The sequence below is a fragment of the Pseudomonas sp. W4I3 genome, assembly GCF_030816195.1.
Taxonomy (GTDB): Bacteria; Pseudomonadota; Gammaproteobacteria; order Pseudomonadales; family Pseudomonadaceae; genus Aquipseudomonas.
Genome location: NZ_JAUSXS010000001.1, coordinates 2,646,736 through 2,704,406 on the forward strand (window position 1 = coordinate 2,646,736; position 57,671 = coordinate 2,704,406).

Annotated in this window: 49 protein-coding genes and 2 pseudogenes (1 of these 51 running past the window's edge); 29 read left to right on the forward strand and 22 right to left on the reverse strand. The window is 60.4% G+C overall.

The window, feature by feature from the left end; translation table 11 throughout:
• Positions 1–161, reverse strand: the beginning of a protein-coding gene (locus tag QF045_RS12240) for an undecaprenyl-phosphate glucose phosphotransferase (RefSeq protein WP_306492404.1). 1,279 nt of this gene lie to the left of the window's left edge; 161 of the gene's 1,440 nt are visible here — the first part of the coding sequence; it begins with the start codon at positions 159–161; its stop codon lies off the left edge, out of view.
• Positions 162–605: 444 nt separating this feature from the next.
• The gene (gene inhA, locus QF045_RS12245; RefSeq protein ID WP_306492405.1) at positions 606–1,286 is read right to left on the reverse strand and encodes an isonitrile hydratase; all 681 of its coding nucleotides are present in this window, start codon (positions 1,284–1,286) and stop codon (positions 606–608) included.
• A gap of 91 nt (positions 1,287–1,377) precedes the next feature.
• Here inhA and QF045_RS12250 point away from each other — a divergent pair, with 91 nt between their 5' ends.
• Complete coding sequence (locus QF045_RS12250; RefSeq protein WP_306492406.1) at positions 1,378–2,343, forward strand: GlxA family transcriptional regulator; 966 nt, start codon at positions 1,378–1,380, stop codon at positions 2,341–2,343.
• Here QF045_RS12250 and QF045_RS12255 read toward each other — a convergent pair.
• From QF045_RS12255 to QF045_RS12265, 3 genes are read right to left on the reverse strand one after another with little or no spacing between them, the layout of a single operon-like run.
• Positions 2,332–3,234: an alpha/beta fold hydrolase gene (locus tag QF045_RS12255; protein WP_306492407.1), complete on the reverse strand. Its 903-nt coding sequence runs from the start codon at positions 3,232–3,234 to the stop codon at positions 2,332–2,334. The two genes, QF045_RS12250 and QF045_RS12255, sit on opposite strands and share 12 nt — an antisense overlap.
• Before the next feature lie 37 nt (positions 3,235–3,271).
• Positions 3,272–5,098, reverse strand: a complete 1,827-nt coding sequence (locus QF045_RS12260) for a glycoside hydrolase family 15 protein (protein ID WP_306492408.1) — start codon at positions 5,096–5,098, stop codon at positions 3,272–3,274.
• Positions 5,091–5,891 carry a glucose 1-dehydrogenase gene (locus QF045_RS12265; RefSeq protein WP_306492409.1) on the reverse strand — a complete coding sequence of 267 codons (801 nt, stop codon included), beginning with the start codon at positions 5,889–5,891 and terminating at the stop codon, positions 5,091–5,093. Before QF045_RS12265 ends, QF045_RS12260 begins: the two co-directional genes overlap by 8 nt.
• A 147-nt stretch (positions 5,892–6,038) precedes the next feature.
• On the opposite strand from QF045_RS12265, the gene QF045_RS12270 reads away from it, so the two are divergent.
• From QF045_RS12270 to QF045_RS12290, 5 genes are all read left to right on the forward strand, one after another.
• Entirely contained in the window at positions 6,039–6,539 is a 501-nt protein-coding gene (locus QF045_RS12270) for a sigma-70 family RNA polymerase sigma factor (RefSeq protein WP_306492410.1), read from the forward strand.
• Between the two features lie 26 nt (positions 6,540–6,565).
• Positions 6,566–7,516, forward strand: a complete 951-nt coding sequence (locus QF045_RS12275) for a FecR family protein (protein ID WP_306492411.1) — start codon at positions 6,566–6,568, stop codon at positions 7,514–7,516.
• Positions 7,517–7,613: 97 nt separating this feature from the next.
• Entirely contained in the window at positions 7,614–10,019 is a 2,406-nt protein-coding gene (locus QF045_RS12280; RefSeq protein ID WP_306492412.1) for a TonB-dependent receptor, read from the forward strand.
• Positions 10,020–10,295: 276 nt separating this feature from the next.
• On the forward strand, positions 10,296–11,093 hold the full coding sequence (locus QF045_RS12285; RefSeq protein ID WP_306492413.1) for a hypothetical protein: 798 nt from the start codon (positions 10,296–10,298) through the stop codon (positions 11,091–11,093).
• 798 nt (positions 11,094–11,891) lie between these two features.
• Positions 11,892–12,653: a hypothetical protein gene (locus QF045_RS12290; RefSeq protein WP_306492414.1), complete on the forward strand. Its 762-nt coding sequence runs from the start codon at positions 11,892–11,894 to the stop codon at positions 12,651–12,653.
• Between the two features lie 39 nt (positions 12,654–12,692).
• On the opposite strand, the gene QF045_RS12295 is transcribed toward QF045_RS12290, so the two are convergent.
• Positions 12,693–13,844, reverse strand: a complete 1,152-nt coding sequence (locus QF045_RS12295) for an MFS transporter (protein WP_306492415.1) — start codon at positions 13,842–13,844, stop codon at positions 12,693–12,695.
• 543 nt (positions 13,845–14,387) lie between these two features.
• Here QF045_RS12295 and QF045_RS12300 point away from each other — a divergent pair.
• From QF045_RS12300 to QF045_RS12315, 4 genes are read left to right on the forward strand one after another with little or no spacing between them, the layout of a single operon-like run.
• Complete coding sequence (locus QF045_RS12300; protein ID WP_306492416.1) at positions 14,388–16,406, forward strand: type VI secretion system tip protein VgrG; 2,019 nt, start codon at positions 14,388–14,390, stop codon at positions 16,404–16,406.
• The gene (locus QF045_RS12305) at positions 16,406–17,239 is read left to right on the forward strand and encodes a DUF4123 domain-containing protein (protein ID WP_306492417.1); all 834 of its coding nucleotides are present in this window, start codon (positions 16,406–16,408) and stop codon (positions 17,237–17,239) included. The genes QF045_RS12300 and QF045_RS12305 overlap by 1 nt, the downstream gene beginning before the upstream one ends.
• A gap of 8 nt (positions 17,240–17,247) precedes the next feature.
• Positions 17,248–18,015, forward strand: coding sequence for a hypothetical protein (locus QF045_RS12310; RefSeq protein WP_306492418.1), 768 nt, complete (start codon positions 17,248–17,250; stop codon positions 18,013–18,015).
• Between the two features lie 14 nt (positions 18,016–18,029).
• Complete coding sequence (locus QF045_RS12315) at positions 18,030–20,168, forward strand: lipase family protein (RefSeq protein ID WP_306492419.1); 2,139 nt, start codon at positions 18,030–18,032, stop codon at positions 20,166–20,168.
• Between the two features lie 9 nt (positions 20,169–20,177).
• On the opposite strand, the gene codA is transcribed toward QF045_RS12315, so the two are convergent.
• From codA to QF045_RS12335, 4 genes are all read right to left on the reverse strand, one after another.
• The gene (gene codA, locus QF045_RS12320; RefSeq protein WP_306492420.1) at positions 20,178–21,413 is read right to left on the reverse strand and encodes a cytosine deaminase; all 1,236 of its coding nucleotides are present in this window, start codon (positions 21,411–21,413) and stop codon (positions 20,178–20,180) included.
• A gap of 65 nt (positions 21,414–21,478) precedes the next feature.
• The gene (gene codB / locus QF045_RS12325) at positions 21,479–22,747 is read right to left on the reverse strand and encodes a cytosine permease (RefSeq protein WP_306492421.1); all 1,269 of its coding nucleotides are present in this window, start codon (positions 22,745–22,747) and stop codon (positions 21,479–21,481) included.
• A gap of 218 nt (positions 22,748–22,965) precedes the next feature.
• Positions 22,966–23,322: a 6-carboxytetrahydropterin synthase QueD gene (gene queD, locus QF045_RS12330; RefSeq protein ID WP_017736453.1), complete on the reverse strand. Its 357-nt coding sequence runs from the start codon at positions 23,320–23,322 to the stop codon at positions 22,966–22,968.
• A gap of 76 nt (positions 23,323–23,398) precedes the next feature.
• Positions 23,399–24,478 (reverse strand): patatin-like phospholipase family protein, encoded by a 1,080-nt coding sequence (locus QF045_RS12335; protein ID WP_306492422.1) that lies wholly within the window; start codon positions 24,476–24,478, stop codon positions 23,399–23,401.
• A gap of 177 nt (positions 24,479–24,655) precedes the next feature.
• Here QF045_RS12335 and QF045_RS12340 point away from each other — a divergent pair, with 177 nt between their 5' ends.
• From QF045_RS12340 to QF045_RS12355, 4 genes are read left to right on the forward strand one after another with little or no spacing between them, the layout of a single operon-like run.
• Entirely contained in the window at positions 24,656–24,958 is a 303-nt protein-coding gene (locus tag QF045_RS12340) for a PepSY domain-containing protein (protein ID WP_306492423.1), read from the forward strand.
• Complete coding sequence (locus QF045_RS12345; RefSeq protein ID WP_306492424.1) at positions 24,958–25,269, forward strand: PepSY domain-containing protein; 312 nt, start codon at positions 24,958–24,960, stop codon at positions 25,267–25,269. The genes QF045_RS12340 and QF045_RS12345 overlap by 1 nt, the downstream gene beginning before the upstream one ends.
• Entirely contained in the window at positions 25,269–25,937 is a 669-nt protein-coding gene (locus QF045_RS12350; protein WP_306492425.1) for a response regulator transcription factor, read from the forward strand. Before QF045_RS12345 ends, QF045_RS12350 begins: the two co-directional genes overlap by 1 nt.
• Positions 25,934–27,253: a sensor histidine kinase gene (locus QF045_RS12355; RefSeq protein ID WP_306492426.1), complete on the forward strand. Its 1,320-nt coding sequence runs from the start codon at positions 25,934–25,936 to the stop codon at positions 27,251–27,253. The genes QF045_RS12350 and QF045_RS12355 overlap by 4 nt, the downstream gene beginning before the upstream one ends.
• Positions 27,254–27,401: 148 nt before the next feature.
• Here the strand turns inward: QF045_RS12355 and QF045_RS12360 are convergent, their stop codons facing one another.
• Positions 27,402–29,549 carry a methyl-accepting chemotaxis protein gene (locus QF045_RS12360; RefSeq protein WP_306492427.1) on the reverse strand — a complete coding sequence of 716 codons (2,148 nt, stop codon included), beginning with the start codon at positions 29,547–29,549 and terminating at the stop codon, positions 27,402–27,404.
• A gap of 238 nt (positions 29,550–29,787) precedes the next feature.
• Between QF045_RS12360 and QF045_RS12365 the strand changes: the two genes are divergently transcribed.
• The 3 genes and pseudogenes from QF045_RS12365 to QF045_RS27745 all read left to right on the forward strand — a co-directional run bounded on the left by QF045_RS12365 (position 29,788) and on the right by QF045_RS27745 (position 32,861).
• Positions 29,788–31,110 carry a Na+/H+ antiporter family protein gene (locus QF045_RS12365; protein ID WP_306494886.1) on the forward strand — a complete coding sequence of 441 codons (1,323 nt, stop codon included), beginning with the start codon at positions 29,788–29,790 and terminating at the stop codon, positions 31,108–31,110.
• Between the two features lie 71 nt (positions 31,111–31,181).
• Positions 31,182–32,003 (forward strand): annotated as a pseudogene (locus tag QF045_RS27740) (cache domain-containing protein); the annotation flags it as partial.
• A gap of 102 nt (positions 32,004–32,105) precedes the next feature.
• Positions 32,106–32,861, forward strand: coding sequence for a methyl-accepting chemotaxis protein (locus QF045_RS27745; protein WP_370004746.1), 756 nt, complete (start codon positions 32,106–32,108; stop codon positions 32,859–32,861).
• Between the two features lie 213 nt (positions 32,862–33,074).
• Here the strand turns inward: QF045_RS27745 and yegQ are convergent, their stop codons facing one another.
• Entirely contained in the window at positions 33,075–34,388 is a 1,314-nt protein-coding gene (gene yegQ / locus QF045_RS12375; RefSeq protein WP_306492429.1) for a tRNA 5-hydroxyuridine modification protein YegQ, read from the reverse strand.
• Between the two features lie 177 nt (positions 34,389–34,565).
• Here yegQ and QF045_RS12380 point away from each other — a divergent pair, with 177 nt between their 5' ends.
• Positions 34,566–35,633 carry an AI-2E family transporter gene (locus QF045_RS12380; protein WP_124385966.1) on the forward strand — a complete coding sequence of 356 codons (1,068 nt, stop codon included), beginning with the start codon at positions 34,566–34,568 and terminating at the stop codon, positions 35,631–35,633.
• Here QF045_RS12380 and QF045_RS12385 read toward each other — a convergent pair.
• From QF045_RS12385 to QF045_RS12395, 3 genes are all read right to left on the reverse strand, one after another.
• On the reverse strand, positions 35,630–35,812 hold the full coding sequence (locus QF045_RS12385) for a hypothetical protein (protein WP_306492430.1): 183 nt from the start codon (positions 35,810–35,812) through the stop codon (positions 35,630–35,632). The genes QF045_RS12380 and QF045_RS12385 overlap by 4 nt on opposite strands.
• A gap of 91 nt (positions 35,813–35,903) precedes the next feature.
• Positions 35,904–36,098 (reverse strand): hypothetical protein, encoded by a 195-nt coding sequence (locus QF045_RS12390; RefSeq protein ID WP_306492431.1) that lies wholly within the window; start codon positions 36,096–36,098, stop codon positions 35,904–35,906.
• 233 nt (positions 36,099–36,331) lie between these two features.
• The gene (locus QF045_RS12395; RefSeq protein WP_124385968.1) at positions 36,332–36,691 is read right to left on the reverse strand and encodes a hypothetical protein; all 360 of its coding nucleotides are present in this window, start codon (positions 36,689–36,691) and stop codon (positions 36,332–36,334) included.
• A gap of 155 nt (positions 36,692–36,846) precedes the next feature.
• Here QF045_RS12395 and QF045_RS12400 point away from each other — a divergent pair, with 155 nt between their 5' ends.
• Complete coding sequence (locus QF045_RS12400; protein WP_306492432.1) at positions 36,847–37,668, forward strand: shikimate 5-dehydrogenase; 822 nt, start codon at positions 36,847–36,849, stop codon at positions 37,666–37,668.
• Between the two features lie 140 nt (positions 37,669–37,808).
• Here QF045_RS12400 and QF045_RS12405 read toward each other — a convergent pair whose 3' ends face one another.
• Positions 37,809–38,459 carry a YceH family protein gene (locus tag QF045_RS12405; RefSeq protein WP_306492433.1) on the reverse strand — a complete coding sequence of 217 codons (651 nt, stop codon included), beginning with the start codon at positions 38,457–38,459 and terminating at the stop codon, positions 37,809–37,811.
• 115 nt (positions 38,460–38,574) lie between these two features.
• Between QF045_RS12405 and QF045_RS12410 the strand changes: the two genes are divergently transcribed.
• A complete protein-coding gene (locus tag QF045_RS12410; protein ID WP_124362113.1) occupies positions 38,575–39,084 on the forward strand; it encodes a DUF1993 family protein in 510 nt (169 codons plus the stop codon).
• A gap of 65 nt (positions 39,085–39,149) precedes the next feature.
• On the opposite strand, the gene sstT is transcribed toward QF045_RS12410, so the two are convergent.
• A complete protein-coding gene (gene sstT, locus QF045_RS12415; RefSeq protein ID WP_124385972.1) occupies positions 39,150–40,370 on the reverse strand; it encodes a serine/threonine transporter SstT in 1,221 nt (406 codons plus the stop codon).
• Positions 40,371–40,609: 239 nt separating this feature from the next.
• Between sstT and QF045_RS12420 the strand changes: the two genes are divergently transcribed.
• On the forward strand, positions 40,610–41,764 hold the full coding sequence (locus tag QF045_RS12420) for an MFS transporter (RefSeq protein ID WP_306492434.1): 1,155 nt from the start codon (positions 40,610–40,612) through the stop codon (positions 41,762–41,764).
• Position 41,765: 1 nt separating this feature from the next.
• On the opposite strand, the gene nhaR is transcribed toward QF045_RS12420, so the two are convergent.
• Complete coding sequence (gene nhaR, locus QF045_RS12425) at positions 41,766–42,677, reverse strand: transcriptional activator NhaR (RefSeq protein ID WP_306492435.1); 912 nt, start codon at positions 42,675–42,677, stop codon at positions 41,766–41,768.
• Positions 42,678–42,811: 134 nt separating this feature from the next.
• Here nhaR and QF045_RS12430 point away from each other — a divergent pair, with 134 nt between their 5' ends.
• The 4 genes and pseudogenes from QF045_RS12430 (at position 42,812) to mnmH (ending at position 46,073) form a co-directional block, all read left to right on the forward strand.
• Complete coding sequence (locus QF045_RS12430; protein ID WP_306492436.1) at positions 42,812–43,063, forward strand: hypothetical protein; 252 nt, start codon at positions 42,812–42,814, stop codon at positions 43,061–43,063.
• A gap of 28 nt (positions 43,064–43,091) precedes the next feature.
• A pseudogene (locus QF045_RS12435) lies at positions 43,092–43,842 on the forward strand (TerC family protein).
• A 93-nt stretch (positions 43,843–43,935) separates the two neighbouring features.
• Positions 43,936–44,970, forward strand: a complete 1,035-nt coding sequence (gene selD, locus QF045_RS12440) for a selenide, water dikinase SelD (protein WP_306492437.1) — start codon at positions 43,936–43,938, stop codon at positions 44,968–44,970.
• Positions 44,970–46,073: a tRNA 2-selenouridine(34) synthase MnmH gene (mnmH, locus tag QF045_RS12445; RefSeq protein ID WP_306492438.1), complete on the forward strand. Its 1,104-nt coding sequence runs from the start codon at positions 44,970–44,972 to the stop codon at positions 46,071–46,073. The genes selD and mnmH overlap by 1 nt, the downstream gene beginning before the upstream one ends.
• Before the next feature lie 297 nt (positions 46,074–46,370).
• On the opposite strand, the gene QF045_RS12450 is transcribed toward mnmH, so the two are convergent.
• Positions 46,371–47,426 (reverse strand): permease, encoded by a 1,056-nt coding sequence (locus QF045_RS12450; protein ID WP_306492439.1) that lies wholly within the window; start codon positions 47,424–47,426, stop codon positions 46,371–46,373.
• Positions 47,427–47,484: 58 nt separating this feature from the next.
• The gene (locus tag QF045_RS12455; protein WP_124385980.1) at positions 47,485–48,186 is read right to left on the reverse strand and encodes a histidine phosphatase family protein; all 702 of its coding nucleotides are present in this window, start codon (positions 48,184–48,186) and stop codon (positions 47,485–47,487) included.
• 256 nt (positions 48,187–48,442) lie between these two features.
• Between QF045_RS12455 and QF045_RS12460 the strand changes: the two genes are divergently transcribed.
• From QF045_RS12460 to hemB, 3 genes are all read left to right on the forward strand, one after another.
• A complete protein-coding gene (locus tag QF045_RS12460) occupies positions 48,443–49,141 on the forward strand; it encodes a glutathione S-transferase N-terminal domain-containing protein (RefSeq protein ID WP_306492440.1) in 699 nt (232 codons plus the stop codon).
• Between the two features lie 2 nt (positions 49,142–49,143).
• Entirely contained in the window at positions 49,144–49,974 is an 831-nt protein-coding gene (locus tag QF045_RS12465; RefSeq protein WP_306492441.1) for a PhzF family phenazine biosynthesis protein, read from the forward strand.
• Between the two features lie 117 nt (positions 49,975–50,091).
• Positions 50,092–51,066: a porphobilinogen synthase gene (hemB, locus tag QF045_RS12470; protein WP_306492442.1), complete on the forward strand. Its 975-nt coding sequence runs from the start codon at positions 50,092–50,094 to the stop codon at positions 51,064–51,066.
• A 46-nt stretch (positions 51,067–51,112) separates the two neighbouring features.
• Here the strand turns inward: hemB and QF045_RS12475 are convergent, their stop codons facing one another.
• On the reverse strand, positions 51,113–51,499 hold the full coding sequence (locus tag QF045_RS12475) for a hypothetical protein (protein WP_306492443.1): 387 nt from the start codon (positions 51,497–51,499) through the stop codon (positions 51,113–51,115).
• A complete protein-coding gene (locus QF045_RS12480; protein ID WP_306492444.1) occupies positions 51,496–56,289 on the reverse strand; it encodes an RHS repeat-associated core domain-containing protein in 4,794 nt (1,597 codons plus the stop codon). The genes QF045_RS12475 and QF045_RS12480 overlap by 4 nt, the downstream gene beginning before the upstream one ends.
• 235 nt (positions 56,290–56,524) lie before the next feature.
• On the opposite strand from QF045_RS12480, the gene QF045_RS12485 reads away from it, so the two are divergent.
• Positions 56,525–57,610 carry a DUF1615 domain-containing protein gene (locus QF045_RS12485; RefSeq protein ID WP_306492445.1) on the forward strand — a complete coding sequence of 362 codons (1,086 nt, stop codon included), beginning with the start codon at positions 56,525–56,527 and terminating at the stop codon, positions 57,608–57,610.
• The last annotated feature ends 61 nt before the right edge of the window (positions 57,611–57,671 follow it).

The window sequence follows — 57,671 nt, forward strand, 5'->3', positions numbered from 1 at the left end:
TGCGAGCGCATCTCTGAGTCCATCGGGTCGAGGAAAATCGCCAGGACCAGCGGTGGCAAGATGGCGGTCAGTCCATGGACCAACTTGACAAAAACAACAAAAAATTCAACAAAGCCGGCCCGGGTCAGAAACAGACTGACAACTGATGACTTCTCGCGCATACAAACATCCCTCATTGCACACCAAGGTCGCTCTGCGGCCGCTCAATTGAGCAGGCAGCGCGCTACATCTGGTTAAAACGCAACCAACCATCCAAGTGAAACCATCCAAATGAAGGAAGTTTTGCGGGGCTAGTGGCTAAAGGAGGTTCCCTTTTGCGGCTTAGTCAATAAGTTGACCATTAAGCGAGGACAGCATTATAGACACGTTAATTTGAGTTTTGTGTGCCATTTTGTTGACGTTCCTTGTTCTGTCACCCGGTGTTGGGATGTGATTTGGAGTGTAGGAACAAATGTCAGAATTTTCCTGTTTGAAGGGAAAAGGTTTTTTGGCGGGGGGCGGTAAGAGGGGACGCAGAGGGGCTAAATGCTTGAAGCGGGGACGCCTTCACAGCTCGTAAGATCATACCCACGCAGAGCGTGGGTATGATCATCGACGCGATTGCATCAACCTAATCGGGCCGCTGCCCGTGCGGTGATCTCGCCACGCGCCTTGCGTGACTGCGCCGTGCGTTTGTTGGCTTCGGCCAGCACATGCGCCGGTGCTGTTTGTGGCCGGCCCGCATCAAAGGGCGGCGCCGGTGCGTATTCGATTTGCAACTGCACCAGTTGCGCCGCTGCTTCGCTATACAGCTCTGCTGCCAGGGTCAGCGCAAAGTCGATCCCCGCCGTGATTCCGCCGCCGGTAAACAGGTTGCCGTCGCGCACCACACGCGCTTGCACCGGGATCGCGCCCAATGGGGCGAGCAGGTCGTGGTAGGCCCAGTGCGTAGTGGCCTTGCGACCGCGCAACAAACCCGCCGCGCCCAACACCAGCGAACCGGTGCACACCGAGGTCATGTAGCGCACGGTTTGCGCCTGGTCCCGGAGAAAGTCCAGGGTGGCCGGGTCCTCCATCAGTGCGCCGACACCGGCACCACCGGGCACACACAGCACATCCAGGTTCGGGCAGTCGGCGTAGGTGATGGTCGGGGTGAATACCAGGCCGGTGCTGGAGGTGACCGGTGCCAGGTCCTGCCACACCAGGTGCAATTGCACGTCCGGCAGCGAACCGAGCACGTCATAGGGGCCGGTAAGGTCCAGTTGCTGGATGCCGGGGAATAGCACAAAGCCGATATGCAAGGTCATGAATGGAGCTCCGATAAAAGGGGTGGACGGCTTCACTGTAGGGGCCTAGGCTTTGGCGAATACGCCATTGAACCCACAAATCTCGCCAATCATGCCCAGAATCATTCATGTCCTCGCTTTCGATTATGCTCAGGTGCTCGACGTCACCGGGCCTCTGCAGGTCTTCGCGTCGGCCAATGACCTGGCCCGCCAGCGCGGCTTACCCTTGCCCTATGCGGTAAATGTGATCGCCGACCAGGCCAGACCGGTGATGACGTCTGCAGGGCTGGCGCTGGTGGCCGACCCGCTGCCTGACGTCGAGCAGCCCTGCGACACACTGGTGATCGCGGGCGGCTGGGGTGTCTACGATGCCGCCCAAGCCCCGGCGCTGGTGCATTGGGTGCGGGAGAAGTCGCGGCACAGCCGGCGCATGGCCTCGGTGTGTACCGGCGCTTTTCTGCTGGCCGCCAGCGGCCTGCTCGACGGTTGCCGCGTGGTCACTCACTGGACGCGCTGTGAAGAGCTGGCGCGCAGGTTTCCCGCCTTGACAGTGGAGTCCAACCCGATCTTTATCCAGCAAGGCACGCTGTGGACCTCGGCCGGTGTGACCGCCGGTATCGACCTGTGCCTGGCCTTGGTGGAGGAGGACCTGGGACGCGCCGTCGCTTTGGAAGTGGCACGGCATCTGGTGGTGTTTCTCAAGCGTCCCGGCGGACAGTCGCAATTCAGCGTGACCTTGTCCCTGCAAAAGAGCGACAGCCGCTTTGCTGAATTACACGCCTGGATCGCCGAGAACCTGTCGCTGGACCTCAGTATTTCCACCCTGGCCGCCCAGGCGGGCATGAGCGAGCGCAGCTTTGTGCGCCACTACCGTGCCGAAACCGGCCAGACCCCGGCGCGGGCCGTGGAGCTGATACGGGTTGAAAGTGCACGCCGGCAACTGGCAGACAGCACGACCCCGATCAAGCGCATCGCCGTGCATTGCGGGTTTGGCTGCGAAGAAACCCTGCGCCGCAGTTTCCTGCGGGCCCTGTCGGTAACGCCTCAGGCCTATCGCGAGCGGTTTTCACCGGCCTAGCAGTTCCAGCAGCGCGGCGAGGGTGGCTTGCGGCGCTTCCTGAGGAATATTGTGGCCGACGCCGGGCAGCACCTGGCGTCGATAAAAAGCGCTGAAGTGTTCGACATCGTCATCCTCTTGCGGTGGCGGCCCCACGCCGTCATCGGCCCCGCACAGCGAAATGCTCGGCACGCCAATCGGTGGTTGCAGCGCCAATGCCTGCTCGATGAATTCCAGCGCGGGATCTCCCGGCGCATACATGAAGCGATGGCGGTAGGAGTGAATCACCACCTCGACAAAATCCGGGTTATCGAACGATGGCGCGGTTTGCTCATACAGGTGCGGCCCGCGCGCCCACGTCGGTGACCACAGCGACCACAACAGCTCGCACAGCTCCCGCCGATTGGCGCTCAGGCCATCCACGCCGCGCTGGGTGTGAAAATAATACTGGTACCACAAGCGGTGCTCTGTCACAGGCGCCCGCGGCTTGAGCGACTGGGCGATGTCCTGGATGTTGTAACCGTCTGCGGTCACCAGCCCGCGCACCCGTTCCGGCCACAGCGCCGCAACGATACACGCGGCGCGCCCACCCCAGTCATAACCGGCCAGCGTGGCGCAGGGGATGGACAGCGCATCCATGAAGTCCAGCAAGTCCTTGCCCAGCGCGGCCTGCTGACCGGAACGCATGACCTGCTCGTTGATAAACCGCGTCGGGCCATAACCGCGCAGGTAAGGCACCAGTATGCGGTAGCCGTGCTCGGCCAGGACCGGAGCGATTTCGTCGTAGGCGCGAGGGTCATAGGGAAAACCGTGCAGCAGGATCACCGGCGCACCCTCGACCGGGCCGTGGGTCTCATAGGCGATATCGAGCATGGAGGTGCGCACGTAGAGCAGCGGGGCGAGGGCGGTCATCATTGACTCCTGAACGTTGCTGACAAATTCGCTAACATCAAGGCTGCCATACCGTTTTCGTACCGCTGAGCTTACGGTCCAGAAACGTCGCCGCGCTGATCAACGCCAAGTGGCTCAACGCCTGAGGCGTGTTGCCCAGGTGCCGAGCCTGGCTGTCGAACTCTTCGGCGTACAGCCCCAGCGGATTGGCGTAGCGCAGCAGTTGTTCGAACTCCAGGTGTGCCTCCTCCACCTGGCCGGCGCGGGCCAGGCATTCGACGTACCAGAACGAGCACGCGGTAAACGCGCCTTCGGTGCCTTGCAACCCGTCGATCTGGCTGTCGTCGTTGCGGTAACGGTAGACCATGCCGTCACGTACCAGGCTTTTCTGGATGGCCTTCAGTGTCGACAGCCAGCGCGCATCCGTTGCGGCAACGAAGCGCACCAGCGGCATCAGCAGCATAGAGCCGTCAAGCGCGGTGCTGCCGATGTGCTGCACAAAATGCCCGCGTTCCTCGTTCCAGAAATTGCTCCAGATGTCCGCATAGATGGCCTGACGAGTCTGGTCCCAACGCGCGAATGGCGCCGGTAACGAGCGCTTGGAGGCCAGGCGGATGGCGCGGTCCAAGGCCACCCAGCACATCAGGCGCGAGTGCAGGAAGTGATGCTGCTCGCCGCGCATTTCCCAGATGCCGACGTCTTTCTGATCCCAGATTTCGCAGACCTGGTCGACCACCTCCACGGTGTGTTTCCAGCCTTCGTGGGAAATGGCTTCGCCGTATTTATTGACGAGGTAGACCGCGTCCATCAGTTCGCCGTAGATATCCAGCTGAATCTGGCTGAATGCTTCGTTGCCCACACGTACCGGCTGGGCACCACCATGGCCGCTCAAATGGTCCAGTGTGGTCTCGGGCAGTTCCTGGCGGCCGTCGATGCCGTACAGGATGTTGATCTTGGTGGGTTGGCCGCAGCAGTCGCTGACCCGACCTTTGAGCCAGCGCATGTAGGCATTGGCTTCCTCGACGAAACCCAAACGCATGAATGCGTAGACGGTAAACGAGGCGTCGCGGATCCAGGTGTAGCGGTAATCCCAGTTGCGTTCGCCGCCAGGGCTTTCCGGCAGGCCGAAGGTGGCGGCGGCGATGATTGCGCCGTGTTTGCGGGAGGTCAGCAGCTTGAGCGCCAAGGCCGAGCGGTTGACCATTTCGCGCCAGCGCCCGCGGTAGTTCGATTGGCCGATCCAGCTGCGCCAGAACTTCAAGGTGCGTTGCAGGTAGAGGTCGGTGCAGGCATTGGTCACGCGTGGATCGTCCTGGCCGCCGAGCACGAACTCGGCGCCTTCTTCCTGTGCCAGGCTGAAGCTGGCCAGTGCCGCGTCATCGTCCAGTGTCAGCGGGTGGCTGCCGACCAGGCGCAGCCCAGGCTGACCGTCCGCGCTGAACAACACGCCCGCCTCGCAGGCACGGGCCTGCGTTTTGGCACGGGCGTAGTCATGGCGCACGGCGCAGCGCAGGTGGAAGGTCGCCTTGCCGCTGACCACCCGCACGCGGCGGATCAACAGCGGCAGGTCGTCGACCTCTTCGCTGACCGCCAGCAAATCGGTGATTTCCACCACCGCCGTATCGCTGAGCCAGCGGGTTTGCAGCACATTGGTGTCGGGCAGGTAGATCTGCTCGCGGCGCGCATTGGGCAGGTCTGGCGTGAGCTGGAAAGTGCCCGCTTCAGGCGTGTCGAGCAATGCGCAGAAAATCGACGGGCTGTCGAACTCCGGCCAGCAGAAAAAATCGATGCTGCCCTGGTCATTCACCAGCGCCGCGCTGCGCATGTCGCCGATGATGCCGTGAGCATGAATGGGGCTTTGTGGCTCGTTCTTCAGATCAACCATTGCCACGAAACTCCGGATAAAGGCTCATGCCGCCATCAATGAACAGCGTGCTGCCGACCACATAATCGGACGCGTCGCTGGCCAGCCATACCACGGCGTTCGCCACATCTTCCACATCGCCGACCCGGCCATAGGGAATCAATTTGAGCAGCTCTTTTTGCGCCGCGCCTTCGGTGGCCGCGCGGTTGATCGCGGTACGAATCGCCCCCGGCGCAATCCCGTTGATCCGTATACGCTGCTCGCTGACTTCCTGGGCGAGGGTGCGCATCAGCATCTCCACACCGCCCTTGGACGCCGCGTAATTCACATGCCCGGCCCAGGGAATCAACTGGTGCACCGAGCTCATGTGGATGATCTTGCCGGCAGCGCGGGACACGCCCTCGCGCACGCCTTGACGGTTGAAAATGCGCACGGCGGCGCGGGCGCAGAGGAACTGACCGGTGAGGTTGACGCCGATCACCGTGTTCCAGTCGTCAAGGCTCATGTCGACCAGGTTGGCGTCTTTTTGCAGGCCGGAATTGGCCACCAGAATATCCAGATGACCGAAGGCATCGAGGGTCTGGGCAAACAGGCGTTCAACGTCGGCCTCCTTCGACACATCGCCACCGATGGCAATCGCCCGTCCGCCGTTGGCGTTGATCTGCGCGGCGAGGGCTTGCGCCGGTGCCGCCTGGGAATTGTAGTTAAGCACCACGGCCGCCCCGGCTTCGGCCAGCGCCTTGGCGGCACCCGCGCCGATGCCGGAGCTGGCACCGGTGACCAGGGCCACTTGTTGTTCCAACGAGAGCTGCATGGACTGCCCACCTTTGATTTGTGAGTTCAGTCAGCTGACTGGTAGGGCAGCGTACAAGTTCATCGCTCATTTGAACGACCGCCAGCAATTGCCCCCACTTAATAGGAAGCATTACTATTCACGCCCCGCCTCCCCAGTGCACCCGCGATGATCCCGCAGCCGCCCCGCAGAACAGGCTTTTTCCAACACTACGAAGAGTTGATCGGAACCTGGACGCGCCGCCTGAGAAACCGTCAGCAGGCCGAAGACCTGGCCCACGACACCTTTGTGCGGGTGCTTGAGTCCAAACCCTGCGAGGTTGAACAACCCCGTGCCTATCTGCACCAGACAGCGCGCAATATCGCGGTCGATGCCTATCGCCGCGAAGACCGTCGCGAGGCGATGACGCTGCACGCCGTTGACCAGCGTTCGCCCCACACCGGCGACCCTGAGCACTATATGCACGCGATCCAGTTGGCGGACTCCATCGAGCGTGCCCTGGCCGAGTTGCCACTCAACTGCCGCAGGGTGTTTATCTGGCAGAAGATCGAAGGTCTTACCCAGCAGGAAATCGCCGAACGCCTGGGGCTGTCTAAAAACATGGTGGAAAAGTATATGATCCGCACCCTGCGGCACTTGCGCGACCGCCTGGATGCGCTGGCACCATGAGTCGTTTTGAAACAGGACCTTCCACCATGGATACCCATGCCCGCGATGAGGCCGCGCAATGGTTCGTGCGCCTTCAGGATGGCGAGTTGAATGCGCAGGAGCGCCAGCGTTTCGAAGCCTGGCGCGCGCAGCGGCCCGAACACCAATATGAATTCGATGTGCTGCAAGGTCTGTGGAACGCGGCGGACCTGCTGCCCAAGGCGCGGCTGCAGGCTCTCGGCGATGCGCCGCTGAAGCGCCCCCTGCGCGGCGCCGTGCTGCGCTATGCCGTGGCTGCCAGTGTCGTCGCCGTTGCACTCAGCCTGGGATTGTTCCTCACGCACAGCCAGACAAAATCGTACGATGCTGAGTTCACTACGCGCCTGGGCGAGCATCGCCAGGTGACCTTGCCCGATGGCTCCTCGATTGACCTCAATAGCCGCAGCGTGGTGACGGTGCACTACGAACAGGGCCAGCGCGGCGTTGAGCTCAAGCAGGGTGAGGCGATGTTCAATGTCGAGCACGACCTCGATCGACCCTTTGTGGTTAAAGCCGGAGCGGGGTGGGTGACGGTTACCGGCACGCGCTTCGATGTGCGCCGGGATGACGAGCTGACCCGCGTCGCGGTCGAGGCCGGTACGGTGAAGGTGCAAGGGCGCCTGTCTGATCAAGGCGTGACACTGACGGCCGGGCGTGGCACCCACGTCGATACCCAGGGCCGGGTAGCGGCGGTTTATGCGGTGAATCCTGCAGAACTGACGGCCTGGCGCAGCGGCAAACTGGTGTTCAACAACGCCGCTTTGAGTGACGTGGCGCGGGAAGTGTCGCGCTACCGCGAACAGCCGTTAAGGGTCAGCACGGCATCGGTGGGTAACCTGCGCCTGACCAGCGTGTTCAACACCAGCGATACGGAAGCCTTGCTCAAGGCCCTGCCGCACATCCTGCCGGTGGCCTTGCGCACGCTGCCGGATGGCAGCCAGGAAATTATTTCACGCTGAAATTCAGGTTTTTTTCGAGTTCTTCGTCTTCTTCTGCAACTGCGACTGGTTTGTATTAACCACCGCGCACCCTTGCGATCACAGGACCCGGCTCGACGTGAAAAAACTCGCCATCGACAACAATAAAATCTCCCGCTGGGCTCCTCTGGCCCTGGCCATTGCGGTCAGCACGGCGCTGCCTGCCGCATTCGCTGGCGAGGGCATCCATATTCGCGCCCAATCCCTGGGCGCGGCGCTGAGCCAACTGGGACAGCAAACGTCACTGCAAGTATTCTTCAGCCCCGACCTGGTCGCGGGCAAGCAAGCCCCCTCGGTGGACGGCGATCTCTCGCCCGAGCAAGCACTGCGCCAATTGCTGCAGGGCAGCGGGCTGTATTACCAGATCGACGCCGGCTCCGTGACCCTGCGCCCCTTGAGCAATGGCACCGGTGAAGCCGGCTCCCCCCTCGAGTTGGGCGTGACCGATATCAAGGTCGTGGGCGACTGGCTTGGCGATGCCAATGCCGAAGTGGTGCAGAACCACCCTGGCGCACGCACGGTGATCCGCCGCGAAGCCATGGTCGAGCAGGGCGCGATGAACGTCGGTGACGTATTGCGCCGTGTACCGGGCGTGCAGGTGCAGGAAGCCAACGGCACTGGTGGCAGCGATATTTCCCTCAACGTCGGTGTTCGCGGCCTGACGTCGCGCCTGTCACCGCGCTCCACCGTGCTGATTGACGGCGTGCCGGCCGCGTTCGCCCCGTACGGCCAGCCGCAGCTGTCGATGGCACCGATTTCCGCCGGCAACCTGGAGGGCATCGACGTCGTACGCGGTGCGGGTTCGGTGCGTTATGGCCCGCAAAACGTCGGCGGCGTGATCAACTTCGTGACCCGCGCAATCCCGCAAACCTTCTCCGGTGAAGTCGGCACCACGCTGCAGACCTCCGCCCACGGCGGCTGGAAGCACGTCGAGAACGCCTTTATCGGCGGCACCGCCGACAACGGCATCGGCGCCGCGCTGCTGTACTCCGGGGTCAATGGCAACGGCTATCGCAACAGCAACAATTCCAATGACATCGACGACGTCATCTTCAAGACTCACTGGGCACCGACCGACCAAGACGACTTCTCGCTCAACTTCCACTACTACGACGCCAGCGCCGACATGCCCGGTGGCCTGACCCAGCAACAGTTCGACGCCAACCCCTACCAGTCGGTGCGCGACTGGGACAATTTCAGCGGCCGTCGCAAGGATGTCTCCTTCAAGTACATTCGGCAGATCGACGACCGTACCCAGGCCGAAGTGTTGACGTACTACTCCGACAGTTTCCGTGGCAGCAACATCGCCAATCGGGACTTGAAAACCCTCAGTTCCTACCCGCGCACCTATTACACCTTCGGCATCGAGCCACGGGTCTCCCATGTATTCGACATCGGCCCGAGCACCCAGGAAGTCAGTGTGGGTTATCGCTATCTCAAGGAAGGCATGCATGAGCAGGCCAGCAGCCTGAACCTGGTCAATAACGTGCCGACGCCGGGCGGGCAGAGCGATGGGCATGCTTACCAGGACCGCACGGGGGGCACCGAGGCCAACGCGTTCTACGTCGATAACAAAATCGATATCGGCCAGTGGACCATCACCCCGGGCATCCGCTTCGAAGACATTCGCACCGAGTGGCATGATCGCCCGGTGGTGGGCCTCAATGGCAAGCGCACCGAAGAGAAACGCCGCGAGGTCCATAACAACGAACCACTGCCCGCCCTGAGCGTGATGTACCACGTGTCCGATGCGTGGAAGCTGTTCGCCAACTACGAAACTTCGTTCGGCAGCCTGCAATATTTCCAGCTGGGCCAGGGCGGCACCGGCAACCAGACCGCCAACGGGCTCAATCCGGAAAAAGCCAAGACCTACGAGATCGGCACACGCTACAACGACAGCGTCTGGGGTGGCGAAGTGACGTTGTTCTACATCGACTTCTCGGATGAATTGCAATACGTCAGCAACGACGTGGGCTGGACCAACCTGGGCGCCACCAAGCACGCCGGTCTCGAGGCGTCGGCCCACTACGACCTGTCCAACCTTGACCCACGCCTGGATGGCCTCACTGCCAACGCCGGTTTCACCTACACCAAGGCCACCTCTGAAGGTGACGTGCCCTTCAAGGGCCGCGACCTGCCCCTGTATTCGCGTGAAGTGGCGACCCTGGGCCTGCGCTACGAGGTCAATCGCTGGACCCACAACCTGGACGTCTACGCCCAGTCCGGCCAGCGTGCGCCAGGCACTGGCACTGCCTACATCACTCAAGGCACCGCTGATGGTCAGTTCGGTGATATCCCCGGTTATGTGTCGGTCAATGTGCGCAGTGGGTATGACTTCGGTGCGCAATTGTCGAATCTCAAACTGGGTGCCGGTGTGAAAAACCTGTTCGATCAACAGCACTACACCCGCTCCAGTGATAACAATGCCGGGTTGTACCTGGGTGAGCCGCGTACCTTCTTCGTACAGGCCAGCGTCGGGTTCTGACTGCGCCTTGATCCAAACAATCGCCGCTCATCCTGCTCAGGGTGAGCGGCGATTTACGTTGTGCCGTGGGCAGGGAAAATTTCGCGATTCGCTCTTCATTCCCCCAAGACTTCGTTCCTACCCGTATTCGGCTGTTTTCAACACGTCGAGGAACCTATTGCCACCGCCCTGCCACACAGCAAAGGCCTGCTGGTGCAGAGCTGCGCCACGATTCTCGTGTCCGTCGGCACGTCTGCGGCAGGAAGGCACCGCCCTAAATCAGAACTGGAGCATCCCATGTCGGTATCCGCATCCAATCAAGCGCTCGCCTCATCAACTGACAACCGTCCGCAGACACGCGCAGACGCGCATCCCAAAGCGGTGGCCAAGGCTGCGGTGACGAGCGGCCCGAGTTTCGCGCAATCGACGAGTCAGTCCGGCCCGATTTTCGATAGCGTGGCGCACTCTTGCAAACCGTGTTGCAAGCCAGGCCCGCCCGCACGTCCCAACCCAACGCTGCCGGATCCTTTATATGGCAAGCAAAGCAACGAGGTGTTGGCTCAGAGCCTGTTGGATAAATACAACGCGTTCAAACCCTGGCACGCAGCGACCGTCACGCCAGAGCATATCAGCAGGATGGCACGTCAACCCTTGACCGGGAATTCGGAGAAGGACGCCAATATCAGGCTGGCCAGGGAACTGCTCAAGCGCCCGGAGCTGATGCAAGCCCTTGATCGAAATGGCGAGACGGGTGCACTGGATAAGTCCCTGTCTAAAGAGGACATCAGCAAATTCATTTTTTCGTCGAACCCACTGAAGCTTCAAGACGACAAGCAACTTGCCCAGAATGTCCTGAATAACTTCAATGCGTTGAAAGGGCCGTGGTGGAGCGCCAACCGAAACGCCATCGACATCAACACATTTGCAAAGCTCGCGTCGCGCCCACTTGTGGGTCATGAGGCAACCGACAACATTACCCAGTTGGCGAAAGAAATCATGGCGCGCTCGGAGCTGAAGGGCTCGATGGACAATACCTTCGGCTTTCTGCGTGATGGCAAAATCACCCGGAACGACCTGTACCGGCTCCTGCGCTAAGGTCTGACCGAATGCGTTGCATCGGTCGGTAAGCGCCGGCCGGGAATCGCCTCCTCAGTGAGGCAGGAACCATTCGCAAGTATTGACCACGAAGAAGCATCTATCGGTCTTGCCCATGGATGCCTTCGTCTACGTGAACAGGCAATGGCCTATGAATTCGACATCATTTGAACCTCGCCAAACTCACTCCCAGTACGCTGTTGCAAACCTGCCTGTTCCGGCAACGACGCTACAAGGCCCAGGCAGATCTCAAGCAAAGGCGCTCAACCTTACGTCGTCGCCGAAGTTCAGTTTCAAGGCGCCTACGACCGAAGACTTCGACAGGGGCTCGCGAGCCGTTGAGGACAGGCCGGCGCCTCGGTCTGCGCTGTCATTGTTCGAATTGCTCTTGAGCAAATTGTCGCGCCGTCATTGACAGTTCTCCGACCTTTTTGACGGCGTCGCCTGGCTGGTTACATAAGCTCAAGGTTTAACGGAGCAGGCTGACGGTTTGTCGGAACCATAATTTTTTGGATTGCCACATATTCGATGCTTGTCTCGCGCTCACAGTCAAAGCGCTTCGAAGATGGGTCACTCAAGGTTCGAGTAGGGCAATCTAAATAAGGCAGAAATGAACATGAATAACGGCATAAATACTTCGGGCTCTCGATTACCCAACCTGGGGAATTGGTCTGCCGGTGCAAATCAGGCACCTGCTCCAGCCAGTGGTGGTACACGCGGCTCAGCGTAGTTGACAAGGCGATTGGTGTTCAGCAGCCGGTCGCCACGACCTCGAGTTTTTCCCACAACAGTTCAATGATGAACGGCGCCAGCCGACATTTTGACGGCCAAGGTTTGTATGGCGGAATGTCGAATGTGGGAAATCCCTATATCAGTTCCGATGATCATCTGCTGGCGACCGACCTTGGCAACAACTTTTCCATGCTGGATAAGTTCAAGAAAAATGGCCATTTGACGCAGAGCAGCCTGCAACAAATCGCCGCTGAGGATGTGCATACAAGCAGCGTCGCCGAACGCACCATCCTGTTGGCCAGGGAGATACTCAATCGTCCCCGGCTCAACGAAGCCATTCTTGTAGATGGCGGTAAAATCACCCCTGAAAGCCTGGCCAAGGCATCCGACCTGGTTGTGGGTAACACCAACCCCAATACGCAAAGCGCGGATCCGTTCCATTCGAAAACCAATTCACAAGTTGTCGAAGCGTTCCGGGGCATATTTGATCAGTTGCGCGATGAATCCGAAGATTACAGCTTCTTCTTCGAGAAGCACCGCTACGTCAAGACAGACACGCTTATCGAAATAAGCAAAGACCCTGACGAAACCGATAAGAGCGGTAATGTTGTAAGGGACCCGGCTACTGGGTTCCCCAAGAAAAAATACAGCGAGCAGCAGGTATACGTTGCCAAGAACATTGTTGAGCGACCAGGGTTGCTCGCCTCGCTGGACAGCAGCAAGGCTAACGGCACCAACATTTTCGGGAGCCACAACAGTGATGGCTGGCTGAAGAACTACAGCATCGATCGATGGCTGGAAAACGATAAGAAAGAAAAGGGTAACTAAAGGCGCTGGAGGCGTGAGCGGGCTGAATGATCAGGCCGCTCATACACGCAATATTTTCCCGCTGACCGCCACTGCCGCCAGCAGCCCACCGATCAGCAGGAACGCGGTTGCCACGCTGCTGCCATGGGCAATGAACCCGATCACGGCCGGCCCGGCCAATATGCCTGCATAGCCCAGCGTGGTGATGGCGGGCACTGCGATGTGTTCCGGCATTACGTTCTGCTTGCCCACGGCGGTATAGAGTACCGGGACGATATTGGAACAGCCGGCGCCCACCAGCGCATACCCGAGCAGCGCCATTTCCCAGGCCGGGGACAGCGTGGCCAGGAACACACCGGCTGCCGCCAACGAGCCACCGGCCACGATCACCCGGGTAGCGCCCAAGCGCCGCACAATCACGTCACCGGTCAAGCGCCCAGCGGTCATGGTCAGGGCGAATGCCGCATAGCCGAGGCCTGCATAGGCTTCGTCCAGCCCGCGCTCGGCACTGAGGAACACGGCGCTCCAGTCCAGTACTGCGCCTTCGGCCAGGAAAACGATGAAACACAAGCAGCCGATAAACAGCACCACGCCGTGGGGAATGGCGAACGCCGGCCCTGAGCTTTCACTGCCATAGGGGAGCAAATGGGGACCGGCCTTGAGCAGCGCCACTATCATGATGACGATCACCACCAGCGTCGCCTGCAACGGCGACAAACCCAGCGCCAGCAAGCCGGAGACGCCCGCCGCACCGACGATGCCACCCAGGCTGAACAGACCGTGGAAGCCCGACATCATGGTTTTGCCGCTGGCGCGTTCCACGATCACCGCTTGCAGATTGACCGTCGAGTCCACGGTACCCAGCCCTGCGCCAAACAGAAACAACCCCGCGATCAGCAGCGGGATCGAACTAACGGTCGCCAGCATCGGCAACGCCAGGCAGATCATGATGGTGCCTGCGCTCAACACGCGTCGGCAGCCAAAGCGCGACGCCAACACCCCGGCAACGGGCATGGCGAGGATCGATCCTACCCCCAGGCACAACAGCAACAGGCCAAGTGTGCCCTCGTTGAGTTGTGCACGCGCCTTGGCGTACGGCACCAGCGGTGCCCAGGCCGCGATGCCGAAGCCGGCGATGAAAAAAGCGATACGGGTCGACATTTGCTCCAGCCGCCCTGGAACCACGGGGGCAGAAGTGGGAATGGCAGTCATGAATAATCCTTGGTGTTGCGTTCAACGAACGATGTCCTGCGCGACATCCTTGCACATCAGGCCTCGTCGAGCGAGCCAGGTTCCCCCGGGATTTTCGGGTGGTGCGTGACGGAGTTTGCGAATAAACGCTGTCGATCGCGTTTGCTCCGCCTGTGGGTAGCGGGCGTCTCAGTGCCAGTGCGTCTGCAGGTTGAAGCTGAAACTTTGTTGAGCGTCAGTCTTTTCGGGACTGCGCATCCTCTCGCATAAGCAGTCAACATTGCAGTGAGTGTCAGCTGATTCCTTATTGAATAGTTGTGTTTGGAAGTGCTGAAGTAAGAACTTTCCTGTTGATGATTATTTGTTTATCAAAGCCGTTTATGACTTCATAAAAGACACTTCCATTCTCGCCGTAAGAATCTTCTTTTTTATTTTCGAAAGGTCGAATTTTTCCTGAAATCGCTAAGCTTCAGAGCGTTCAGGCGTTTTTTCTCGACCCGCATTCAGCGGTCAGCGGGGAAGAACTTTTATAAAGGGTTATTTATTGATAGCGGGTAACAATCAATGGTTGACGCTCTTGTATCGTCACATTTCAAACTAATGATTGCAGGGTGCACTGCCAACTTGCAGGTGCTTGCTTTCAAGGGCAGCGAGTGCCTGGATCAACCGTATTTCATTCAGGTGCAATTAGTCAGTGATAACCCTGACCTGGACCTGGAGGCGTTGCTTCACCAGCCTGTGTATCTCTATCTGGGCGAAGCGGATCAAGGCCTGCACGGGTTGGTTTACGCCATCGGCCGTGACGCCTCGGGGGCTCGGCTCACCCGTTATCGTCTTACGCTCGCGCCACGTCTGGCCTGCCTTGCCCACCGACGCGACCAGCGGGTGTTCCAGCAGCGCAGTGTGCCGCAGATTATCGCCAGCGTTCTTGAGCAACACGGCATCCTGGCAGATGCCTACGCGTTCGAGCTGGGTCCGGTGGTTTATCCGCCTCGGCTGTTTTGCGTGCAATACGCGGAAACCGATCTGCAGTTCATTCAGCGCCTGTGCGAGGAGGAGGGGATCCATTACCACTTCCGTCATAGCGCCGATTCCCACTTGCTGGTGTTTGGTGATGATCAAACAGTGTTTCAGCGCCTGCCAATCCAGCGCTACTGCTCGACAGCCGATCCGATGGGCGCAACGAAGGGGGTTCAGCGCTTCGATGTACGCCTGCAAACCCGTAGCTGGCGAACGGTGCGCCGTGATCATGACTTCGAACACCCGTCGCTGCGTTTGCAGGAGGCCGCCGGCCGCGCACCGGAACCGGCCCTTGAAGATTATCGTTTCCCTGGCGGTTTCACCGGTCACGCACGGGGGGCGCAACTGGCGCGTCGCAGCCTGGAACGGCATCAATCCGACCGTCATTATGCGTCAGGCAAGAGTGACCAGCCCCGGTTGCGCAGTGGCCATTTCCTTGAACTGCAAGACCACCCGGATCCGCTCTGCAACGACTTGTGGTTGATCACCTCGGTGCGGCACGAAGGCTATCAGCCACAGGTTCTGGAAGAAGCGATACCCGATACGGACACCTTCGTCGGGTATCGTAACCGCTTCACCGCGACGCCTTGGCGTGCGGTGTATCGGCCTGCTCTCAAACATCCCAAGCCGACCATCAATGGTAGCCAAACAGCGACTGTCACGGGGCCTGCGGGTGAGGAGGTGCACTGCGATGCCTATGGCCGGGTGAAGGTCCGGTTTCATTGGGATCGCCTGGACAGGACCGATGACAAAAGCAGCTGTTGGGTGAGGGTTGCATCCGGTTGGGCCGGTGCCGGGTTTGGCGCCATGATGATTCCGCGAGTGGGCATGGAGGTGCTGGTGACCTTTCTGGAGGGGGACCCGGACCAGCCATTGATCAACGGCTGCCTGCACAATGCGCTGCACCTGCCGGCCTATTCCCTGCCGCAGCACAAGACCCGCAGCGTGCTGCGCAGTTGCAGCGTTCCCGGCGGTGCGGGCGGCAACGAGTTGCATCTTGAAGACCGCCAGGGCGAGGAGCTTATCTACCTGCGAGCCCAGCGCGACCTGGAGCAGCATGTGGGTCACGACAGCCGTTTGGAAGTGTTGGGTGAGCGCAGTGAAATCATCCAGGGTTTAAGCACGGTTCGTCTTGAGAGCGGCGAGCAGCGCCACATTACGGGTGACCGCAGCGTTGTGCTGAAGGCAAGCGATCACTTGGCCGTGCACGGCGATAGCCACACTCAGGTGACTCAGGTCATGGTGATCGAAGCCGGCCAGCAGATTCACTTGAAGGCGGGGGCCAGCCTAGTAGTCGATGCCGGCGCGCAGTTGAGTTTCAAGGCGGGCGGCGAGCATCTGCAGATTCAGGCCGGAGGGATTTTCAGCAGCCGACCCATCACTGTCGGTGGCGCGCCATCCGCCGCAAGGTCAGTGAGCCCTTCGTCTGTTTCGATTACGCCTGGGGTGTCGGTTGTGCAGGGCCTCGTCATGGAAATGGCGCGCCAACTGGACGCGGATTTTTGCCCGGTATGTGAGCGTTGTCGCGAAGGCCGGTGCGATATCACCGGGAGGGCTGCGTGATGCCAGACGTGCCTTATCAATGGATGGCGCAGCAGCAACAAGCGGGGCGTCGTTTGTGTCTGATACTCGAAGCCGGCAACGAGCACTGCCAGTCGCTCATGGCGGCGCGCAACCTCTCGCAATATTGCCCGCTCTATGCCGAAACAGCGGTAGCGGAACTGGCGAGCAAGGGCCCGGTGATCCTGCTCTTGGAACAGCTCGGGGAGCCGGCGCTGGCCCATCCCCTGCAAAACCCGGAGGCAAATCGGGGGTGGCTCGGCAGTTTACCCAGCGATGACCTGATCCCCGTAATCCGACATTGGCGTGAGCGGCTGCTGGTCGGGCCAGAAGGCGAAAAGGCCCTTTACCGTTTCCACGACAACCGCACCCTGGCCCGTGCGCTCGCGTATCTGCCTGTAGCGCAATGGCCCATCTACCTGGGCCCGCTGATCAGCGTGTGCTACTGGCATGAGGGCCGTTGGCACAGCCATGACAACCCCGCGCCGGGTGAATATCCGGTGCCCGATCCCGCGCCCTGGTTGCAGACGCCCAACCCCCAGGCCGCGGCCATTCTGCAGGCCAACATCCTGCGCTACCTGCTGACTGAGCACAGTGAAGACCTGGCTGCCTTGGTCGAGTTTCAGGACCCGAGGATCTGGCTGGCCCAAGTATTGGAGCAGGCCCGTATCTGGCAATGGCGTTCGCCTGAGCAGCTTGAGTTCCTGGTGGTGCGCCGGTTGGAAGAGGCGACACGGGGCAGTGCCATTCGGTGGCAACCGTTAGACGGGGAGGCACCGACCCAGCATTTTGAGCGTGTGCTCGAGCAGTGGCGCAAGGAGGGGACTCAAGGATGATCAGGTGGATGGAAGGTGCATTGCTGGCTGTTGGAATGATGTGGCTGACAGGGTGTACGGGGAGGGCGGCGGATAGCTTTACGCTGGAGGTAGATTTGCCGGCCGGGTTTGCCGTTTTAGGGGACGCTTCATATGCACCTGCATCAGGCGAAGTCTGCAAACTGCCTAGAAAAAATGGCAGGCGGTCTGAACTCAAAATATTCAAGGCTATCAGCAAGCCCATCGCCAACAGGGTCAGTTTTGAAGTGCCATTGAAGGACCAGGTTAATGGCTGCCCTTTGGTATTGCGCAGACTTGTTTTCGCAATTAATGCCAGTTGGGGGCGGCGTTGGTCGGATATCGGAAGGGACTATGGCCTCATCTATTTTCACGATAAATGGGAGCCTGGAATGCCTTTGATGCCTGAGACTGGAGTCCAAGCACTTCCTGGACGATGCCAGTGGTTATTTCGTACCGCTGGCCCTGAGCATGCCCTTCTTAAAATCCTTTGGTGCAAATCAGTGGATGCTGCTGGCGAACTTAAGACGGCGCGGCCTGGGGGGCATGTGCACCGTGATGGATTGCCGGGGAAAACGTTGAGGTTGGTGTTGGGGTTTACCGAGGAGGAAGAGCCCGCCGTGGATGATAACTGGGTAAAAGTCCTTGGTGGCTGGAAACGCTGTAAGGGTGAAAGCGTGGAGGACTTGTACGCTTTTTGCCGGGGAAATGTCTCCGACTTCAAGGCTTTCAAAATGCCGGATGGACGCTTATGCAACATTTACCCGTCATGTAATTAATAGGGAGAAACTCCGTGAAACAGGATGCATGGAAGCAACAGTTTTTTAACGACAGAATGCCCGCTTGCCCATCGCGCGGGGATTGGTTGTCCTTTCGTCTGGTCGATGAGACGGGCAATGGTAAGGCCTACGGAGGGCTGCCTTACACTCTTCAGGACAGCGCGGGGCAGCGATACAGAGGGCGGTTGGATGGAGACGGTTTTGCCAGGCATCCGGATGTGTATCGTGGGCCGGTAAGTCTGCTGATGGATGAGCCTTATTCAGGCAACGAAATGCCTTATAAAAGGCTTATGACTCGGCGTGACTACGCATTACCCATTACGGAGCTTCAGGTACGTGCCGAACAGACTTATTTTCTAAGCAACGATGGCCAGCGTGTCGAAAATAACCCGGCACGGCAAAAAGCAGATCGTTTTTATCACGTGGAGGTCAGTGATCTGGTTCGGTACAAAGCCCACTTACCTCCAAAGTCGCCTGAGGTTTGGGGCCTTCCCCGAAATGCCCTCAATATGATGGCGGATCTCGGGTTTGGCCCTCCTGAAAACTTGGTCAAAGGGGTGATGCTCTTCCCCAACCAATGTACGACGTTGGAGGTACGTCCTCTACGAGCGTTACGGCCAATCATTTCCCCTGATGATCAGTTTTGTGCGCTTAACCTCTATCAGCTGGCGCTTATGGCTACGTTGAGTTACTGCGAATTTGGCCAGGATCCTCCAACAGGAGATGGGGATACGGTCAGTTTTCCGCTGAACCCTAGTATAGGAAACGTGTTCGTAGAGCAGTTATCGTGTTACCGAGAGGCTTGGAAGTTCGACTCAGAACAAGTGCAGCGGTTTTACCCATTGTATGAAGACGTCGCCTACTCCCGTCGCTTCGAGATTTTGCCCTTTGATCCTGATTTGTATGAGCGCAATCAACCACCTGGTGAGCATCCGGAGGGTATACATTTTTTTAATGACGTTGAATTCGGCACAGATACTCAAGCCTTCATCTGTCATCACGATGAGGTTGTACTTATAGCGGTCCGCGGTACGGCCAGTGGCGCAGATGCTTTGCGCGACGCAGATGCTCATCAAGTCCCTTTCCTCGAGGGTGCAGGTAAAGCTCATCGAGGTTTTTACCAAGGGTTTCAGGCTATGTATCACTTTGTTCTGGATTACCTTTCGCGATACCACATTGATCAACGCGTGGTCATCTGCGGCCACAGCCTGGGCGGCGCAATTGCTTTACTACTCGCCGAAGGACTGCGCCGAATCCCGGACGCCAACTACAACATCCTTCTCTACACCTACGGTGCCCCCCGCGCCGCAGATTCCGAGTTCACCGAAGGCGCCTCCGCCCTGGTCCACCACCGAATCGTCAACCACAACGACCCCGTCCCCAGCGTCCCTGCGCCATGGATGAACACCACTGCCAAATTGTGGGTGCCAGGTGCCGTCACCTTGTTCAGCGCCCCCACCGCCGGCGGCTTGTTGTTTGCGGCGGGCCTGGTACGCGTCGGTGGCAATGCGTACCAGCATCATGGTGAACAACAGCACTTCATGCCGATTGAACTTGCCGATGGCACGCGTTCTTCAGTGTTGTGGAAACCCGGCTGTGAGTCGATCCAGGAGGCCGGGTGCAATCGAGCATTACAGCTGCACGGCGACATGCCCGAGCGCGGCAACCTGTTGAGGCAGCTATTGCAGGCCAATCAGCACTTCATGACCGCCAGCTATATTCCGGCGGCGTGGGCGACATTGCGGCGCTGGCAGCAAACCCTGGACAGCCAGGGGCCGATGGTCACCGCGAGGGAATTTGAATTGCTTGATCGCGCGTTAGATGACATGCGCAGGCAGCTCAGAGCCAAACGCAGTGAGCTGAAGGGCTTGCGCCCGGCCAACGACCGTAGCCATGAGCATAACGAAGCCTTGAACGCAGAGATCGATCGCTTGCATACCAGCCGTGAGCGCCTGGCCAGCCTGCGCTGGCGTCGCCTCGATGCACGCGATGTGTACGGTAGTCATGCGCACTGTGCCGACCTGCAACTGGGCCTCAAGCGCTGGTTCACTCACCGGGAAAACCGAGCCCTGCCGCAGGTTGCCAGTATCCCGCCACCCATTCATAGCGACCTGGGTAGAGCGCACGTCCTGGACATCGACTCGATTGTCTAACGCCACGCGTTACACAAATTCCACCTGCGCCGGCTGGCGCTTCATCAGCACCTTGCCGTTGCGGATCGAATACAACGGCAGGCCCTGGCTGCGAATCACCTCATAGTCGCTGTCTGCCGAGAGCACCAGCAGGTTGGCTGGTCGACCGGGTACCAGGCCGTACCGGTCGCCAAGTGCCATGGCCTCGGCGCTGTTGTCGGTGACCAAATCCAGGGCGCTCTGCAGGTTGCGGTAGCCGAGCATATGGCAGATGTGCAGACCGGCTTCCAGTACTCGCAGGATGTTGCCGTTGCCCAATGGGTACCAGGGGTCGACGATGGAATCCTGGCCGAAACACACATTCATGCCGGCTTCGAGCAGTTCGTTGACGCGCGTGACGCCGCGGCGTTTCGGGAAACTGTCAAAGCGGCCTTGCAGATGAATACTTTCAGTGGGGCAAGAGACGAAGCTGATGCCGGAGTGGCCCAGCAGGCGAAACAGTTTGGCGCAGTAGGCGTTGTCGTAGGAGCCCATGGCGGTGGTGTGGCTGGCGGTGACACGGGCGCCCATGTCGCGGCTGCGGGCTTCTTCGGCCAGCACTTCAAGAAAACGTGAGTGCGGGTCGTCGGTTTCGTCGCAATGCACATCCACCAGGCAGCCGGTGCGTTCGGCCAGGTCCATGAGAAACTTCACCGAGCTCACGCCCTGATCGCGGGTGTACTCGAAATGCGGGATGCCGCCGATCACGTCGGCGCCCAGGCGAATGGCTTCTTCCATCAGTTCACGGCCATTGCGGAAAGACTCAATGCCTTCCTGGGGAAAGGCAACGATTTGCAGGTCGATCAGGTGCTCGCTTTCTTCACGCACTTGCAGCATGGCCTTGAGCGCGGTGAGGTCCGGATCGGTGACGTCGACATGGGTGCGCACATGCTGGATACCGTGGGCGGCGAGGGCCTGGATGGTTTGCTTGGCGCGGCTTTTGGTGTCTTCCTGGGTGATGGTGGCTTTGCGTTCCCCCCAGCATTCGATGCCTTCGAACAGGGTGCCGCTCATGTTCCAGCGTGGTTCGCCGGCAGTGAGGGTGGCGTCCAGGTGAATGTGCGGTTCGACGAAGGGCGGGATTACTAGGTTGCCGGCGGCATCCAAGTCGCCAGCGGTTAACGCCGGTACGGCTGTTTGCGCGGTGATGCTGGCGATCCGGCCATGTTCCAGGTGCAGATCATGCAGGCCTTCACGGTTGCGCAGGCGGGCATTGATGATGTGCATGGGCAAGTTCCTCTTGGCTAAATTCAATCAGGCGGCCGTCAGGTTACCACCGGCCGTGGTCAGGCTCATGCCTGGGCGTCAGCCAGCGGTTGGCGCACCCGCAGCAAGGCGCTGAGCAGTATGTAGGTGAGCGACGCGGCAGCGATCCCCACCAGCGGCGCAACCCATGGCGAGTTGAACGCCAGCAGCGTGCCCACTGCATACGCCGTCAGCCCTGGCCAGTTGAAAGCGGGCAGTCGAGCCTGCGCCAGGCGTGGGTATTGGCCGCGATAACGGTAGAAAAAGTCGGCCATGATCACCCCGCCAATCGGCGGGATCACCGTGCCCAGCAGGATCAGGTACGGCACCAGCATGTCGTACATGCCCAGTAAGGCGAGCAGGGTGCCGATCACCGCACCGGCCAGGGTCACGGTTTTGCGTCGCCGAGTGCGCAGCAGGTTGCAACCGGCGACGGCGAAGTTATAGATGGTGTTGTCCTGGGTGCTCCAGATATTGAGCAGCAACATGGCCATCGCTGCCATGGCGAACCCCTGCAGCAGCAAGACTTCCACCACATCTGGCTGCTGATAGACGATGGCGCCATACGCGCCGATCAACACCATCAGGCCGTTGCCGATAAAAAAACCGATCAGGCTGGCCAGTACCGCGACCTTGGCCGAGCGGGAGAACCGCGTCCAGTTGGTAGCCTGGGTCGCGCCGCTGACAAAGGTGCCGAACACCAGGGTGATCGCCGTGGACAAGTCCAGCTCAGCGCTCGGTACCACCGCCAGCAGACCATCCAGCCCGCCAATCTTGACGGTCGCGACCCACATCGACAGCAACAGCAGAATGCCCATGGCGGGTACCGCGATGTAAGACAGGATTTCCAGCCCGCGATACCCCACGTACGCTGTGGCACAGAACAGCAGGCCAAACACCATCATCAAGGCCAGCACGCTGCCCTGGCTCAATTCGAAATACTTGCCCAGGACCACGGCGGCAGTCGCGGTGCCCCAGGCGTACCAGCCGATCTGGGTGAATCCGAGGATCAGGTCACTGAGCTTGCTGCCGATTTCACCAAAGCAGAAACGCCCCATCAACACCGAGTTCAAACCGCTCTTGAAGGCGATGTAACCCAAGCCCGCGGCGTAGATACCCAACAGTAGGTTACCCAGGGCCACAACGCCGAGCATGCCGGTAAAACTGAAGGCCACCCCCAGTTTGCCGCCGGCAAACATGGTTGCCGTAAAAAACGTGAACCCCAGCAGCACCATGGCCGTGGATGCCAGGCCCTTGCGCGCATGCAGAGGCACTTCGCTGAGGGGGTAATCGTTGCCGGATTCTTGCTGGGTCATGTGCCGCGCTCCCTGAATAATGACGCAGGCCTGTTGCACCGTGCGTGCCAACCCGGCGGCAGTGGCGCACGTACCCAGAGCGCTCGTTATTTACAGCGGCGGGTTGGTTCCAGAGGCGCGATCAAGCGCGAAAGCAGTGCAACCGTGACACAAATTGGATCGGCTTGGGCCAGGCGTAAAAAAACCACCCGCAGGTGGTTTTTTCAACAACGCATCGCTTACTCGCCGCGATAGATACACCCGCTGGTGCACGTCTCATGGATGCGAATCGCACTGAGCTCCGGCAACAGTGGCTTCAACTCAGTCCAGATCCACTTGGCCAGCACTTCGCTGGTAGGGTTTTCCAGGCCGGGGATGTCATTGAGGTAGTTGTGGTCGAGACGCTCATAGAGCGGCTTGAAAATCGCCTTGATTTCCGAGAAGTCGCGAATCCAGCCGGTATGGGGATCCAGGTCGCCGCTCAAGTGGATCGCCACCTTGAACGAATGCCCGTGCAGGCGCCCGCATTTATGGCCGTCCGGGACGTGCGGCAGGCGGTGGGCGGATTCGAACGTAAACTCTTTGAAGATTTCCACGGTATTTTCAGCTCGGTCAGGTATCTGGCAGGCGGCGAGTTTAACAGCTTGACCCGTCGCCGCGCATACCGCTGGGTCAAAGGGGCTGCAAACGCTCGCCCAGCCCACCGTTGTCTGCCAACTGCAGAAACTCATCCCCCAACCGCTGGCTCTCGCTCATTGCCGTCTGCCAGTATTTGTTGCGACTTGCGTCATCGCCCACGAAACGCTTGAAGTCGCTTCGGTCCGGCAATTTGCCGTAAGGCAGGCGGGCCAGGTAGTCCTTTGACGGTGCCAGCAGCAGGACGTCCTGCAAACCCTGCTGGTTGCTGCGTCGCCATGGCAGGCCTTTGTCGAACCAGCCGGGGATGACACGGTCGGTAAAGTGCGGGTACAGCACAATATCGTCGCCGCGGTAGGGGAGGTCGAGGTGGTAATCCAACAGACCACCGTCACGGTAGGTGCCAGCGCCTGCGCCGGGCAGGTCGCGCACGCCTTGCATCACCATGGGAATCGAGCCGGATGCCAGCAGCGCCTGGCGCAGGTTGCCCAGTTCCAGTTCAAGGAAGCGCGACGGGAAATCCTTGAGGGGGTGCACCGGGGGTGCCTGGCGAGGGTCGTGGACGATCAGGCGTTCGAAATGCCGCGACAGCCGTGCGCGGCCGCGCAGGTTATCGGCGATCACGGATGACAGGCCCAGGCCCAAGCGGCCTCTGTGGTCGTCGGCGAGCAGGCCGTGGCTCTTCACCACCATGATGTTCAGGCGATAGTCGGGATTGGTCAGTATCTGTGCATCGCGGCCGGCCAGCAGGTCGTCGAGCATGCGTTGGCAGCTGCGGCTGACTTCGGCCATGGTCACGCCTTTGGCGAAACGCTGTTCGTTATACAGGCGGCCCAGGTCGAGCAAGCCTTGCACCGGGTCCGGCAGGCAAGCGCTGGCAAACCGCCAGGAGCCGATGGACGCACCGATCAGCGCCCGCTCCCGAGGCGCACGCGCCAGCCAGTCGCCGAACAGCGCCAGGTCCAGGCCCTGGATGCCCAAGGCCTTGGGGCCGCCGGCCGCGCCCGGAAGAATGCCGACGTCAGAAGGCGCAAGGCCTTGCTCACGAATGCGGGCAAAGGCGCGTTTACCGGCCTTGAGCGTCAGGGCGGTGAACTTGATGTGGATGGCTGTCATACCGGTCTCTGTCAAAGCGATTGGGGAGCGAACTCGCGTAATTCTTCATAAACACTGCGCCAGCAAGAGCAAGCTCGCCCCTGCGGGGAATTGCCATGGTGGCAATTCAGCTTCAGTTAAGTTGCCGCGCGTACCGTGAGCAGTCGTAGGACAAACATCCTGAAACGGAGACTCATCATGAAGCGCCTTACAGCGCTGGTCGCCGCCGGTATCATTGCAGGCTCGGTCACGCAGGCCTGGGCAATGGACCCCGAAAAACCACTGAAATTGCCTGGCACTGTTACTATTGTCGCCTTCGATCAGCTTGAAGCCACCGCCCTTGCCTTGCACCCTGGTTCGACCCTGCTGGGCACCGACCTGGACGAGGAGTACGGCAAGTACATTTACCAGGTCGAGCTGGAAGATGCCCATGGCTTCGAATGGGACGTTGAATTGGACGCGCTCAGCGGGCACGTTCTCAAGAATCATCAGGACACGTAATGACGGTATATCGACGCGCCGCTAGTCTGGTGCTGCTGGCGCTCCTGGCCTTTTGCACCAGCCTGGCCGCTCGCGACCTCAATCAGGATGAAGCCCTGGCCCTGCGGCAGCAGGGGGTGATCCTGCCGCTGGAGCAGCTGTTGCACACTGCAATGTCACGCTACCCTGGGGCCCGGCTGCTGGAGGCGGAGCTGGAGAAAAAGCACGGCCAATACGCCTATGAAGTGGAGCTGGTGACCACCGACGGCGTGGTGCGCGAAATCAAGCTCGACGCAACCACCGGTACATTGATCAAAGATAAGGAAGACTGATGCGCCTGCTTCTGGTGGAAGACAACGTCCCGCTGGCCGATGAGCTGCTGGCCGGCCTGCAGCGCCAAGGCTATGCGGTCGATTGGCTGGCCGATGGGCGCGACGCCGCGTATCAGGGCCGCAGCGAACCTTATGACCTGATTATCCTCGACCTTGGCCTGCCCGGCTTGCCGGGGCTGGAGGTGCTGGCGCAATGGCGCGCGGCAGCCCTGGCCACGCCGGTGCTGGTGCTGACGGCGCGTGACTCCTGGGCAGAGCGCATCGAAGGGCTCAAGGCCGGTGCCGATGACTACCTGAGCAAGCCTTTTCACCCCGAAGAACTGTACCTGCGCATTCAAGCGCTGTTACGACGCTCTCACGGGCATGCCAACCAACCGACCCTGCAAGCCGCCGGCCTGCACCTGGACGAAGGTCGCCAGTGCGTGCTGCGCGACGGTGACGAGATCCAGCTCACCGCCGCAGAGTTCCGCCTGTTGCGGTATTTCATGCTGCACCCCGAACAGATCCTGTCGAAAAGTCACCTGGCCGAACACCTCTATGACGGCGAGACCGAGCGCGACTCCAACGTGCTGGAAGTTCACGTCAACCACCTGCGCCGCAAGCTGGGGCGCAGCGTGATCGAAACCCGGCGCGGCCAGGGTTATCGGTTCGGCGCCAGCCCTGCATGAAGTCGATCCAGCGGCGTTTGAGCCTGGGGTTGATCAGCGTGATGGTGATCGTCGGCGTGGTGCTGGCGCAAACCAGTCTGTGGCTGTTCGAGGCCGGTCTGCAACGCTATCTGGAGGCGGGCCTGCGCAACGACAGTGAGAACCTGCTGTCGGCGCTGGTGCGTGGGCCCAACGGAGTACAGCTGGATGAGCATCGCCTGTCACCGGCCTATCAGCGCCCATTCTCGGGGCACTATTTCCGCATTGATTTTGCCGACACGCACTGGCGCTCCCGATCATTGTGGGACCAGGAACTGCCAACGCTCCCCGAGGCCGGGCTCAAGGGCAACCTGCAACTGGGGCCTGAAGGCCAGAAGTTGTTGATATTGCGCTCGGACTACAAGCGTTTCGGCCAGCCGATCTCCATCAGCGTGGCGCAGGACTACACACCTGTACGCGAAAGCTTTCGCCTGATGCGCCAGATCGGCCTGGTACTGGGGCTCGCGGCGTTGCTGGTGGTGTTGGTACTGCAGCGGATCACCGTGCGTCGCGCCTTGCGCCCGCTGGAAACGGCGCGTAACCAGATTGCTCAGTTGCAACAAGGCCAGCGCTCGCAACTGGACACCCAGGTGCCGCTGGAGCTCGAGCCCTTGGTGGCGCAGATCAACCATTTGCTCGCGCACACCGAGGACAGCCTCAAACGCTCGCGCAATGCCTTGGGCAACCTGGGGCATGCGCTGAAAACCCCGTTGGCGGTGATGTTGAGTGCCGCATCGAGCGAGGCCCTCAGGGATCAGCCGCAGTTGAGCCAGTTGCTGCGCGATCAGCTTGAACAGGTGCAGCAGCGCCTCAACCGCGAGCTTAATCGTGCGCGCCTGGCGGGCGAAACCTTGCCGGGTGCGTTGTTCGACTGTGAAAAGGAACTGCCGGGGCTGTTGGCCACCCTTAACATGATCCACGGCGAACACCTGGACCTGAGCTACCACGTCGCTCCCGGCCTGCAACTGCCCTGGGACCGTGAAGACTTGCTGGAGTTGCTCGGCAACCTGCTGGACAACGCCTGCAAATGGGCGGATGCCGAAGTGCGATTGAGCATCAGTGAAACGCCGCACGGCTACCAGCTGGCGGTCGAAGACGATGGCCCTGGCATCCCGGAGACCCAGCGTGATCAAGTATTGAGCCGTGGCGCGCGGTTGGATGAACAGATCGACGGCCATGGCCTGGGGCTGGGCATCGTGCGCGATATCGTCGAGGTGTGGGGCGGGGCATTGCAGTTGCAGGAAAGTGAACTGGGTGGGCTCAAAGCGCTGATCGAGCTGCCACACCGGCACGTTTGACCTGTGTAGGAGCGAGCTCGCTCGCGAAGAACTCAGAGCCCCCGCGTTTATCCAGAATGAACGCGTTGCCTGGAAGTTTTTCGCGAGCAAGCTCGCTCCTACAATGAATTACTTTAAGGCTTGCCCGCTCTCACAGGCGCGACAATTCCTACACCCGAAACTGATCCATCAACCCCTGCTGCTGATTCGCCAGGCTGTTCAATGTCCGGCTCACCCGCGCCGACTCATTGGCCTGTTCCGACAGCGATTCGGTCACATCCCGAATCGTCGCCACGTTGTTGTTGATCTCCTCGGCCACCGCGCTTTGCTCTTCGGCGGCGCTGGCGATTTGCAGGTTCATGTCGCTGATCACGGTAACGGCGTCACCGATCTGACGTAGCGCGGTGACCGCCTGGCCGACCTGCTCGACGCTGCCCTGGGCCTGACGATAGCTGTTGCCCATGGCCCCGACGACTTCAGCGGTGCCGCTTTGCAAGTGTTCGATGACCACACGGGTTTCTTCCACCGACTCCTGGGTGCGCCGTGCCAGGTTGCGCACTTCGTCAGCCACTACCGCAAAGCCACGGCCCGCCTCACCGGCGCGTGCTGCCTCGATGGCCGCATTGAGCGCCAGCAGGTTGGTTTGCTCGGCAATGCCGCGAATCACTTCGAGCACCGAGCCGATCTTCTCGCTGTTGCTGGCCAGGCCTTCAACCTGCGCCATGGCCGTGCTCATGTCAGCGGCCAGCAGGCCGATGTTACTGGTGGTCTGGCCGATCACGGTCAAGCCATCGCGGGTGGACTGGTCGGCATCGCGTGCCGCTTGCGCGGCTTGGGCTGCGCTACGGGCGACATCCTGGGCGGTGGCGCTCATTTCGTGAGAGGCGGTGGCCACTTGGTCAACCTGGCGATACTGCTGCTCCATGCCGGCGCTGGTTTCGCTGGCAATCGCGGCGGATTGGTCGGCCGTGCCACGGGCGTCCTGCACCGAGCGTTTGACCTCGGCGATGATCGGTTGCAGCTTGTCGAGGAAACGGTTGAACCAGCCCGCCAGTTGGCCCAGTTCGTCCTGTTTGTCGTAGGCCAGGCGGCGGGTCAGGTCACCTTCGCCGCTGGCGATGTCCTGGAGCATCTGCGCCACGCCGAGGATCGGCCGGGTCACGCTGCGTGCCATCAGCCACACCAGCATCAACCCGACGACGGCGGCCAGCAGGCCCAGGCCAAGTTCCAGCAGGGTGCCCCTGGTGTTGTCGGCATCCAGCTGGGCTTTGAGCGCCTCGGCTGGCGCCACCAACACTTTTTTCGGTACGTCCAGCAGCACGCCCCACGGCTTGCCGCCCGGAATCGGTGCAAAAGGCGCCAACACTTTGAGTTGCTGATCGCTACGCAGGCTGCGGATCTGCGTGCTGCTCGCCAGGGCAGTGATCAGCTGTGCGCCGCTGGCTGTGTCGACCTGGTCCAGGCGTTGGCTGAGCTTGCTGGCGTCCGGGCTGTAGCCGGCGAGCAAGCCGGTGGGGCTGAGGATGCTGACCTGGGTCTGGCCGTCGTACAGCTTGTGGCTGGCCTGTTGGCTCACGGCCTGCAAACTGTTGAGGTTGATGTCCACCGACAGCGAGGCAATGACTTTGCCATTGACCATCAGCGGGAAGACGATGCTGGTCATCAGCACGTTGTGCCCGTCGATCACATAAAAGTAGGGTTCGATCACGCAGGGCTTGAGGGTGGTGCGCGGGCAGGTGAACCAGGCGTTGGCTTTTTCGCCGCTGGGGCCGACGGAGGTGTCCGTCATGTCGCTTTCGGGCAGCGCCATGGAAGTGATTTTACCGGGCGTTGGCTGCGACCAGTACAGCGCGAAGCGGCCTGTGTCGTTACTGCCCAGTTCGGCCTGATTGGCGAACAACTCATCCTTGCCGTCCAGCGCATTGGCTTCGAACACCAGGGACAAACCGAGCAGGTCAGGGTTGGCCTGTAGCGCGGCCTTGACCTGACGGGTCAGGTCTTCGCGAGTATCGAAGGCGTCCAGGAAGCGTTTTTCCGCCTGCTCGCGCAAGAACAGCACCTGGCGGGAAAACCCATGGCCGTACTGGTAGGCATCCATAAACTGCTGGCGAATGCCCAGCGCCTGCACTTCACCCTGGGCCTCGATGCGCGCCTGGGCGGCTTCATCCAGCATCTGCATGCTGGACGCTTTGACCTGCTCGGAGCTTTGCGCCATCCGATACAGCGACAGACCGACCAGCAGGGTCACGATCCCCAGCAGGCACAGGCCCGCGAGTAGGGTGATTTTCCATTGAATGGAGAGCTGCCTGAGCGACATCGGGACATCCTTACCTGAATACACATGAAAAATCGTTATCGGCTGCGCTGACTCCTTCTTTATTCAAACATCCAATTTAAAGCTCAAAACGGCGTCGCTTTTTGACATGGCCGTCCCGCTGCTGCAAAGTGCGCGCCCTCTAATAAGACTCTTAAAGCCTGCACACCGGCAGCGCCTGCGATGGCCGCTGCGGCGCGGGTATGCCTGTCTTTTATGTTTTCGTTCTGAGGTAACCATGATTAACGCTGTTATCGCCGCGGTCGGCACCATGCTGGTGCTCAGCCTGTCCCGCGTGCATGTGGTCATCGCCATCATCGTCGGCGCCCTGGTGGGCGGCTTGACCGGTGGCCTGGGTATCGACGCCACGCTCAAAGCGTTCAACAGTGGCCTGGGCGGCGGTGCGACGGTGGCTTTGTCCTACGCCTTGCTCGGCGCTTTCGCGGTGGCCATTGCCAAGTCCGGCCTGGCCCATGCCCTGGCGGACAAAGCGCTGTTGCTGGTCGATCGGCAGGAAGCCAGCGGCGGCAACCACGTCAAATGGCTGTTGATCGGCTTGCTGTGGGCGGTGGCGATTGCTTCGCAGAACATCCTGCCGATCCACATTGCGTTCATCCCGCTGCTGGTGCCGCCGCTGTTATACGTGTTGACCAAGCTGCAACTGGACCGTCGCCTGATCGCGTGCGTCATGACGTTCGGTTTGATCACGCCCTACATGTTCCTGCCGGTGGGGTTCGGCAATATCTTCCTCAACCAGATCCTGTTGGCCAACGTGGCCAAGAGCGGCGTGGATATCAGCCAGGTCAACGTGACCCACGCCATGAGCCTGCCGGCGCTGGGCATGGTGGTCGGCCTGCTGGTGGCAGTGTTTATCAGTTATCGCAAAAAACGCGTGTACGACCTGGCGAAAATCGAGCGTGTCGAGCAGGTGGCGGTGCAGTACAACCCGTTGACCCTGCTGGTGGCCGGCCTGGCGATTGCCTCGGCGTTCATCATCCAGCTGTGGCTGGACTCGATGATCATCGGTGCGCTGGCCGGGTTCCTGATTTTCTCGGTGTCGGGCATCGTGCGCTGGCGCGACACCGATGACCTGTTCACCGAAGGCATGAAGATGATGGCGATGATCGGCTTCATCATGATCGCCTCGTCGGGCTTTGCCGAAGTGCTCAAGGCCACCGGTGTTGATGTGCGCTCGCTGGTGCAAGCGTCGGCGGCGTTCATCGGGCATAGCCGTGGGGTGGGAGCGCTGTTGATGTTACTGGTGGGGCTGTTGGTGACCATGGGCATCGGTTCGTCGTTTTCCACGGTGCCGATCCTGGCCGCGATTTTTGTGCCGTTGTGCGTGCAACTGGGTTTCAGCCCGGTGGCCATCGTGTGCATCGTCGGCACCGCCGGTGCCTTGGGCGATGCGGGCTCCCCGGCATCGGACTCCACCCTCGGCCCAACCTCCGGCCTGAATATCGACGGCCAGCACCATCACATCTGGGACACCGTGGTGCCGACTTTCCTGCACTACAACCTGCCGCTGCTGGCGTTTGGCTGGCTGGCGGCGATGACGCTCTGAGGCCCGCTCCTACAGAAAATTGACGTTTGGCCGTTAACCTCTCGAGTTGCCACTAATAAGAGAGAAAAGCCATGCGTCTGAGCCTCAAGGCCAAAGTCCTGACCCTTGCCGTCGTGCCGGTGCTGCTGTTTGCCCTGGTTATCAGCCTGACCACCGTGTGGATTCTTCAGGACCAGGCGCGCAACGAAGTGGATGAAACCCGCCAACGCCTGCTCAACAATGCCAAGGCCACGCTGCAAAGTTATGTCGAAGTGGCCATGACTACCATCAAGCCGCTCTACGACGCGGCCGCTCCCGGTGACACGGCGGCGCGGGCGCAGGTGGTCAAGCTGCTGTCCAACACCAGCTACGGCAAGGACGGTTACTTCTTCGGCTACGACTCTGAAACCATTCGCCTGTTCAAGGGCAACAGCCCGGACGGCGTGGGCAAGAGCTTCAAGGATAACCGCGACCCCAATGGCGTCTACGTCAACCGCGACCTGGTCAAGGTCGGCAAGGACGGCACCCACTACCTGCAATACAGCTCGACCCAGCCCGGCCAGACCGAACTGGTGCCCAAGCTCGGCTACACCGAATACCTGCCCAAGTGGGACATGGTCATCGGTACCTCGGTCAACCTCGATGGCATCGAAGCCCAGGTCGCGGTGGTCGAGGCCAAGGTTGAAAAACGCATGGAAGGCGTCCTGTTGAGCATTCTCGGGGTGGCCGTCGTGGTGCTGCTGGTGATTGCCGCCGTCGGCCTGCTGGTGGCCAACACGATCCTGCGCCCACTGAGCCTGATGAAGGCCAACCTGGACGATATCGCCGCCGGTGAAGGTGACCTGACTCGCCGCCTGGCCATTACCAGCCAGGATGAGCTGGGTGACCTGGCCGGCGCGTTTAACCGGTTTGTCGACAAGATCCATGGGCTGGTACGCCAGATCACTGAAATGACCGGGCAACTCACCGGCCTGGTGAGCCAGGTCTCCGAGCAGGCCCAGCGCTCGGAAACCGCGATGGAGCGCCAGCGTCACGAAACCGACCAGGTCGCCACCGCGATCAACCAAATGTCGTCCGCTGCGCACGAAGTGGCACGTAGCGCCCAGGGTGCCGCCGTTGCCGCGCAGCAGACCGACGCCGAGGGCCAGGCCGCCAAGCGCGTGGTGGACGGCAGCATCGCGCAGATCCATGCGCTGGTGAACGATATCCGTAGCAGCGGCGTGTCCCTCGACAGTTTGCAGCAGGACGTGTCGTCGATTGTCAGCGTGCTCGGCGTCATCCGCTCGATTGCCGAACAGACCAATCTGCTGGCGCTCAACGCCGCGATTGAAGCTGCGCGGGCGGGGGAGGCCGGGCGTGGGTTTGCCGTGGTCGCCGATGAAGTGCGCGCCCTGGCCAGCCGCACCCAGACCAGCACCCAGGAAATCCAGGGCATGATCGACCGCCTGCAAAAAGGCACCGAAGCCGCCGTGGACGCCATGCGCCGCTCCAGCGATGCCGGTGACGGTACGTCGGCCCAGGCCAACCAGGCCGGCGCGTCGCTGGACACCATGGCCCAGTTGATCGGCACCATCAACTCGATGAACGCACAGATCGCCAGCGCCGCCGAAGAACAAACCGCCGTGGCTGAAGAGATCAACCGCAGCGTGCATCAGATTGCCGTCGCGGTGGACAGCGTGGCCGATGAAACCCAACTTGGCGCCCAGACGTCCCGTAGCCTCGCCGACCTGGGCCAGCGCCTGGGGCAGTTGGTGGGCCAGTTCAGGATCTGAACTGCTTCCCGCATTGTTTTGATGAAACTCAATGTGAGAGGGGGGGCCACTGAAGTCAGCCAGGTAAGGCTTTTTGTAGGAGCGAGCTTGCTCGCGAAGAACTCAGGCACCCCGGGTTTATTCAGAATGAACGCGTTGCCTGGATGTTTTTCGCAAGCAAGCTCGCTCCTACAATGGACCACTTCGCTTAACTGACTCCGCCCATCAGAGGGTCTACACGTCGCGCATCAGCAAGCCAAAAGCCAGGTCCATCTCGGCCGGCAAGGGCACATATACCGTGTGCCCATCCCCCGGCGCTACCTCGATGGCGTCGCCCTTGGCGTTATGCAACGTGGCCAGGTCAAAGTGAAAATTGCCCGCTGGCGTCATCAGTTCCAGATGATTGCCCAGCGCAAAACGGTTCTTCACCTTGACCTCGGCCAGCTCGCCTCGGCGCTCGCCGGTCAATTCACCGACAAATTGCTGGCGCTCGGAGACGGAGCTGCCGTTCTGGTAGTTCTGGTATTCGTCGTGCACATGGCGACGCAGAAACCCTTCGGTGTAGCCGCGTTGGGCCAGGGATTCGAGGTCGGTCATCAAGCGGCGGTCAAAGGCGCGGCCGGCCATCGCATCATCGATTGCGCGGCGATACACCTGGGTGGTGCGCGCGCAATAGAAGTGCGATTTGGTGCGGCCTTCGATTTTCAGCGAGTGCACGCCCATGTGGGTCAGGCGCTCCACGTGCTGCACGGCGCGCAGGTCCTTGGCGTTCATGATGTAGGTGCCGTGTTCATCTTCGAAGGCGGGCATGTGCGCTTCGGGACGGTTGGCTTCGTGCAACAGGAACACCTGGTCGGTCGGCGTGCCAATGCCCAGCGTCGGTTCGAATGCCTGGACGATCTCGCCCGTGGCATTTTCCACCGCCGCAGTGGCCTGGTATTTCCAGCGACACGCGTTGGTACAGGTGCCTTGGTTGGCGTCGCGCTTGTTCATATAGCCCGACAGCAGGCAACGCCCGGAATAGGCCATGCACAGCGCGCCATGAACGAACACCTCTAGCTCCATGGCCGGCACGTGCTGGCGGATCTCGTCGATCTCCTCCAGGGACAGCTCCCGCGACAGGATTACCCGGCAGATGCCTTGTTGTTGCCAGAACGCCACACTGGCCCAGTTGACGGTATTGGCCTGGACCGACAAGTGAACCGGCATCTGTGGGAAATGCTGGCGCACCAGCATGATCAGCCCTGGGTCAGACATGATCAGCGCGTCCGGGCCCATGGCGATCACCGGGGCCAGGTCCTTGAGAAAGGTTTTCAGCTTGGCATTGTGTGGCGCGATGTTCACCACCACGTAGAAACGCTTGCCCTGTGCATGGGCTTCCCGGATACCGAGGGCCAGGTTGGCGTGGTCGAATTCATTGTTGCGCACGCGCAGGCTGTAGCGCGGCTGGCCGGCGTACACCGCATCAGCTCCGTAAGCAAAGGCGTAACGCATGTTCTTCAACGTGCCGGCGGGCGCGAGCAGTTCGGGGGCGATCAGTGGGAGCATGGAGGTGTGGGCCGCAAAAAAGGCGCGAGGGTAGTGCAGGCCATGGCCTGCTGCATTGATCCAGGTCTAGATAAGCCGATCTATGCTTGTTCGATAAACCAGGGCACTCCCAGGTTTCGCTGCGGACTAAGCAACAGGGCCGACATCGGCCCTGTGCTTTTTTGACATGGATCGGACATGAATCAAACCAACCTGCAATTCAAGACCCTGCTGTTACTGCTGGCTCTGGTCACCGTCGCCTTTATTTGGATATTGCTGCCATTCTATGGCGCGGTGTTCTGGGCGGTGATCCTCGGCATCATCTTCGCGCCGATGCAGCGCCGCCTGCAGCAGCGCTTTGGCTGGAACCGTAACCTGACCTCCCTGACCACCTTGACGGTGTGCCTGGTGATCGCAATCTTGCCGGTCATCATTACCAGCGCCTTGCTGGTGCAGGAGGGCGCCACCCTTTACAAGAATATCGAAAGCGGCAAGTTGGACGTGGCCGGTTATATCGAGCAGTTCAAGCATTTCCTGCCGCCGTATTTCCAGCACCTGCTGGATCGGTTTGGCATGGGCAATCTCGAAGGGCTGCGAGAAAAGGTGGTGAAGGGCGCGATGCAGGGCAGCCAATTCTTCGCCAGCCAGGCGTTCAGTTTCGGCCAGGGCACATTCGATTTCCTGGTGAGCTTTTTCATCATGCTGTACCTGCTGTTTTTCCTGCTGCGCGACGGCCCGGAACTGGTGCGCAAGGTGCGCACGGCGGTGCCATTGGCCGAGCCGCAAAAGCGACGCCTGCAACTGAAGTTCAACCGGGTGGTGCGGGCCACGGTCAAGGGCAACGTGCTGGTGGCCGTTACCCAAGGTGCGCTGGGAGGGCTGATCTTCTGGTTCCTGGATATTCCCAGTGCGTTGCTCTGGGCGGTATTGATGGCGTTTCTGTCCCTGCTGCCTGCGGTGGGCGCCGGGATCGTATGGGGGCCGGTGGCCGCCTACTTCCTGTTGAGCGGTTCAATCTGGCAGGGCGTGGTACTGGCGCTGTTCGGCGTGTTCGTGATTGGTTTGGTGGACAACGTGCTGCGCCCGATTCTGGTGGGCAAGGACACCAAAATGCCGGACTACCTGATCCTGATCTCGACCCTGGGCGGGCTATCAGTGTTTGGCCTGAACGGCTTCGTGATCGGGCCGCTGGTCGCGGCGCTGTTCATGTCCTGCTGGGCGCTGTTTGTCGAAACCAAGCCGCGGGTCAAGCTGCCGTTGCCCTAGGCTTCAAGCCAGCAGTTGGCTGCCAGCTGGCGCTGCATCTGGGCATCGGATAACGAGGTGAGCGGGCCGCTGATAGGCTCGCCATCGCGTACCACGTACCAGCAGGCGAGCAAGCCCAGCTTGCGAAGAGGGGCGGGGACGGCGCTGCCGACGACGGACATGATTTGAACAGTGGGCATAAATACCTCCAAACGTTATGGAGGTCACCTTACGGTGCGGTGGCGCCGAGGAAAAATCACCTGGCTCGATAGTCGACATCAACGCCACACGTCAATCCACCACCTGATCGAGCATGTGCACCACTTCCTGCTCGCTGAGCACGCCCTTGCGCACCAGGTTCTCTGCCAGCAATGCCAGGAACTTGGCACTGCGGTGGCCTTCCAGGTGTTTGAGTTCGGTCAGCGCGCTGTACACCTTGCTGGACGTGCAGAGGCCAGCGGTGCGGTGCGGATTTTGTGTGGGCATGGTCAATCGTCCTTAATTGTTATTGAGTGGACAGAGCCGATACTGAGACAGGTGCGTGACACAAACATGACAGCGTTCGTATCGGTCGATCAAGGGGAGATCCAGCCTGATAGTGTAGGAATGCTGCTCCAGCATTGTCCTCACAACGACCTTGGCGAGGTAAATCCAGACTTTTCAGGCAAAAAAAGGCCCCGCGTGTGGGCGAGGCCTGTTGCGCATTCACCGACTGACGGTTACCAGCCGTGGCGGTAGTAGCCGTGGGGAGGGCCATAGTAGCCATAACCCCGTGGCGGGCCGTAATACACCGGTGCCGGACGGTAATAAACCTGCTGCTGCACATACACCGGTGGTGGCGGTGCGTAGTAGACCGGCGGCGGAGCGGCATACACAGGCTGCGGCTGCACGTACACCGGTTGCTGTACATAGACCTCACGAGGCTGGCTGGCAACCACGGAGCCGACGACAGCTGCACCGACGAGAGCACCCAATACGGCCGGGCCACCCCAACCACCACCGTGGGCAGAGGCTTGGCCTGCCATAGCGAGTGCGCCAATAAGCAAGGCAATTTTGGGGACTTTACGAATCATGGTCATTCCTCGGTTAGCCCCTGCGCTTGTGGTCTGCAATCAATAGACTCAAGGATTGTCGCGGGGATACTTTTAAGACAACGTGTTTCTGAAAAACAGCACAGCCAATAGGTAAAGGTTGTGTAAGGTCTGTACCGATTTGCTTACTCAAGGAGCTACCCATGCAGATGCACCCCAACAAGGACACCCAACTGTGCATGTCACTGTCGGCGCGTCCCGGGAATTTTGGCCTGCGTTTCCATAACCATCTGTATGAGCAGTTGGGCCTGAATTTCTACTATAAAGCCTTCAGCAGCCAGGATTTGCCCGGCGCGATCGGTGGCATACGGGCGCTGGGCATTCGGGGTTGCGGCGTATCCATGCCGTTCAAAGAGGCGGCCATCGCCTTAATGGACGAACTGGACGATTCGGTTCAAGCCATCGATTCCCTCAACACCATCGTCAATACCGGCGGCCGCCTCAAGGCGTACAACACCGACTACATCGCCGTTGAGCAACTGCTGAAAAAGCATCAGGTGCCCAAAGACTCAAGCTTCGCCCTGCGCGGCAGCGGCGGCATGGCCAAGGCCGTGGCCAGTGCCTTGCGTGACGGCGGTTATGCCAACGGCGTGATCGTGGCGCGCAACGAGGTGGCGGGCAGGGCGCTGGCACGTAACCTGGGCTATGAATGGCAGGCCGACCTGGGCGGTTTGCGCCCGCGGATGCTGGTCAATGTGACGCCGATCGGCATGACCGGCGGGGCAGAGGCGGATCAGTTGGCCTTTGAGGCCGATGCCATTGACCAAGCCGAGACCGTATTCGATGTGGTGGCGATCCCCGCGGAAACACCGCTGATCATGCGTGGACGCGCCCAGGGCAAGCGGGTGATCACCGGGCTTGAAGTGATCGCGATCCAGGCGTTGGAGCAATTCGTGCTCTATACCGGCGTGCGTCCCACACAAGAGCAATTCCACGCCGCCGTGGCGTTCGCCCGGGCGGTCTAAGCGGGGAACGTTGTAGGAGCGAGCTTGCTCGCGAAAAACTCAAGGGCAGCGCGTTTATCCAGAATAAACGCATTGCCTGGGCGTTTTTCGCGAGCAAGCTCGCTCCTACAGTGGGCCGCCTGTTTCAAGTTGGACGCCTGTCAGGCCTGTTCCAACTGCGCCAGCCGTTCTTCCAGCGCAGCAATCCGCGCTTCCAACTCTTCAATACGCTCGGCCGAGACAGCTCCACCGCCACGCTCCACCGGATTGCCGCGTGCCGAAATAATCGCTTCGATATCCGCCGGATCCCCCAGCGCATGGGTATAACGATCTTCGCGCTGACCCGCCTGCCGCGGCACCAGCACCGCCAAGCCGCGTGCAATGAGGCGTTCGAGCTGATGCACCACCTGCTCTGCGTCCTCAAAGTCATGCATGCGCCCGCTGCGCGTGAGCAACTCGTTGACGGTCTGCGGCCCGCGCAGGAACAGCAACCCGATCAGGATCACCTGGGCCGGCACCAGTTCCAGCGCCTTCTCCACACGGTGCTCCCAGCGGTCGGCGCGGCTGCCCATGACCAGCCGGGTAAAACCCTGGCCTTCGAGTACGCGCAAGCTCTGGCCGACCTGACCCTGGCTCAGGTTGGTCACCGGTTCCCGGCTGGTTTTCTGGTTGCAGGCCAGCACCAGGGCGTTGAGGGTCAGGGGGTAGGTTTCCGGGTTGGTCGCCTGTTTTTCGATCAGGCAGCCCAGGATGCGGATTTCCGTGCTGTTCAGGCGCGGCTCAGGGGTGTCGGTGTCGTGCTCGGCGGTCATCGCGCTTTCCCTATGCAGTGAATCCACTAGCCTAAGCCGGAAAAAATAAAAGACAAGCGGCAGGCAAGGCTATAATCGCCGCTGGTTCCAACCCTGTCCTTACCGTGAGACTGACATGACCATTTCCCTGTATGCCGCTTCTATCCCAGTCTTCAAGCAAATGCTCAACGCCCTCAGCGATGTGCTGAACAAGGCCGAAGCCCACGCCACCGCCAAGAACATCGAGCCGAACGCGCTGCTGCAAGCGCGCCTGTTCCCGGATATGTTTGCGCTGGTGCGCCAGGTCCAGATCGCCGTCGACTTCGCCAAGGGCGTTTCCGCGCGCCTGGCCGAGATCGAAGTGCCCAAGTACGAAGACAGCGAAGTCACCTTCGCCGACCTGCAAGCGCTGATCGCCAAGGTGCTGGCCTTTGTCGACACCATCAAGCCTGAGCAAATCGACGGCAAGGAAGGCATCGAGATCGTCACCCGCCCAGGCACCCCGAAAGAGAAGCGCTTCAGCGGCCAGTCCTACCTGCTGACCTACGGCTTGCCGCAGTTCTTCTTCCACGTCACCACCGCTTACGCGTTGCTGCGTCATAACGGCGTTGAAGTGGGCAAACGTGACTACATGGGCGCTTTCTAAGCACTCACAAAAAAGCCCGGGAGCGTTGTTCAACGAACGCTCCCGGGCTTTTTTATGGCCGGTGTTTAAGCCGGCTGTTCATCCTTGCCCAAGCAGGCCGCCGCGGTAAACAACACATCGGTGGACGAATTGAGCGCGGTTTCCGCCGAATCCTGCAGCACACCGATGATGAAGCCTACCGCCACTACCTGCATGGCGATCTCGCTCGGGATGCCGAACAGGCTGCACGCCAGCGGAATCAACAGCAGCGAACCACCGGCCACGCCCGAAGCGCCGCAGGCGCAGATGGCTGCAACCACACTCAGCAGCACGGCGGTGGGCAGGTCCACGGCAATGCCCAGCGTGTGCACGGCCGCCAGGGTCAGCACAGTGATGGTGATTGCCGCGCCGGCCATATTGATGGTGGCGCCGAGCGGGATCGATACCGAATAAGTGTCTTCATGCAGGCCCAGGCGTTTGCTCAGCGCCAGGTTCACCGGAATGTTTGCTGCCGAACTGCGGGTGAAGAACGCGGTGATCCCGCTTTCGCGCAGGCACAGCAACACCAGCGGGTAAGGGTTACGGCGCAGTTTCCAGAACACGATTGCGGGGTTGATCACCAGCGCCACGAACAGCATGCAGCCGATCAGCACCACCAGCAGGTGGGCATAACCGAGCAGAGCGCCGAAGCCGGAGGTGGCCAGGGTCGAGGCGACCAGGCCGAAGATCCCCAGCGGGGCGAAGCGGATCACCACACGTACGATCAGCGTCACGCCGTTGGACAAGTCGTCGAGCACGGTGCGGGTGGTTTCGCCGGCATGGCGAATGGCAATACCCATGCCGATGGCCCAGGCCAGGATGCCAATGAAGTTGGCATTCATCAGGGCGCTGACCGGGTTATCCACCACGCTGAGCAGAAGGCTTTGCAGCACTTCGCCGATACCGCCGGGAGCGCTCACGGTGGCGTCATGGGTGGCCAGTACCAGGGACGACGGGAACAGTGTGCTGGCGACCACCGCAACCACGGCGGCAGCAAAGGTGCCCAGCAGATACAGAAACAGGATCGGCCGGATGTGGGTTTCCTGGCCGTGTTTATGATTGGCGATGGACGCCATCACCAATACAAACACCAGGATCGGCGCGACGGCCTTCAGCGCCGTGACGAACACCTTGCCAATAAATCCGGTGGCCTTGGCGGCCTCAGGCAACAACAGGGCCAGCAGAATCCCGGCGATCAGGCCGATGACAATTTGGGTGACCAGGCTGACGCGCATTAAACGTTGCAGCGGGGAAGGGGCAGCAGTCATAAACAGTTGTCTCTAGTTTTTTTAGTAGGGCACAGCATTACAGGGAGAAAGTACTGTAGGAAGCAGGCGCGAAGTCTAGCATGCTGTAGGACGTCTCCCGTTTGCTGCGTCATTCCGTCACCCGCTCCGTCGGATTTGGCCAAATCCGGACATGTTCTGTTAACATTTCCTTTCTCATCTTTCCTCTTCGTCAGCGGGCCCTTCGGGCTGTCGTTGCTCTCGTCGTTTCTGGAGTTTTCATGTTGTTTCCCATCCTGCTGCTGTCGGCCGCCGGTTTTACCGTGCTGACCACAGAATTCGTCATTGTCGGCCTGTTGCCCTCGATCGCCCGGGACTTGAACGTCAGCGTGTCCGAGGCTGGGCTGCTGGTGACGTTGTTCGCGTTCACCGTGGCGGCGTTCGGTCCGTTCCTGACCGCCTACTTCGCGCGGTTCCAACGCAAGCGCCTGTTCATCAGCATCCTGATCCTGTTCGCGGTGGCCAATACCGTGGCGGCGCTGGCGCCGAATATCTGGGTGATGGCCCTGGCACGCTTGATCCCGGCCCTGGGTTTACCGGTGTTCTGGGCCCTGGCCAGTGAAACGGCGGTGGACATTGTCGGCCCTGAATTTGCCGGGCGCGCGATCGAGAAAATCGGTTTTGGCATTGTCTGCGCCACGGTGTTCGGCATTCCGGTGGGCACGCTGATTTCCGACATGTTCGGCTGGCGCACCGCCTTTGCCGCCCTTGCGGTGATTGCGCTGGCCAAGGCGCTGTTGCTGTTTGTCTACCTGCCGGTCACTCAGGCGAAGAACGAGCAGGTCAGCCTGCGCTCGCAATTCAAGATCCTGCGCAGCCCAGTGATGCAGGGCCATATCCTGTTGTCGATCCTGGTGTTCAGCGGCATGTTCACCGCCTATACCTATTTGGCGGACATCCTTGAGCGCCTGGCCGGGTTTGACGGCACGCTGGTGGGCTGGTGCCTGATGGGCTTTGGCGCGGTCGGGTTGATCGGCAATTCTCTGGGTGGGCGAGCGGTGGATCGTCACCCGTTGATCGCCTCCATGGTGTTTTGCGGGTTCATGATCGCGGGCATGGTGGCGGTGGTGCCGGCCATTCACTCAACCATCGGCCTGGCGGCGGCCATGGCCGTGTGGGGCGTGACCCAGGCGGCTATGTTTCTGGTCAGCCATGTACGGCTGATGAAGGCGGCGCCCCATGCACCGGCGTTTGCCGCGTCGTTGAATATCGCCGGGGCCAACCTGGGCATCGGCTTGGGCGCGATGGTCGGTGGGCGGGTAATCGATACGCTGGGCCTGGGCAGCCTGGGCTTTGCCGCGTCGGGGTTTATCCTGGTGTCGATCCTGCTGGCATTGTGGCTGATGACGGCCAAGCCGGCGTCGACCTGCGCCTGAGTTATGTAGGAGCGGGCAGGGCGGTAAACAGTTCGCGTCGGGCACCTTCGGTAATCGCCACGATGCCGGGGTGCTTGACCTTGCGCTCCACCGAGATGGCATAGAACGACTCGCTTACCGCGTCGGTCTGGCCGATCAGCACCACGCCGTACTGGCGCACCACCTCGTCGGCGATCACGCTGGGGGCAATGAAGATGCCGCTGCCGGATTGCCCGAATGCCTGCATCAACGCGCTGTCGTCGAACTCGCCGATGATCCTGGGTTGAATCTGCTGATCGGCAAACCAGCGTTGCAGACGGCTGCGCACCACGGTCTCCGCGCCGGGAATCAACAGGGGTGCGCCGTGCAGGCAGGCTGGAAAATCGCCGCTATGTTGCTCAGCCAACGCCTGGGTGGCGAAAAAACTGATGCCACATTCCCCCAGCTTCTGGCTGTAGCCCTTGATGTCCAGGTGCGTGGGCATCGGGCTGTCGGAAATCACCAGGTCCAGGCGCTGGATAGCCAAGTCGGCCAATAAGCGTTCGAGTTTGTCTTCACGGCAGGTGATGCGCAGCGGTTCGCTCAGCTCCATGGTAGGGGCGATCAGCCGGTACACGATGGACTTGGGCACCACATCCGCCACCCCGACGCGAAACACGATCTGCTGCTCATTGGGTTGCGCGCGCAGCAACGCTTCCAATTCGTTGCCGGTCTGGAACATCTGCTCGGCGTAGGGCAGGGCTCGGCGCCCGGCTTCGGTCAGCTCCAACTGGCGTCCCACTCGCTGAAACAGTGCAATGCCAAAGGTTTGCTCCAGCAGGCTGATCTGCCCGCTGATCGTCTGAGGCGTGAGGTTCAATTGCTCGCAGGCGCGCACGATGCTGCCGGTCTTGGCCACCACCCAGAAGTAATGCAGTTGTCGATAATTGAGCATCGCGGTCTACACTTCGTAAAAATCGAAGTATACGCGAGAAAAATACGAATTTTCCTGAACTGTTTGCCTGCATAGAATGCCTCGCTATCGCCGGGCCACTATTTGGACCCAATGGTTCTAACGAGGAATACATGATGAAACTCAATTCTGTGGGCGCGGCTGCATTGCTTGCGCTTTCATTGGTGGTGATCAGCGGGTGCGATCAGGTCGAAAAAAGCGCGCAGCAGGTACTGGGCAAAGCCACCGAATCGGCCAAGCAAGCGATCGATGACACCCAGAAAGCCGCCGAGCAGGCATTGAGTGAAGCGACCCAGGGCCTGATCAATCCGCGCAAAAAGGATGATCAGGAAGAAAAAGACGCGCAATCGCATACCCAAGAAACCTAATTTCCCAGCACAACGTCAGGACTGACCTATGGATTATCTTTTACAACTGGCTGCCAGCCCCACCGCCTGGGTCGCTCTGGCGACCTTGATCGTCATGGAAATCGTGCTGGGCATCGATAACCTGATCTTCATCTCGATCCTCACCAACAAGTTACCTGAGCAGCACCCGGGCCAAGGCGCGGCGCATTGGCATCAGCATGGCGTTGGTGTTGCGCCTGGGTCTGTTGAGCACCATCGCGTTTATCGTGCAGCTGACGGCGCCGGTATTTGAAGTGTTCGGTCAGGCCTTCTCCTGGAAGGACATGATTCTGATCGCCGGTGGCCTGTTCCTGGTGTGGAAGGCCACCACCGAGATCCATCACAGCATGGACCCGGAGCCAGAAGAGAAAGCCACGATTGGTAACACCGTGACCATCGGTTTTGCCGCGGCGATCGGGCAGATCCTGTTGCTCGACCTGGTGTTCTCCATCGACAGCATCATCACGGCAGTGGGCATGACCGAACACTTGCCGATCATGATCATTGCCGTGGTGACCTCGGTGATCGTGATGCTGGTGGCGGCTGAACCTTTGGCCAAGTTCATCAACGACAACCCGACCGTGGTCATGCTGGCCTTGGGCTTCCTGATCATGATCGGCATGACCCTGATCGCCGAAGGCTTCGGCGCCCACGTGCCAAAAGGCTACGTCTATGCGGCCATGGCGTTCTCGGCGGTGATCGAATGCTTGAACATCGCACGGCGTAACCGCCACAAGCGTTTGCTCGCTGCTCGCCAGTAACCGCTGAAACAAAAGGCTGGCTGTGCTCACAAGAGCCCAGCCGGCCTTTTGCTGTCTGCTAGAATCGGCCCACTTGATAGCTTGAGGTCCACCATGAACGAGCCGATTCGCCTTACCCAGTACAGCCACGGTGCGGGTTGCGGCTGCAAGATCTCGCCCCAGGTGCTGGAAGTGATCCTTGCCGGCAGCGGCGCGCAGAACCTTGACCCCAACCTGTGGGTAGGCAACGCCTCGCGCGACGACGCGGCGGTGTACGCCATCGACGACGAGCGCGGCGTGGTCTCCACCACCGATTTTTTCATGCCGATTGTCGACGACCCCTTCGATTTCGGCCGCATTGCCGCCACCAACGCCATCAGCGACATCTACGCCATGGGCGGCGACCCGTTGATGGCCATCGCCATTCTTGGCTGGCCAGTGAACGTGCTGGCGCCGGAAGTTGCCCGCGAAGTTATCCGTGGCGGCCGCTCGGTGTGCGACGCCGCCGGCATCCCGCTGGCGGGCGGGCACTCGATCGACGCGCCGGAGCCGATCTTCGGCCTGGCGGTGACCGGCATCGTGCAAAAGCGCCACATGAAGCGCAACGACACCGCCACTGCCGGCTGCAAGCTGTACCTGACCAAACCGTTGGGCATCGGCATCCTCACCACCGCCGAAAAGAAGGGCAAGTTGCGCGAGGCGGATATCGGCCTGGCCCGTGACTGGATGTGCACCCTCAACAAGCCCGGCAGCCGTTTCGGCAAATTGGCCGGGGTGACGGCGATGACCGATGTCACCGGTTTCGGCCTGCTTGGCCACCTGGTTGAAATGGCCGACGGCAGCGGCCTCACGGCCCGCATCGAATACGCAAAAGTCCCACGCCTGCCGGGGGTCGAGTACTACCTGGACCAGGGTTGCGTGCCCGGTGGCACCTTGCGCAACTTCGACAGCTACGCCAGCAAGCTCGGCCGCGTGCAGGAACTGCACAAGCGCGTGCTGTGCGATCCGCAAACCAGCGGTGGCCTGCTGATCGCCGTCACGCCCGAAGGCGACGCCGAGTTCCATGCGGTGGCCGCTGAATTGGGCCTGACGCTTGAGCCGATCGGCGAACTGCTGGAGCGACAGAGCAACGCGGTAGAGGTGGTTTGATGGCGACTGACATCACCGATTACCGCGACATTTTCCTCAGCGACCGGCCGATGATGGACACCCGCGCGCCGGTCGAATTCGCCAAGGGCGCGTTCCCCGGCGTGATCAACCTGCCGCTGATGACCGACGACGAACGCCAGCGCGTCGGCACCTGTTACAAGCAGCAAGGCCAACAAGCTGCAATCGTGCTGGGCCACGAGTTGGTGTCGGGGACGATCAAGGCCGAACGCATCGAGCAGTGGGCACGATTCGCCCAGGCCCATCCAGACGGCTACCTGTACTGCTTTCGCGGCGGGCTGCGTTCGCAGATCGTCCAGCAATGGCTGAAAACCGAAGCGGGTATCGAATACCCCCGCGTCGGCGGTGGCTACAAGGCCATGCGCAGCTTTTTGCTGGACACGCTGGAACAGGCCACCGCCGAATGTGATTTCGTCCTGCTCGGCGGCATGACCGGCACTGGCAAGACCGAAGTGCTCGGCCAGTTGCGCAACGCCCTGGACCTGGAAGGCCATGCCAACCATCGCGGCTCCAGCTTCGGCAAGCGCGCCACGGCGCAACCCTCCACGATAGACTTCGAAAACCGCCTTTCGGTGGACCTGCTGAAGAAGCGCGCAGCGGGCATCGAGCAGTTCGTGGTCGAGGACGAGAGCCGCATGATCGGCAGTTGTGCTTTGCCGCTACCGTTGCACAAAAGCATGCAGACGCTACCCATGGTGTGGCTGGAAGACAGCGTGGAAGGCCGCGTGGAACGTATCCTGCGCGATTATGTGGTCGACCTGTGCGCCGAGTTCATTGAGGTATGGGGTGAAGATGGCCAGGCGTTATTTGCCGAGCGTCTGACCCAAAGCCTGGCCAATATCCATAAGCGCCTGGGGGGCGAGCGCTTCCAGCGGCTGCAGGCGATTTTGCAGGAGGCCCTGGCGGAGCAAGCGCGCAGTGGCGCGGTGGAGTTGCACCGGGTGTGGATTGAAGGGTTGTTGCGTGAGTATTACGACCCAATGTATGCGTTCCAGCGTGAGAGCAAGGGCGCGCGCATCGAGTTCGCGGGAGAGCAGGGCGCGGTGGTTGAGTATTTGCGCGAGCGGGCCGCTCGGGTGGGGTGACTTTTTGAATGCCATTGAGATCACACAGCCCTATAGCCGCCTACGGTATTCGCTCTGATCCAACATCCTGCTCGGCTGTCAGGCCGCCATCGGGGGCTTAAGGCTTTTTGTAGGAGCGAGCTCGCTCGCGAAGAACTCAGGCCCCCCGCGTTTATCCGAGAATAAACGCATTGCCTGGACGTTTTTCGCGAGCAAGCTCGCTCCTACATTGAACCACTTTCGTCTGACTGACCGGCATCAGGGCAAACCTGCTGCCACACTTAGGTCGCTGGGTGCGATGAAGCCTTCACGCAGAACCTAAAGAATCACCGCCCCGATCAACCCGCACACCACCCCCATCAACATGGTCAACCCGGCCACCGTCACCAGCACCCGCGCATCGAAATCTTTACGCAGCATCAGCAGCGACGGCAGGCTGACGCTCGGCAGGGTCATCAGCAAGGCAACAGCGGGGCCGGCGCCCATGCCCAAGGTCATCATGGTCTGTACGATCGGAATCTCCGCCGCCGTAGGAATCACGAACAGCGTGCCGACGATCGCCAGCGGTACCAGCCACACCAGGCTGTCGGCCATCGCCCCGTCCACGTGTGGGAACAGCCACACCCGTGCCGCGCCGAGGATCAGCACCGCGAGGATATACACCGGGATGGTGCTCCAGAACAGCTGCCACAAGGTGCGCAGCCAGCGCGCGAGGAAGGAGCCGGACTCAACGGTGCTGACTTCGGCCACCGCCTCGAGCGCCGCTTCCGGTACTTGTTCCGGACGTGCAATGCGCTGCGCCACCAGCGACACACCCACCACCAGCACGATCCCGGCCACCAGCCGCAGCGCGGTAAAGCCCCAGCCCAGCACGAAACCCATGAACACCAATGTGGCCGGGTTCAATACCGGGTTGGCGATCCAGAACGCCAGCGCCGCGCCGACCGATACCTTTTGGCGCCGCATACCTGCCGCAACGGGTGCCGCGCAGCAGCTGCACATCATGCCCGGCAAGGCGAACAGCCCGCCGCGCAGGGTCGAGCCCAGGCCGGCGCGGCCAAACAGGCGCAACAGCCAGTCGCGAGGGATCAACACCTGCAGCAGCGAACCGAGAATTACCGCGAGTACGGCGGCTTTCCAGATCGCCAGGAAATACACCTGGGCATAGGCCAGCGCTGCTGCGAGGGGCGAGCTTTGCTGGTCATTGAGAATCGAGGCGCCGATGCTGTGGTTGTCGGCTGCGACGAACGCCTTGAGGTAGTAGGGCGACCATTTCACATAATAGAGGCCGATGCAGGCCACCAGCAGAAACAGTGCAGGTTTGCACCAGAACGACCAGCCCCGGTTGGGCTGGACAGAAGAGAGGTTGGACATGGAGATGATCCGCTGATGAGTCGATAGCGGGGCATCATACGCGCTTGGCGCTCAACCTTCAGGTATCTGCGCTGACCTGGGTCGGGTTTGGGCAGGTTTCCTCACCGTTATTGAGCCCCTGCTTGTAGTTGCGGCTGAGCAGCGACGCCTTGCCGTTGTGCCAGGTCAGTGTGAGCACGTACAGCGAGTCGTAGTCGTTGCCGGACCAGTCGTCGGTAATGGTGTGCTTTTCACCGACCGCTTCACTGGCGACTTTGTTGATCAGCTCGGGCAGGTAACCGTGGGACCAGGCAGTGTAGATCGTCGCGTTGTGGTACTTGTCTTCGACCAGCTCGTCGGCCAGGGCGCTGGTGTCGTTCGCTGAAAACTTGATGTTGACCGGCAGGCCCAGCTTGATGGCGCTGGGGCTGATGGTCATCAGCGGGCGAATATAGCTGTAGGAATTGTCCAGCTCGCCTTCCTCGACATTGCGCGTCGGGTTGGCGGCGAAGACGAAATCGGCCTTGCCGAATTTTTCCGGCAGTACGCTGGCCAGGTTCATTGCCCGGTTCAGGCCTTGGCAATTGAGTTGGCCGAGACCGCCGGCGGGTTTTTCGCCATGGCGCAGGAACACCAGGGTTTGCACGCCGTCCACCGGTTGCGCACGGCTTTCACGGGCGTCCAGTGCGGTGACAATCCCGGCCGTCACCAGCAGCAGCGGCAACATCATGTATGAATAGCGTTTGAATCGGTGCACAAGGCGCAGAGGCTTGATCTTCATTATGGGTTCGAGTCTTCGTGCGTCGGATTAAGGCGGACAGGCCCGGGCCCAGCGGCGCGGTGAGCGTCCTGAGGGTGTTCCTCGTCGATATAGCCAGGTGCCTCCATTCACCCTGCGAGCGCTTTTAAGAGTGCGTTTGGGCGTTTTGGTTCGCCCACCACAGATTCTAGCCAGGCAATGTTGCTTAATGATGACCCATGCAGGCAGGCCAGCAGATGTCTATGATGGGGTTTTTCCCGCCCAGGAATTCCCTTTGATGAACGCACTCGCCGCTTTCCCGATCAACAGCAAATGGCCCGCCCAGCATCCGGAGCGCCTGCAGCTGTATTCGTTGCCCACGCCCAACGGCGTCAAGGTCTCGATCATGCTCGAAGAGCTGGGCCTGCCTTATGAGGCGCACAAAGTCAGCTTTGACACCCAGGACCAATTGTCCCCGGAATTCCTGTCGCTGAACCCCAACAACAAGATCCCCGCGATCATCGATCCCAATGGCCCAAGCGGCCAGCCGCTGGCGTTGTTCGAGTCCGGCGCGATCCTGATTTACCTGGCGGAAAAAACCAGCCGGCTGCTCTCCGAAGACCCGGCCACCCGCTATGAAACCCTTCAGTGGTTGATGTTCCAGATGGCCGGCATCGGCCCGATGTTTGGCCAGGTGGGGTTCTTCAACAAATTCGCGGGCAAGGCCTATGAAGACAAGCGTCCGCGTGACCGCTACGCCGCCGAGTCCCGTCGCTTGCTCCAGGTGCTGGAAAAACGCCTGCTGGGCCGTACCTGGATCATGGGGGATGACTACAGCATCGCGGACATCGCCACCTTCCCCTGGATTCGCAACCTGATCGGCTTCTACGAGTCGGGCGATCTGGTGGGCATCGCCGATTTTCCCAACGTACTGCGCGCACTGGACGGCTTTGTCGCACGCCCAGCGGTGATCCGTGGCCTGAACATTCCGAGCTGAACATGCCGACTTTCGATTTCAAGCAACTGGACGTCTTCAGCGGTGTGCCGCTCAAAGGCAACCCGCTGGCGGTGGTGCTCGGCGCCGACAGCCTGACGGACCAGCAGATGGCCGACTTCGCCAAGTGGACCAACCTTAGCGAAACAACGTTTCTGCTGACGCCCCGCGACCCACGCGCCGACTATCGCGTAAGAATTTTCACGACCTTGCAGGAGCTGCCGTTTGCCGGGCATCCGACGCTGGGCAGTTGCCATGCGTGGTTGCACGCAGGCGGTGTACCGCGTGGGCAAGAGATCGTTCAGGAGTGCGAAATTGGCTTGGTGCGCATCCGACGCGAAGGCGACGAGCTGGCGTTTATCGCGCCACCGCTGTTGCGTTCGGGGGCCGTGGAGGCGTCGCTGCTGGAACGTGTGCGCCAGGGGTTGGGCCTGGCGCCCGACGCGATTGTGCGCAGCCAATGGGTGGATAACGGCGCCGGTTGGCTGGCGGTGATGGTGGCTGATCGTCAAGCCGTGCTGGAGATCAAGCCTGACTACTCGCGACTGCTCGGGTTGGCGGTCGGCGTCATTGCTCCGTGCACGGTGGATGACGCGCAGTTCGAGGTGCGCGCCTTTATCGCCGGCGACGGTGCGCAGGAAGACCCGGCCACCGGCAGCTTGAATGCCGGACTTGCTCAATGGTTGCTCAGTGAAGGGCTGGCGCCGGAGCGCTATGTGGTCAGCCAGGGCACGGCCATGGGGCGCGCGGGGCGTATTCGTATTGAGCGCCAAGGCGATGAAATCTGGGTGGGTGGCGCTGTCGCGGTGTGCATAGATGGTTGTCTGCAGCTCTAGATCAATGCAATTGTTACATGGCCGGCAATACACTGTTGGCCCCTCGGCATTTGTGCTGCCGCAACTTGGGGCATAAGCTTTCGCCCCAATGTTTTCAGTCACTTTTTCAGGAAAGCCATGATCAGCCAGTTCCCCCAAGCCCGCCCCCGTCGCCTGCGCCGCTCCCCGGAGCTGCGTGGCTTGTTCCAGGAAAGCGAATTTACCCTCAACGACCTGGTGCTGCCGATCTTCGTCGAAGAAGAAATCGATGACTTCGTGCCGATTACCAGCATGCCGGGCGTGCTGCGTATCCCCGAGAAAAAACTGGCCGGCGAGATCGAGCGGTATGCCCGTGCCGGCATCAAGTCGGTGATGACTTTTGGCGTGTCCCACCACTTGGATGCCAATGGCAGTGACACCTGGAAGGAGCGCGGCCTGGTCTCGCGCATGTCTTCGATCATCAAAGACGCCGTGCCGGAAATGATCGTGATGTCCGACACCTGCTTTTGCGAATACACCGACCACGGCCACTGCGGCGTCATGCACGGCGCCCACGTTGACAATGACGCAACCCTGGTCAACCTGGGCAAACAAGCCGTGGCCGCCGCGCGCGCCGGCGCCGACGTGATCGCCCCCTCGGCGGCGATGGACGGCCAGGTCCAGGCCATCCGCCGCGCCCTCGACGACGCCGGCTTCACCCACATCCCGATCATGGCCTACTCCACCAAATTTGCCTCGGCGCTCTACGGTCCGTTCCGCGAAGCCGGTGGCAGCGCCCTCAAGGGCGACCGCAAAAGTTACCAGATGAACCCGATGAACCGCCGCGAAGCCGTACGCGAATCGCTGCTCGACGAGCAGGAAGGCGCCGATGCGCTGATGGTCAAACCGGCCGGCGCCTACCTCGACATCATCCGCGACATCCGCGAAGCCTCCCGCCTGCCAGTGGCGGCGTATCAGGTAAGTGGCGAGTACGCGATGATCAAATTCGGCGCCCAAGCGGGTGCGATCGATGAAGACCGCGTCGTGCGCGAGACCTTGGGCTCGATCAAGCGGGCGGGGGCGGATTTGATATTTACGTACTTTGCGATGGATTTGGCGCTGGCGGGGGTTTAGGTAGATGCTCATTCTGTGGCGAGCGTGCTCGTCACAGATGCATTTGCTAAGTTTGCACCGATTCAGCCCAGCGCTGGCAGAAATCATGCTGCTCTTGTATATCATTGGTGAGATCGTTTTCTTCATAAGAAAATATATGCACAAGTTCCCCTTCTGGCTGTCCCATCGTCAGTTCGTAAGTAACAAGACCATTTGACATATGTGAAGACATACCTGACGTGTGGACGTTGATTTTGGCGCCTTTGCAAAGAAACAATGTGTCTTTCATATCAGCTCTTAATAAGCCGAAGCAATCGTATAAGTCCATTGCTGTATAGGTTTTTTGGATCCCGTTGCTTAGAAATAGATAAAGGGTAGGTTTGCCGCCTTCATATTTGACCACTGCACTGTCACGTATCCCGTCTTTGATAATGGTGATTTCACGCGATTTCATGGGTATTTCCTATGCGGGTTCAAAATTGTATATCCCTTAAAGGTTCCGTCTTCATTAACGGGCGATGCTCCTAAAATATCCTTGGTATCTATTCGTCCGGGAATTGCGATTTCTAATTCGTTTTTATGTTTTGAGAGCTTTCCGAGCTCTTTGTTCACGTCTCTTCCAGGGATTTTCCTCAGTGTGTAAAGGAAACCTTCTTCGAATCCAAAGTTTGAAGCAAATACCAACGCTTGTTTTCTTGAGGTCGAAGTGGGGACGAACTTGCTAGGAGGACTGGCATTATTCAAAGCGTGCAGGAAAAGGTCTGTGCTGTCTCCCCGACTTTCAAATCCATTATTAAAGATTTCGTCTGGTTTTCTTAAGTCACCGCGATATAGATATTCTCTTTTTTTTTCTGAGCGTGGTAGCGGGGGAGCCCCCTCATCCACCTCTACCTGCCCGTGAGATTTTTCCGTATTAAGCTGTGATTTACATCCACCCGCGCCTGGACATGTACTTAAACCCAGCGGATCCACCCATCCAGTAGGATTGGGCGCGTACTGGTACGCGTTGATCCCACCCGCCAGCTTCACCGGGTCGGGCGTCAGGTAACGACCAATATCCGGATTGTAGTAGCGATGGCGGTTGTAGTGGAGACCGCTTTCTTGATCGAAGTATTGGCCCTGGAAACGTAGCGGGTTGTCGATTTTGCCTACGTCGAGCCGGCTGATTTCTCCGTAGGCGCGGTAGTGGGCGGACCAGACGATGTCGCCCTCAGGTGTAGTGAGTTCTTGCGGGGTGCCGAGGTGGTCGAGTTGGTAGTGGTAAGGCTTTATCGCCTCTGGGCCGAAGCCTTCCAGTAATACCAGTGGCCGGAAGCTGTTCGGCTCGTAGAGGTAACTACGATGATGATCGGCATGGTGTTCGGCGATCAGTTTGTCGCCTTGCCAGAAAAACTCCGTGATGATGCCGTCGACGGTTTTGCTGATACGCCGTCCAAACGGGTCATAGCGGTAACTGGCGGTTTGGCCGTTGGGTTTCGTGACGCCGATCAACCGGTGCTGGCAGTCATAGCGGTATTCGGTAACGAGTGAGTGACCTTTGCCTCGCCGCTCGCGGATCAGGTTACCGAAGGCGTCATAGTCGTAATGATGATAGCCCTGAATCATCAGGCGATTGCCCGCAACGATGTCCGGCCCCGGCCGGTTTTGCATGAGCAGATTGCCCGCCGGGTTGTGGCCGAAACGCTCCTGTACGTCTTGCGAGTGATTGGCGCGGGTCAGGCGGTGGAGCGGGTCGTAGTGGTAAAGGTGTTCGCCTTTGCGGGTGTCGTGCAGGCGGGTGAGGTTGCCGGCTTTGTCGTAGTCGTAGTGGCGTTGGTAAAGATGGTTTTGTTGCTGGGTGACGGCGTGGGCGTGCAGGCGGTTTTGGTCGTCGTAGTGGTAGTGGCTGAGCAGTTGGCCTTGCTGGCGCTGGTGTTCGCGACCGGCTTTGAACAGGTGGGAAGTCAGTAACGAACCGTTCAGCTCGACGGTGGCGAGGTGGCCGCCTTTGTCGTGGTTGAAGGTGAGGCGGTTGTTGTCGGGTAGGTGTAAATGTTGAAGCTGGCCGCAGGCGTCGTAGCCGTAGCGCAAGGTGCCCCAACCCTGGTGTTCAGCGGTGAGGCGGTTTTGGCGGTCGTACTCGTAGGCCAGGAACCAGTGGCCGTCGTCGACGCTGAGGAGGTTGCCTTGGCGGTCGTAGGCATAGTCGACAGTGCTGCCATCGGGCAGGGTTTTTCGTACGAGGCGGCCGACATGGTCGCGTTCGTATTGGGTAACGAGCTGACTGCCGTCGTCGCCGTGTTCGGTTTTCTCCAGCAGGTTGCCGTTGAGGTCGTAGGCGTAGGCGGTGCGTTGGCCGTCGAAACCGGTTTCCTGTTGGATCAGGCCGTTGGGGTGGTAGTCGAGTTGGTAGGTTTCGCCGACTTCGTTTTCGATGGCGGTCAGCAGCAGGCGGGCGTTGTCGTAGCGGTACTTGACCTGGCTGCCGTCGGCATTGATGCGGCGGCTGATCAGGTGCAGGCCGTCGGCGTATTCGTAGCGGGTGACGTGGCCTAGTTCGTCGCGTTCGGCGATGATTTTTCCGTAGGGGTTGTAGCTGAATTCCCGTGCGGCACCGTCCGGCAGCACCAAGCGCGTTAACCGACCTACGCCGTCCCATTGATACTGGGTCAGCGCGCCATGCTCATCCTCACGCGCAATCTGCCGGCCCAGGTCGTCATAGCGATAGCGCTTGATTGCGCCATTGGGCAGCTGTTCTTCAACGAGTTGCCCGCGCTCATTCCACACCAGCCGATGGCAGCTGTTATCGGGGTACCAAACGCCGGTGAGTTGCCCCTGCTTGTTGTAGCTGTAGTCGGTCGCATGGCCACCGGGATCGATCTGACGAGTGACATCGCCCTGGTCATTACGTTCGTATGTCCAGACCGCCTCACCCCGGCGCATAACCCGTACGAAGCCGTTGTCATGCTCGTAGGACGTTGGCTCGTCATCCCCCGGAAACAGCGCCACCAGGCGCCCGGCGTCGTCGTACTGGTAGGCCGTCACCGCGCCCAGCGGGTCTTGCTCGACGGTCAGGCGGCCCTTGTCATCGTAGGACTTGAAATGCTGGGCGCCGTCGGGATCGATGCGCTGTACCAGTCGCGCTCGGTCGTCATGGACATAAACCTCCTGGCTGCCATCGGCGTTGTGCACGGTGACGCTGCCGTCGTCGTCCCAGGCATAGCACGTGTCCATCTGCGAGAAACTGGCCCAGTGCCGGACACAGCGTGCGGCCTTGCCGGCGCGTTCCCATGCCCAGAAGAAACTCGCGCCCCCGGCCAGTTGCCGCTCGAGAATGACGTGTTGTTCGTCGTACCGATAACGCTCACATTCACCGACAGCGTTGGTCGCCGACACCAGTCGTCCAGCGTCGTCATAGGCGTAGGAAACGACGTTTTGTTCGGTCAGCCAAACGAAGGGTTCATGCCCCTTGGCGCGATGAACCTGGTAGTCCACCGCGACAATGCGGTCGGATTCATAACGCAATAAAAGCGAGCGACCGGAACCGTTGTCCGCTCGCTCAATTCGCCCCAACCGATCCCGGAAAATGCGCAACCGGTTGTCATACGCATCGCTGATCGCCGTCAGCACACCGTCGCAAAAGTGATAGAACCGCGACCCCTGAGCCAGCACCAGTTCATCCGGCAACGACCCCAGGTAAATCGCCGCTTCGGCCAGGCTGTTGGTAATCGCGGGCCGAGCCACCGTCGGCAAGGGCAGGGTGGTCGAGCGGTTTTCGTGGTCGGTCCACATCACCGAATCGCCCGACACCACCAGCCGCTGGGTCAGCGCATGACTCCAGCCAAACCCCAACCCGCAATCCACTTCCACCGCGCTGGTGCGATACAAGCGCGTCCACTCGAACGGCAAAACTCCATCCAGTGCGCCATCGGTGAGGGTCAGCAATTCCTCGCCGGTAACCATCGACACCGGGCAGCCATGCGTGACGGTTTTGTCCGCAGAAGCCGCCACATCCCCCTTCGGGTTCGATGCCACGGTAGGCACATCATCCACCGTCTCCTGCCGAACCAACGCCGTGCGCTGGGTCTTGCTGCGCACCGCCGACACCGGGTTTGAAACCAGAGCGTTGTCCACCTTCAATGGCCCAACCGGCACCCCCTTGATCGGTATTGCTGCACTGCTCAGCAACACCGGCTTGAGCGCTTCGCTGTGCCCCTCCAGGCGAGCTGCGCCGAACTGCGCGGCTATTTGCTCCAGCCACCTGCGCACCCGGCGCGACTTGATGCCGGCCAACACCTTGGTGCTGATGCACACCACAAGACCCATGCCCGCCGTCGCCAGTCCCAGTAACAGCGTGATGACGACCTCGGCGCCAATTTCCCCGAGCATTTCGTTCATGTACGGCGGCGGCAGCATGCGCATCCAGCTGACCAGCGCCGCCAGGTAAACGAACAGCAAAGGCTCATCGCTGAGCACCAGCAAACCCTTGGCGAGGGTCTCGGCACTTAGCGCGAGTAATTTTTCCAGTTCGTCCTGGGAAAGGTAATGCAGCAACTTTTCAGCGTTGGTCAGCGGGTCCGATAACCACTGGAGTAACTGCTTGATGTTGTCCCAAACCGAATAAAGAACATCGCCAAAGCCTTGGGCATACGCGCGGTGCAGCGAGAGGTAGCGCTTGAGAAAATTCGCTTCGGAGTAACCCTCCCAAAGCGGTTCGAAGGTGGTGGTCCATTCACTGCGCAGCCAGCTTTCCAGTGGCGTGATGACTGACTGATAAGAGGCGTACAGCGCCTTGAAATGCTCCGACGAAACGTTGGGATAGAAACTGACCCGATACTGCTGGTTGCGGTCACACTCGGTCACTTCGAGGATGCCGCTTGGGCCGATGGTCTTATGGATGGGGTCGCCCAGCGGGCCACCGTCTGGATCGATGCGCTGCAACACCACCGGCGTATTGCCGATCGGCACGAAACGCGAGCTCTGAAAGCTATGCACCAGGGTCAACGTGCCATTGGCCTGGCAGGTAGCGACGGTGCTGCTAGGAAAGATCGAGCGGTTGATTGGCGCAACCAGCGCCACCCCATCCCCGGCCTTGAACACCTGCTCCACATCCAATGCAGAAAAGCTGAAAAAGCTCTGTGCCCAGCTGTCGTAGTGGTTGAGGCACCCGCGAAAATCGCTGAGCACGGAGTCGACGTCCCGCGTCTTCGAATCCATTGCGGCCAGCACCAGAAAGCCAATGGCTTGGCTGGTGGCTTCGATCATGGGTGAGCCTCGACGATCCGGGCTCTTACTGGAAAAACCATCTGCAATCCCTCGCACTGTGTGATCAGGCGAGGGACTTTGCAGCGGTTTTCAGGGCGGGGGAGTAGAGCTTATCCGGCGTTTACGTGGGAAGTTTCAGCCAGAGCTGCACCCAGTTCGGCATAGCCACGAACCCCGGTTAGACTTGCCTGTCGATATCCTCACTGCCCGGCCCGCCGTCAATCAAGGAAGCCCCATGTTTTCAAACCGCCTGATCCTCTGCCTCGCGACCTTGCTGGTGCTGGCGGGTTGCTCTACCTCACGCGGTCCGCAACTACCCGAGCGCGGCGAGGCCGAGGTGAAGGCGCAGATCGTGCGGCTGCTACCGGCCAAGCTCGCGGACCGCACCGGTTGGGCCCAGGACATCTACACCGCGTTCGACGCCCAGAAGATCTACCCCAGCACCGAAAATATCTGCGCCGTGCTGGCGGTGACCGAGCAAGAGTCCACCTATCAGGTCGACCCGGCGGTGCCAGGCATGGGTAAGATCGCTCAGGATGAAATCCTGCGGCGGGCCGGGAAGGTGCATGTACCGGCGTTTGTCGTGCGCAGCGCCTTGCAACTGCGCTCGCCCAGCGGCAAAACCTACGCCGAGCGTTTGAATGCGGCACGTACGGAGAAGGATCTGAGCGGTATCTTTGACGACTTCATTAGTGTGGTGCCTCTGGGCAACACGCTGTTTGGCGGGTTCAACCCGGTGCACACCGCCGGCCCGATGCAGGTCAGCATCGATTTTGCGCAGAAACAGGCGCGGGGTTATCCCTACACGGTGGACGGTACGATTCGCCGCGAAGTATTCACCCGCCGTGGCGGCATGTACTTCGGCATCGCGCATTTGCTGGGCTACCCGGTTAGCTATGACCAGCCGCTGTATCGCTTCGCCGATTTCAACGCGGGTTGGTACGCCAGCCGCAATGCCGCCTTCCAGGCTGCGGTCAGCCGTGCCTCGGGCACCGACTTGGCGCTGGATGGGGATTTGATTCGCTATGGTTCGTTGCTGCCGGGCACCACCGAACTGGCGGTGCGTTCATTGGGGGCGAAACTGGACATGCGTAATCCCAGCATTCGCAGCCAACTGGAGCAGGGCGAGCAGTTGGATTTCGAGGACACCACGCTGTATAAACGCGTATTCGTCCTGGCCGAGAAAGCGGCCGGCAAGCCGCTGCCGCGGGCGGTCCTGCCAGGCATTGTGCTTAAAAGCCCGAAGATCACCCGCAACCTGACCACGGCCTGGTTTGCCAAACGCGTGGATGAGCGGTATCAGCGTTGTATGAAACGTTGATCCCCCAATGCCAGTCAGTTAAGGCTTTTTGTAGGAGCGAGGCGGGCGGCTAGCCCTTGCT

Bases quoted from the DNA above. Each gene is read 5' to 3' on its own strand.
- inhA (WP_306492405.1), bottom strand. From the start codon at position 1,286: ATGACCTTGCATATCGGCTTTGTGCTATTCCCCGGCATCCAGCAACTG.
- QF045_RS12250 (WP_306492406.1), top strand. From the start codon at position 1,378: ATGCCCAGAATCATTCATGTCCTCGCTTTCGATTATGCTCAGGTGCTC.
- QF045_RS12255 (WP_306492407.1), bottom strand. From the start codon at position 3,234: ATGACCGCCCTCGCCCCGCTGCTCTACGTGCGCACCTCCATGCTCGAT.
- QF045_RS12260 (WP_306492408.1), bottom strand. From the start codon at position 5,098: ATGGTTGATCTGAAGAACGAGCCACAAAGCCCCATTCATGCTCACGGC.
- QF045_RS12265 (WP_306492409.1), bottom strand. From the start codon at position 5,891: ATGCAGCTCTCGTTGGAACAACAAGTGGCCCTGGTCACCGGTGCCAGC.
- QF045_RS12270 (WP_306492410.1), top strand. From the start codon at position 6,039: ATGATCCCGCAGCCGCCCCGCAGAACAGGCTTTTTCCAACACTACGAA.
- QF045_RS12275 (WP_306492411.1), top strand. From the start codon at position 6,566: ATGGATACCCATGCCCGCGATGAGGCCGCGCAATGGTTCGTGCGCCTT.
- QF045_RS12285 (WP_306492413.1), top strand. From the start codon at position 10,296: ATGTCGGTATCCGCATCCAATCAAGCGCTCGCCTCATCAACTGACAAC.
- QF045_RS12290 (WP_306492414.1), top strand. From the start codon at position 11,892: ATGAACGGCGCCAGCCGACATTTTGACGGCCAAGGTTTGTATGGCGGA.
- QF045_RS12295 (WP_306492415.1), bottom strand. From the start codon at position 13,844: ATGACTGCCATTCCCACTTCTGCCCCCGTGGTTCCAGGGCGGCTGGAG.
- QF045_RS12300 (WP_306492416.1), top strand. From the start codon at position 14,388: ATGGTTGACGCTCTTGTATCGTCACATTTCAAACTAATGATTGCAGGG.
- QF045_RS12305 (WP_306492417.1), top strand. From the start codon at position 16,406: ATGCCAGACGTGCCTTATCAATGGATGGCGCAGCAGCAACAAGCGGGG.
- QF045_RS12310 (WP_306492418.1), top strand. From the start codon at position 17,248: ATGGAAGGTGCATTGCTGGCTGTTGGAATGATGTGGCTGACAGGGTGT.
- codA (WP_306492420.1), bottom strand. From the start codon at position 21,413: ATGCACATCATCAATGCCCGCCTGCGCAACCGTGAAGGCCTGCATGAT.
- codB (WP_306492421.1), bottom strand. From the start codon at position 22,747: ATGACCCAGCAAGAATCCGGCAACGATTACCCCCTCAGCGAAGTGCCT.
- QF045_RS12335 (WP_306492422.1), bottom strand. From the start codon at position 24,478: ATGACAGCCATCCACATCAAGTTCACCGCCCTGACGCTCAAGGCCGGT.
- QF045_RS12340 (WP_306492423.1), top strand. From the start codon at position 24,656: ATGAAGCGCCTTACAGCGCTGGTCGCCGCCGGTATCATTGCAGGCTCG.
- QF045_RS12345 (WP_306492424.1), top strand. From the start codon at position 24,958: ATGACGGTATATCGACGCGCCGCTAGTCTGGTGCTGCTGGCGCTCCTG.
- QF045_RS12350 (WP_306492425.1), top strand. From the start codon at position 25,269: ATGCGCCTGCTTCTGGTGGAAGACAACGTCCCGCTGGCCGATGAGCTG.
- QF045_RS12355 (WP_306492426.1), top strand. From the start codon at position 25,934: ATGAAGTCGATCCAGCGGCGTTTGAGCCTGGGGTTGATCAGCGTGATG.
- QF045_RS12360 (WP_306492427.1), bottom strand. From the start codon at position 29,549: ATGTCGCTCAGGCAGCTCTCCATTCAATGGAAAATCACCCTACTCGCG.
- QF045_RS27745 (WP_370004746.1), top strand. From the start codon at position 32,106: ATGGAGCGCCAGCGTCACGAAACCGACCAGGTCGCCACCGCGATCAAC.
- yegQ (WP_306492429.1), bottom strand. From the start codon at position 34,388: ATGCTCCCACTGATCGCCCCCGAACTGCTCGCGCCCGCCGGCACGTTG.
- QF045_RS12380 (WP_124385966.1), top strand. From the start codon at position 34,566: ATGAATCAAACCAACCTGCAATTCAAGACCCTGCTGTTACTGCTGGCT.
- QF045_RS12385 (WP_306492430.1), bottom strand. From the start codon at position 35,812: ATGCCCACTGTTCAAATCATGTCCGTCGTCGGCAGCGCCGTCCCCGCC.
- QF045_RS12390 (WP_306492431.1), bottom strand. From the start codon at position 36,098: ATGCCCACACAAAATCCGCACCGCACCGCTGGCCTCTGCACGTCCAGC.
- QF045_RS12395 (WP_124385968.1), bottom strand. From the start codon at position 36,691: ATGACCATGATTCGTAAAGTCCCCAAAATTGCCTTGCTTATTGGCGCA.
- QF045_RS12400 (WP_306492432.1), top strand. From the start codon at position 36,847: ATGCAGATGCACCCCAACAAGGACACCCAACTGTGCATGTCACTGTCG.
- QF045_RS12405 (WP_306492433.1), bottom strand. From the start codon at position 38,459: ATGACCGCCGAGCACGACACCGACACCCCTGAGCCGCGCCTGAACAGC.
- QF045_RS12410 (WP_124362113.1), top strand. From the start codon at position 38,575: ATGACCATTTCCCTGTATGCCGCTTCTATCCCAGTCTTCAAGCAAATG.
- sstT (WP_124385972.1), bottom strand. From the start codon at position 40,370: ATGACTGCTGCCCCTTCCCCGCTGCAACGTTTAATGCGCGTCAGCCTG.
- QF045_RS12420 (WP_306492434.1), top strand. From the start codon at position 40,610: ATGTTGTTTCCCATCCTGCTGCTGTCGGCCGCCGGTTTTACCGTGCTG.
- nhaR (WP_306492435.1), bottom strand. From the start codon at position 42,677: ATGCTCAATTATCGACAACTGCATTACTTCTGGGTGGTGGCCAAGACC.
- QF045_RS12430 (WP_306492436.1), top strand. From the start codon at position 42,812: ATGAAACTCAATTCTGTGGGCGCGGCTGCATTGCTTGCGCTTTCATTG.
- selD (WP_306492437.1), top strand. From the start codon at position 43,936: ATGAACGAGCCGATTCGCCTTACCCAGTACAGCCACGGTGCGGGTTGC.
- mnmH (WP_306492438.1), top strand. From the start codon at position 44,970: ATGGCGACTGACATCACCGATTACCGCGACATTTTCCTCAGCGACCGG.
- QF045_RS12450 (WP_306492439.1), bottom strand. From the start codon at position 47,426: ATGTCCAACCTCTCTTCTGTCCAGCCCAACCGGGGCTGGTCGTTCTGG.
- QF045_RS12455 (WP_124385980.1), bottom strand. From the start codon at position 48,186: ATGAAGATCAAGCCTCTGCGCCTTGTGCACCGATTCAAACGCTATTCA.
- QF045_RS12460 (WP_306492440.1), top strand. From the start codon at position 48,443: ATGAACGCACTCGCCGCTTTCCCGATCAACAGCAAATGGCCCGCCCAG.
- QF045_RS12465 (WP_306492441.1), top strand. From the start codon at position 49,144: ATGCCGACTTTCGATTTCAAGCAACTGGACGTCTTCAGCGGTGTGCCG.
- hemB (WP_306492442.1), top strand. From the start codon at position 50,092: ATGATCAGCCAGTTCCCCCAAGCCCGCCCCCGTCGCCTGCGCCGCTCC.
- QF045_RS12475 (WP_306492443.1), bottom strand. From the start codon at position 51,499: ATGAAATCGCGTGAAATCACCATTATCAAAGACGGGATACGTGACAGT.
- QF045_RS12480 (WP_306492444.1), bottom strand. From the start codon at position 56,289: ATGATCGAAGCCACCAGCCAAGCCATTGGCTTTCTGGTGCTGGCCGCA.
- QF045_RS12485 (WP_306492445.1), top strand. From the start codon at position 56,525: ATGTTTTCAAACCGCCTGATCCTCTGCCTCGCGACCTTGCTGGTGCTG.